We start from the raw sequence: 55624 nt of genomic DNA, 5'->3' as shown, positions 1-55624 counted from the left end.
CCAACGTCACGGATATCCTCGCCGGAGCCTTGCGCCTGCCGAATGACCAAACCGGCGACTGCCAAATGTTCGCCACGCGCCTGGCCGATATGTGCACGCAGTTGGGTGTGGAATTCCGCTTTGAACAGAATATCCAGCGTCTCGACTACGCCGGCGACCGCATCAATGGTGTATGGATCGACGGCAAGCTGGAAACCGCCGACCGCTACGTACTGGCCCTCGGCAGCTACTCGCCGAAATTGCTCAAGCCGCTGGGGGTCAAGGCGCCGGTCTACCCGCTCAAGGGTTACTCGCTGACCGTGCCGATCACCAACCCGGCGATGGCGCCGACTTCGACCATTCTCGACGAGACCTACAAGGTCGCGATTACCCGTTTCGACAACCGCATCCGCGTCGGCGGCATGGCTGAAATCGCCGGTTTTGACCTGTCGCTTAACCCGCGTCGGCGTGAAACCCTGGAGATGATCGTCAACGACCTTTATCCTCAGGGCGGCGATTTGATCCAAGCTTCGTTTTGGACCGGCCTGCGCCCGACCACGCCCGACGGCACGCCGATTGTCGGTGCCACCCCGTTCAAGAACCTGTTCCTGAATACCGGCCACGGCACGCTCGGTTGGACCATGGCGTGTGGCTCCGGCCGCTTGCTGGCTGACCTGATGGCCAAGAAAACCCCGCAAATCAGCGCCGAAGGCCTCGATATTTCCCGTTATGGCAACCACCAGGAGTCCGCACGACATGTCAATCCAGCGCCAGCTCACCAATGAGCGCATGAGCCAGATCGTTGTCCACAACGCTACCGTGTATCTGGCCGGGCAAGTCGGCGACGACATGAGCGCCGGGATTGAACAGCAGACCCGTGAAACCCTGGCCAATATCGAGCGTCTGCTGGACCTGGCCGGCACCGACAAGACCAAATTGCTGTCGGTGACGATCTACCTGAAAGACATCGACGCCGATTTCGCCGGCATGAACGCGGTGTGGGACAAGTGGCTGCCCAATGGCGTTGCCCCGGCCCGTGCCACGGTTGAAGCCAAGCTGTGTGAACCGCAAATCCTAGTGGAGCTGTCCGTAGTGGTGGCGCTGCCTTAAGCAAGATCCCTCTCCCGGTGCCGATGCTGTCTGTCGGTGCCGGTTTTTCTTTACTCTGCCGCCTAGAAGCCTGCCGCCATGCGTCCAGCCCGTGCCCTGATCGACCTCCAAGCCCTGCTTCACAATTACCAACTGGCCCGTGAAGTCACGGGGGCCAAGGCCCTTGCCGTGATCAAGGCCGATGCCTACGGTCATGGTGCCGTGCGCGTGGCACAGGCGTTGGGAGCCGAGGCTGATGGATTTGCCGTGGCGTGCATCGAGGAAGCATTGGAACTGCGCGCCGCCGGGATTCGTGCGCCAGTGCTACTGCTGGAAGGCTTTTTCGAAGCCGACGAACTGCCGCTGATCATCGAGCATGATTTCTGGTGCGTGGTGCATTCGCTGTGGCAACTGGATGCCATCGAACAGGCCAGACTGAGCAAGCCGTTGACCATCTGGCTCAAGCTCGACTCCGGCATGCACCGCGTTGGCCTGCATCCCAAGGATTATCAAGAGGCTTACCAGCGCCTGCTGGCCAGCGGTAAGGTGGCCAAAATCGTACTGATGAGCCACTTTGCCCGCGCCGATGAACTTGACTGCGTGCGCAGTGATGAACAAGTTGCAGTGTTTGAAGCGGCGCGCCAGGGCTTGTCGGCCGAGGTCAGCCTACGTAACTCGCCGTCGGTCATGGGCTGGCCAATTGTGTCCAGCGACTGGGTTCGCCCCGGCATCATGCTTTACGGCGCCACGCCGTTTGGTGAAGACCAGGCTGTGGCGGCGCGTTTGCAGCCGGTGATGACGCTGGAATCCAAGGTGATCTGTGTACGGGAATTGCCAGCCGGTGAGCCGGTGGGCTACGGCGCGAAGTTCATCACGCCCAAGCCGATGCGCATTGGTGTGGTTGCCATGGGTTATGCGGATGGCTACCCGCGTCACGCGCCGACCGGTACGCCGGTAATGGTGGCCGGGCAACGCAGCCAGTTGTTAGGGCGTGTTTCCATGGACATGCTGTGCATCGACCTGACTGACGTGCCGCAGGCCGGGCTTGGGTCAACGGTAGAGCTGTGGGGCAAAAATATCCTCGCCAGTGACATTGCGGTCGCCGCCGAGACCATTCCCTATCAGCTGTTCTGCAACCTGCGCCGCGTGCCAAGGCTCTATTCCGGCGCTTGATCGCCAGATACGCATGCAACCGCCTGGGATTTAGGCCCAAGTGTTGTAAATACTGAACGCTGTCGCCATGATAACGCTCAATTACAACAAAGCCTGAACCCTAGGAGGCACCTGCATTGGACGTCGGCGAACGACTGCAATCCATCCGTAAACTGAAGGGTCTTTCCCAGCGTGAGCTCGCCAAGCGCGCGGGTGTCACCAACAGCACCATTTCGATGATCGAAAAAAACAGCGTCAGCCCCTCGATCAGCTCCTTGCGCAAGGTGCTGGGCGGCATCCCCATGTCCATGGTCGAGTTCTTTTCCGAGGAGATCCTCCAGGAAATACCGACGCAGATCGTCTATAAAGCCAATGAGCTGATCGACATCTCTGACGGCGCCGTCACCATGAAACTGGTAGGTCGGGCGCACCCGACACGGGCGATTGCGTTTCTGAACGAAATCTACCCGCCGGGCGCCGACACGGGCGAAGAAATGCTCACCCACGAAGGTGAAGAAACCGGGATCCTGGTGGAGGGTCGCTTGGAGTTGGTGGTCGGTTTTGAAACTTTTGTGCTCGAAGCTGGCGATAGCTACTACTTTGAAAGTACCAAGCCCCATCGTTTTCGCAACCCGTTCGACGTGCCGGCGCGACTAATCAGCGCAGCCACACCCGCGAACTTTTAAGAATAGAGGCGCCCTGCCAGCATTGCAGAGGTTCCCGTAGCAGTATTCCGTGAAGCCGAATCTCCCTTTGTTTAATAGGGTTGTTTCGGCCAGGCGGGCTAACCGTTATACTTTCGCCGCCTGCGAAACCGTGGCCGCAGGCGTGAATAGCCACCATTGAGGGTGAACGCGTGAACCTAATTATGAAAATGCTGGCCGCACCAGCAACCGTACTGGCCCTATGGGCTGTCAGCGCTCAAGCTGCGACCAATGATGACATTGCCAAGCGCCTGGAGCCTGTCGGCCAGGTGTGTGTTCAGGGTCAGGAATGCAAGGGGATGGAGGTCGCCGTGGCAGCGGGTGGCGGTGGGGCGAAAACCCCCGACGAAATCATCGCCAAACACTGCAACGCCTGTCACAGCACCGGCCTGCTGGGTGCGCCAAAAATCGGTGATACCGCCGCCTGGAAAGAGCGAGCCGACCAACAGGGCGGCCTCGACGGCATTCTGGCCAAGGCGATCACCGGTATCAATGCCATGCCACCTAAGGGTACTTGCGCTGATTGCTCGGAGGATGACCTTAAAGGCGCCATCAAGAAGATGTCCGGCCTCTAATCAGCCGATCTTCGCCAAAAAAGCCGCTTTCGGGCGGCTTTTTTGTGCCCGCAATTAGTGTTTCACCACTGTTCTTTGCAGCAAAGACCCGCCACTCTCTGTCCAACCCCTAATCACGGAATGTTCAGGAGGGTCGGATGGTGCAGTTGTGTTCAATCGAGAAAGCAGTTGATGACGTACTGGCGCGCTTGCCGGCGCATATCCACATGGGCATGCCGCTTGGCCTGGGCAAGCCCAACCTGTTTGCTAACGCGCTGTACCGGCGCATCGCTAAATTGCCGGATCGGGCGCTGACGATCTATACCGCCCTAAGTCTTGGCCGTCCGACGATGGGCGATGGCTTGCAGAAGCGCTTTCTCGAACCCTTTATCGAGCGAGTGTTTGGCGATTACCCCGAGCTGGATTTCCTCGCTGACCTGCATAAAGACAGCCTTCCAAAAAATATCCACGTGCAGCAGTTCTTCATGCAGCCCGGCAGCTTGCTCCACAGCGAGTCGGCGCAGCAGGACTACGTCAGCAGCAACTACAGTCACGCTGCCCGCGACATTAATGCCGCCGGCCTGAACCTGGTGGCGCAATTGGTTGCGAGCAGCGCCGAACATCCTGATCGCCTGAGCCTGAGCTGCAATCCGGACATCACCCTCGACCTGCTGCCGATGATCGCCAAGCGACGTGATGCGGGGGAAACCGTGCTGATCGTTGGCCAAGTCCATAGCGATTTGCCCTACATGCCCGGCGATTCCGAGTTGGGCATGGACGCCTTCGACTACCTGATTGATGAAAAAGACAGCACCACGCTGTTCTCCACGCCGAATATGCCGGTGGGTTTGCAGGATCACTTTATCGGTCTGCATGCCAGCACCCTGGTGCGCGATGGCGGCACCTTGCAGATCGGTATCGGCTCGATGGGCGATGCGCTGACCGCCGCGTTGCTGGCGCGCCAAGCCGACAACGAGGCCTACCGGCTGCTGCTGACCGACATCGATGTGTATCAATGGGCGCCTTTGATCAGCCGGGAAGGTGGTGTCGATCCGTTCGCCCGTGGCCTGTATGGTTGCAGCGAGATGTTCGTCAACGGCCTGCTGGTACTGGCGGACGCGGGGATTATCCGCCGTAAGGTTTACCCGGATGTGGCGACCCAGGCGCAGGCCAACGCCGGCACGCTCGACGATGCGGCGCAGCCTGATGGCATCTCGATCCACGGTGGTTTCTTCCTTGGCCCGCGCAGTTTCTATCAGCGCCTGCAGGAAATGACCCACGCCAAGCGCCTTGAATTCAACATGACCCGCATCAGCTACATCAACGAGCTGTACGGCCAGGAAGAGCTCAAGCGCCTGCAACGCCTGGATGCGCGGTTTATCAACAGCGCGATTATCGTCACGTTGCTTGGCGCGGGTGTCGCCGACCAGTTGGAAGACGGTCGCGTGCTCAGCGGTGTGGGCGGGCAGTACAACTTCGTGGGCCAGGGCCATGCACTGGAAGGCGCGCGTTCGATCCTGATCCTGCGCAGCTGGCGCGAGTCGGCGGGGGAGGTCAGTTCCAATATCGTTTGGGGCTATGGGCATTGCACGATTCCCCGGCACCTGCGGGATATTGTCACCACCGAGTATGGGATCGCCGATTTGCGTGGGCAGACGGATGCCCAGGTTATCGAGGCATTGCTTAACATTACTGACTCACGCTTCCAGGACGATTTGATCGAACAGGCGCAAAAAGCCGGCAAGTTGCCCAAGGATTTCCAGCTGGATCCGCGCTTTGCCGATAACACGCCCGAGCGGCTACAGGCGATTCAAACGCGCCATCGTCGGTTGTTTCCGGAATATCCACTGGGCAGTGATTTCACCGATGAGGAACGGGATTTGTTGCGGGCGCTGAACTGGCTCAAGAGCAAATTCAAGCTGACGGAGATGCTGGAGTTAGGCAAGGCGGCGTTGGATGCGCCTGAACCGGAGGCGTATCCACAGCATTTGAAGCGGATGCGGTTGGATAAGCCGGAGGGACTGAAAGAGGACTTATACCAGCGTCTGCTACTCGCTGGCCTGCAGGCCACCGCGCACTAACAGCCAACACAGATCAAAATGTGGGAGCGAGCAACCCCGCACATTTTGATCTGTATTCACCTGGGATTTGCGGTGTCGCAAATTATTCGATGAAGGTGACCACGCCACCGGCCAGCGATTTCACACGCGCCAGCGACTCCACCCGATAACCCTGCGCATCCAGCTCCGCGCGGCCACCCTGGAACGACTTCTCGATCACAATCCCCAAGCCGGCAACGGTCGCGCCCGCCTGCTTGATGATCGAAATCAGCGCCTGGGACGCTTTCCCATTGGCCAAAAAGTCATCGATCACCAGCACGCGGTCGCTGCTGGTCAGGTGACGTGGCGAGATGGCTACGGTGCTTTCGGTTTTCTTGGTGAACGAGTACACCGTCGCCGACAGCAGGTTTTCCGTCAGGGTCAACGATTGCTGCTTGCGCGCGAAGATCACCGGTACACCCAGGTTCAGACCGGTCATGATCGCCGGGGCGATGCCAGAGGCTTCGATGGTGACAATCTTGGTGATGCCCGAATCCTTGAACAGCGCGGCGAATTCATCGCCGATCAGTTTCATCAGTGCCGGGTCGATCTGGTGGTTCAAAAAGGCGTCGACCTTGAGTACCTGATCGGAAAGCACGATGCCTTCTTCGCGAATTTTCTTGTGCAGTGCTTCCACGGAAAGCTTCCTCTAATGGCGCGGTGCGCGCCGAAAGTAGATTAAAAAGTAGTCGATTCTAGCGCTTTAACATCGCGCGTATATCCGCCAGGGCGGTGTTGCCGCGAACGGCCTTCACCTCGGTCGGGGTGTCGTCATTGCCTTCCCAGGCCAAGTCGTCCGGCGGCAGTTCATCCAGGAACCGGCTGGGCGCGCAATCGATGATTTCGCCGTACTGCTTGCGCTTGGCTGCAAAGGTGAAGGCCAGGGTCTGACGCGCGCGGGTAATGCCCACGTAGGCCAAGCGGCGCTCTTCTTCGATGGTGTCGGCTTCGATGCTGGAACGGTGCGGGAGGATTTCCTCTTCCATGCCCATGATGAACACGTAGGGGAATTCGAGGCCCTTGGACGCGTGCAAGGTCATCATCTGCACACCTTCGGCGCCGTCTTCCTCTTCTTGCTGGCGCTCGAGCATGTCGCGCAGCACCAGCTTGCCGATGGCATCCTCGACGGTCATCTCGCCGTCTTCGTCTTTTTCCAGGGTGTTCTTCAACGCTTCAATCAGGAACCAGACGTTGCCCATGCGGTAATCCGCGGCCTTGTCGCTGGAACTGTTGGTGCGCAGCCAGTTTTCATAGTCAATGTCCATGACCATGCTGCGCAGGGCGCTGATCGGATCTTCGCCGGCGCATTGCTCGCGCACCTTGTCCATGAAGCGCTTGAAGCGCGACAGGCGGTCGGTGAAGCGCGTGTCCAAGTGTTCGCCCAAGCCGATTTCGTCGGTAGCAGCGTACATCGAGATCTTGCGTTCCGTGGCGTAGTTGCCGAGTTTTTCCAGGGTCGTGGAGCCGATCTCCCGGCGCGGCACGTTGATCACGCGCAGGAACGCGTTGTCGTCGTCCGGGTTCACGATCAGGCGGAAGTAGGCCATCAGGTCTTTCACTTCCTGACGTCCGAAAAAGCTATTGCCGCCCGACAGTCGGTACGGAATCTGGTGGTGCTGCAGCTTCAGCTCGATCAGCTTGGCCTGGTAGTTGCCGCGATACAGGATCGCGAAGTCGCTGTAGGGGCGGTCGGTGCGCAGGTGTAAGGTCAGTAACTCGACGGCCACGCGCTCGGCTTCGGCGTCTTCGTTGCGGCAGCGGATCACTCGGATTTCGTCGCCGTGGCCCATCTCGCTCCACAGTTGTTTTTCAAACTCGTGGGGGTTGTTCGAGATCAGCACGTTGGCACAGCGCAGGATGCGGCTGGTGGAGCGGTAATTCTGCTCCAGCATCACCACTTTCAGGGACGGGTAGTCGTCCTTGAGCAGCATCAGGTTTTCCGGGCGGGCGCCACGCCAGGCGTAGATCGACTGGTCATCGTCGCCGACCACGGTGAACTGGTTGCGCTTGCCGATCAGCATCTTCACCAGCAGATACTGGCTGGCGTTGGTGTCCTGGTATTCGTCCACCAGCAGGTAGCGCACCTTGTTCTGCCATTTTTCGAGGACGTCGGCGTGTTCCTCGAACAGCTTGACCGGCTGCAGGATCAGATCATCGAAGTCCACCGCGTTGAACGCTTTGAGCGTGCGCTGGTAGTGGGTGTAGACGATCGCGGCAGTCTGTTCCTTGGGGTTGCGTGCGTTTTCCAGGGCCTGGGCGGGCAGGATCAGGTCGTTTTTCCAGGCGCCGATCATGTTCTTGATCTCATCCACGCCGTCGTCGCCTGCGTATTCCTTTTGCATGATGTCGGTCATCAGCGACTTCACGTCGGTCTCGTCGAAAATCGAGAAACCTGGCTTGTAGCCCAGACGTGCATGCTCCTTGCGGATAATGTTCAGCCCCAGGTTGTGGAACGTACACACGGTGAGCCCGCGGCCTTCGCCACCCTTGAGCAGGGTGCCGACACGTTCTTTCATTTCCCGCGCGGCCTTGTTGGTAAACGTCATGGCGACGATGTACTGGGCGCGGATGCCGCAGTGCTGGATCAGGTGCGCGATCTTGCGGGTGATCACGCTCGTCTTGCCGGAGCCTGCGCCGGCGAGCACCAATAGAGGGCCGCCGACGTAGTTCACGGCTTCTTGCTGCCGGGGATTGAGTCGGGACATACGGAATTCAGGGAGTCGTTGTTCAAAAGGGCGGGCATTTTAACAGGCTGGCAGGATTCTGCCCTGTCAGAACGACAGTGTGACGTACCACTCGATCTAAATTTGCCGGTTTTGATACTTTGCCGCAGGATGTGGGGGTTGTTTGAGACTATTGTTTACATTTTGAGTGTTTGATACCCCCTATCATTGGTGATTCTAAGGGCGCACGTCATAATGCCCGCCGCCAACGAAATATTGCAGAGTCTAGGGAGCTAGCTTGTCTACGCCTGTCGAACCCTTGCGTTTGCTGCTGCTGGCCGATGAGCCCGCGTGGGCAGCGTTATTGCGCGAGTGCCTGGCGCCGATGGGCGATGGGGCTGTGCTGATCAGCGCGCCAAACTGGGAGTCCGTGAGTCGTTTGTTCGATGACGACCACAGCGCCGTGCTATTGACCACGCCCAGCCTGCAACCCGGCCCTGGCCGTTGCAGCCTGCCGTGCGTGTTGCTGCTGGAGCAAGAGCCCCTGGTGTCGCCCCTTGGCGTCAGCGATTGGCTGGTCAGTAATGTATTGGACGCCGATACACTGCGCCGCTGCCTGCGCCACGTTCGCGAGCGCGGGCTGCTGGAAAATACCTTGCAGCGCCTGGCCGAACAGGACCCGCTCACCGGCATTGCCAACCGCCAGGGCTTCCAGACCCTGCTGGCGGCGCGGCTGGCCGAGAATGAGGGGCGCGGCCTGGCCCTCGGTCACCTGGACCTCGACAACTTCCGGCACGCCAACGATGCCCTCGGGCACCAGGCTGGCGACCGGCTGATCCTGCAAGTGGTCTCACGGCTCAAGAGCCAGCTTGAGGTCGGAGACCAATTAGCGCGTCTGGGCAGCGACGAATTCGCCCTGCTGATCGACACCCGCCGTGCACCCCAGCGTGCCGAGTGGATGGCCGAGCGCATCACTGAAGTCATGGCCGAACCTTACTGGGTGGATGGCGAAAGCTTACTGATCGGTTGCAGCCTGGGTGTGGCGCATGCTCGGGCTCGCGCCGGTGCCGACCCGCTGATGTGGCACGCCCATATCGCCATGCAGCAAGCCAAAAGCACCCAGGGCTGCACCTTTCATATCTTCAACGAACGCATCAACCGCAACGCGCGCAGCCTGGCCGACCTGGAAAGCGAGCTGCGCCGCGCCTTGCGTCGTGATGAACTGGAGCTGCATTACCAGCCGCGCCTGGACCTGGACGACGGGCACATCGTCGGCCTGGAAGCCCTGGTGCGCTGGCGTCATGGCGAGCGGGGCCTGTTGCCGCCGAGTGAATTCGTACCGTTGGCCGAGCAAAGCGGCTTGATCGTGCCGCTGGGCTACTGGGTGATTTCCCGAGCCCTGCGCGACATGCAGGACCTGCGTGAACGCGGCCTGCCGCCGCTGCACATGGCGGTCAATCTGTCGTTTCGCCAGTTTCAGGACAGCCAGTTGCTTTCGACCCTCAGCCGGCTGATTTCCGAGCGTGGTGTGGACGCGCAATGGTTGGAGTTCGAACTGACCGAAACGGCCGTGATGCGTCGCAGTGACCTGGTCAAGCAGACCATGGATGCGCTGGGTCGCCTTGGCGTGCGGTTTTCCCTGGACGATTTCGGCACCGGTTTCTCGTCGTTCGTGCACCTCAACAGCCTGCCGATTGCCTTGTTGAAGATCGACAAGAGCTTTGTCGGTGGGATGGAAGAGCGTGAAGAAAACCGCAAATTGGTGCACGCCATGATCAACCTGGCCCACAACCTCAACCTGGAAGTGGTTGCCGAGGGGGTGGAAACGCCTGAGCAGCTAGCGTTGTTGCGGCTGTTTGGGTGTGACCAGGCGCAGGGTTACCTGATCAGCAAGCCACTGCCATTACCGGAGTTAGTGGATTACCTGACGTTTGGCAAAGGACAGCAGGCTTTGCTGGGTTGAGCTGTAAACCCAATCCAAATGTGGGATTTCTAGTCCGGCTGCATCGCCTGAAATTCAGCGCGAACCTCCGGCTCCCGCCGAATCATCCGCTTCATCTTCACTTCAAACGCCCATGTCAGGCTGACCGCCGCACACGCCAGGCCCAGCGCCAAACCCCACCACACGCCGGTCGGCCCCCAGCCCAGGGTGAAGGCCATCAGCCAGGCCGAAGGCGCACCGATCAGCCAGTAGCAGCCGAGGCCGACCAGGAAGGTGGTCTTGGCATCTTTCAACCCGCGAATACAGCCCATGGCGATGGTTTGTACGCCATCGAACAACTCGAACCAGGCCGCGACGGCCAACAGGCTGACGGCCAACACGATCACGTCGTGAAACGCCGGGTCGTTATGGTCGAGGAACAGCCCGATCAGCGGGTCGGAGAATAGCCAGAACACCAGCGCAAATCCCAGCATCACGGCAGCACCAAAGCTGATCCCGACGCGACCGGCCATACGCGCCTGCAGCAACTGACCTGCGCCGTAATGTTGGCCGATGCGCATGGTGACCGCGTAGGACATCCCCGCCGGCACCATGAACGCCACCGAGACGATCTGAAGCGCGATCTGATGCGCCGCCAACTGTGTGCTGCCCATGGTGCCCATGCACAGCGCCGCAAAGGCAAACAAACCGACTTCCACCGCGTAGGTGCCCCCAATCGGCAGGCCCAGGCGCCACAGCTCGCGCAGATATTGAGTGTTGAGGCGCAGCAGGCCGTTGCTCAGCGGATAGGCGGCATAGGTGCGGTTTTGGTGGATGTACCACATCAACGCCAGTGCCATCCCGTTGGCGACGATGGCCGTGACCAGCCCGATGCCCATGAGGCCGAGCTTCGGCAGGCCGAACATGCCTTCGATCAGTGCATGGTTGAGCAGGTAGTTGGCCACCGCGCCGCCGAGGCTGATCACCATTACCGGCGTCGCCTTGCCTATCGCGCTGGTGAAGCCGCGCAGGGCCATGAAACTCAGGAAGCCGGGTAGGGCGAACGGCAAAATCGTCAGGAATTGCCCGGCCGAGTGCACATTGGTTTCGGTCTGGCCAAACAACAGCAGCAGCGGTTTGAGGTTCCACAGCAACAGGCCGGCCGCCAAAGCCATCAGCCAAGCCAGCCATAGCCCGGCCTGGGTCAGCCGAGTGGCGCCTTCGATATCGCCCGCGCCGTGACGAATAGCCACCAGCGTACCCACGGCGGCGATCACGCCGATGCAGAAAATCGACACGAACGAATAGCTCGCCGCACCCAGGCCGCCACCGGCCAGCGCTTCGGGGCTGAGACGGGCCATCATCAGGGTGTCGGTCAGCACCATCAGCATGTGCGCCAACTGTGAGGCAATCAACGGCCCCGATAGCCGCAGAATGGCCCAGAGTTCGGTACGCGCCGGATGCTGCATGATCATCACGCTCGAAAAGTCAGAGGGGTGGGGAAGGGTTGATTCTCGGCGCTCTCCGGCCGTTGCACAAAGGGATAAATGCGATCGTTAGCATGACTAATACTCATGGTAGGGTGCGGCATTGCCTTGTAGGAGCTTCCCTATGTCGCGTCGTCTTCCTCCGCTTTATGCCTTGCGCGCATTTGAAGCCGCGTCACGGCACAACTCCTTTACCCGCGCGGCAGAGGAGCTTTCGATTACGCAAAGTGCCGTGAGCAGACATATCCGCACGCTGGAAGAGCATTTCGCCTGCCGCCTGTTCCAGCGCAGTGGGCGCACCTTGCAACTCACCGAAGCCGCGCGCCTGCTATTGCCCGGTGTCCGTGAGGGTTTCGCCGCGCTGGAACGGGCCTGCCATACCCTGAACGCCGAAGATGACATCCTGCGCATGAAGGCACCGTCGACCCTGACCATGCGTTGGCTGTTGGCGCGGCTCAGTCGCTTTCGCGCATTGCAGCCGGGCAATGAAGTGCAATTGACCAGCGCCTGGATGAACATCGACGAAGTGGATTTCAATCAGGAGCCGTTCGATTGCGCGGTACTGCTGAGTAACGGCCACTTCCCGGCAGATTGGGAGGCGTGTTACCTGTTTCCCGAAATGCTGATACCGGTCGGCGCCCCCAACCTGCTGAACGACGGCCCTTGGGATGTGGCACGGCTGGCAACCGCCGAGCTGCTGCATCCGACGCCAGATCGTCGTGACTGGCGTTACTGGTTGGAGCGCATGAGGTTGTCATCCGAAGTGTCGCTCAAGGGCGGCCAGGTATTCGATACCCTCGAGCTGGGCATGATCGCTGCCGCACGGGGTTATGGTGTGTCGATGGGCGACTTGCTGATGGTGGCCGAAGATGTGGCCCAAGGGCGGCTGAGCTTGCCCTGGCCAACCGCCGTGGCCAGTGGCGAAAATTACTACCTGGTGTGGCCGAAAACCCGTCCCGGTGGCGAGCGTTTGCGGCGCTTGGCGGAGTTTCTGCAGGCGGAAGTCAAGGCGATGGAATTGCCTCGGGTCGAATGCCTCGATTAAGGGATGGCAAACCTTTCGTGCAATCGTTTGCGCGATACCCCTGTAGATCGCTCAAGTATTGTCTCGGCCTGCCGAAGTAGGTGTGTTGGAACAATCGTGCACAACGTTCCCCACCAGATAATTTGCCGAGCAGTGCTATGAGATCAGGATGATCCTGGCCTCGGCCAGGAGCCTTTATGTCTCAACCTCGCGCCCGGATAGCCTCACAGTTAGGTATCGCTTTAGCCTTGATTCTGGCTGTCGCCATTGGTGGCAGCACTGTCTTTGCCCTGCGCTCCCTCGACTCAGCCAACCTCGATACCCGCGAGGAACACTTGGCCAGTGAAGCGCGGCTGCTCGCCGACCAACTCAACACGTTCCACAGCACGCTGCGTGAGAGCACCGAGCGCCTGACCGGGCTGTTCGAGAAGCGCTTCAGTGCCGGTTTGAGCGTACGGGCCGATCAACCCGTCGCGGTCGCTGGTGTACAGACGCCAAGCTTGTACTTGGGCAGCGATCTACTGAACAACAACTTCGATGAAGTGGACAAGTTCAAGCAGATGTCAGGTGGTGTGGCCACGGTATTTGTGCGCAGCGGCGACGACTTCATCCGTGTCAGCACCTCCCTGGCCAAGCAGGATGGCAATCGCGCCATTGGCACTGTGCTTGACCGCAATGCGCCGGCCTATTCGCGTGTGTTCAGTGGGCAAACCTACATCGGCCGAGCGGTGTTGTTCGATCGCTCCTACATGACTCAATACAGCCCGGTGCGCGACGCCAGCGGCAAAGTCATCGCGGTGCTGTTCATCGGCTTTGACTATACCGACGCCCAGAACGTGCAGTTCGAGAACCTCAAACGCTTCCGTATCGGTAAGACCGGTTCCCTGGCCTTGCTGGATGAGCAGAAGCGCTGGCTGGTGCCGCCGGCTGGCGTGCAGGCGCTGGATCAAGCAGTGCCCGTCATGTTGGACCTGGCTAAGACGCCAAGTGTCGGCCGCTTTTGGGCTGACAAAAACGAAGACTTCTACAGCGTGTCGGTGCCCTTCGAAGGCGGGCCGTGGGCCGTGGTTGCGAGCATGCCCAAAGCCGAGATTCGCTCGGTGACGTGGGAAGTCGGCATCCGCCTGGTGATTGGCAGCGTGCTGGCGATGCTGCTGGCAGTGGGCGCAACCGTCTGGCTGCTGCGCAGCAAACTGGCGCCACTGGGCGACCTGGTGCGCCAGGCCGAAGCCTTGGGCGCGGGTGATTTGAGCGCACGCCTGAATGTGTCCAGCCATGATGAAATCGGCCAGCTAGCGCGCAGTTTCAACCAGATGGGTGAAGCGCTGTCGACCATGGTCTCGCATATCCGCAACGCCGCCGGAGAGGTCAACAGCCGCGCCCAGGCGTTGTCCGGTTTGTCCGGTGGTGCCTATGAAGGCATGGAGCAGCAGTCCGGCGAGATCACCAGCATGGCCGGCGCGGTAGAAGAGTTCAGCGCCACCTCGCTGAACATCGCCGACAACATGGGCGCCACCGAGCGCCTGGCCCAGGAAAACGCTCAGCAGACCCGCATCGGCCGTAACTCGATGCAAGAGGCATCGTCGTCCCTGGAGCACATCGCCACCGCCCTCAACAGCACGGCCACGGTGATCAACACCCTGGGCCAGCGCTCCCAGGAAATTGGGGGGATCGTCGGGGTGATTACGTCGATCGCCGATCAGACCAACCTGCTGGCACTCAACGCGGCTATCGAGGCCGCACGGGCCGGTGAGCAAGGGCGTGGTTTTGCCGTTGTCGCCGATGAAGTACGCAACTTGGCGTCGCGCACCCGAGAGGCTACGGACGAGATCTCTGGGATGATCCAGAGTATCCAGCAAGAAACCGGCAATGCCATCAGCACCATGGAAGACGGTAACGTGCTGATGCAGGAAGGTCTGTCGCGTAACGCCGACGTGGCTTCAGCCCTGGCGCGTATCGACGAACAAAGCCGTTCGGCCGGTGAGCAGTTCGCTGCGATCACCACCGCCACCCAGGAACAGAGCAGCACCGCGACCTTGCTTAGCAGCAACTTGCAAAGCATTGCGCTGGCCAACAGTGAGCAGCGTGAAGTGGTGTCGAACCTGGCAGTTACCGCCAAGGAACTGGAGACGCTGGCGGCGGGTTTGCGGCATGAGGTGGATCGGTTCCGCTGAAACTCCGCAGATCAATTGTGGGACCTGGCGTGTGTGGGAGCAGGGCTCGACAGCTGCTACGCACGTTCAACCTTGAAGATCTATAGGTGTCGAAGGCAGGCCAGCTCCCCTGTTTGATTATGTGCACGGCTCAGGTGATCGCTGCCGGCCGGTATTGCAGGGCCTCTTTAAGGTGATCGCGCGAAATGGCGACCGCTTGCTCCAGATCTGCCAAGGTGCGCGCCACCTTCAGCAATCGATGGGCTGCACGCAGCGACAGCGTCAGACGCTCGCAAGCGGTCTCCAGCCAGCCCTCATCGACCTTGGTCAGCTTGCAATGCTTGCGTAGCCCCGGCAGATCAAGAAACGCGTTGGCACACCCCTGGCGTTTTTGCTGATGCTCTCGGGCCTGGGCGACCAGCGCCGATGCATGAGCAGTTGTGTCGCCAGCTTGGCGGATTGGGTTCAGCGCAGTCGTTTCCCGTGCCACCGTCAGGTGCAAGTCAATCCGGTCCAGCAATGGCCCGGAGAGTTTGTTGCGGTAACGCTGGATCTGCTCCGGCGTACAACGACAACGCCCGCTGGGTTCGCCCAAGTAGCCGCAAGGGCAGGGGTTCATGGCGGCCACAAGTTGAAAACGCGCCGGGAAACTCACGCGGTCGCGAGCGCGGGAAATCACGATATGGCCAGACTCCAACGGCTCTCGCAGCACCTCCAGCACCTTACGGTCAAACTCCGGCAACTCATCTAGGAACAACACACCATGATGGGCCAGGGTGATCTCCCCTGGTTGCGGTTTTGATCCGCCGCCCACCAGCGCCGGGCCTGAGGCCGAGTGATGTGGCTGGCGAAACGGCCGATGCGGCCAATGACTCAGCGGGGCCAGGCTGACCACGGACTGAATCGCTGCAACCTCCAAGGCTTCCTGCTCACTCAAGGGTGGCAACAATCCAGGCAGACGACTGGCGAGCAACGTTTTACCGGTACCAGGCGGGCCGCTGAACAACAAGTTATGCGCCCCCGCCGCCGCTATCAGTAACGCCCGCTTGGCCGCCAATTGGCCTTGTACTTCACTCAGGTCGGGATAGGGTTTATTCAAGTACAGCAAGCCATCGGACTTGTACGGCTCAATCGGCTGATGCCCATTCAGGTGCGCGACCACCTGAAGCAAATGGTCCACTGCGATCACTTTCAACCCCGACGCCAGGCACGCCTCTTCGGCATTCGCCCTGGGCACTATCACGGTACGCCCGGCCTTGCGCGCCGCCAGCGCCGCCGGTAACACGCCTTTCACGGCGCGTACTTCCCCGGACAGCGCCAACTCCCCCAGGCATTCCACGTCATCGAGCATCAACGCCGGCACCTGCACACTGGCTGCCAGGATGCCCAGGGCAATCGCCAGATCAAAACGCCCGCCGTCCTTGGGCAGGTCGGCGGGCGCGAGGTTGAGGGTGATGCGCCGGGCCGGGTATTGCAGGGCGGAGTTGAGGATAGCGCTGCGCACGCGGTCCTTGCTTTCCTTGACCGCCGTTTCCGGCAGGCCCACCAGCGTCAGGGACGGCAAACCATTGGCCATATGCACTTCAACGGTGACGGCGGGGGCTTCGACGCCAATCTGGGCGCGGCTGTGGACGATCGCGAGGGACATGCTCGTTCCTTGAATGGGAGGCCGCTTCCTGCGGTTTTTCAAGGGTAGACGAGGGATGGCAGGGGTAAGGGATCAGACTTTTACAGGACGTATCAACGCGCAAAGGCGTCGGGATATTTATCCAGGTAAGCATCGCTGAGTTGTGTGTCGGGGGAGCGCATGACTCTGCGCAAGTCGGGAATCAGGAACACCAGCGGCGACAGCCCCAGCACCATCGCACCCAGTGACGTGATGGTCAGTGCGACACCGAGGTGAGCGATCAGGCCGTTCACGGCAAAACTGCCCAGCGGGCTGGCGGCTGCGGAGAGGAAGGACACGGTGGCAAAGATCCGATTGCGATGCTGCTTGGGTGTCGCCAGCAACCTGACGGCAGAGGTAGGAATGTTTATCAGCATCAGGCCTACCCCGCCGCAGAAAAACGCCAGCGGTACCTCGAATATCGACGAGAGCGTGCCTGCCACCCACAGATTGCCTCCCAACAGTGCCGCTCCCAGCATCGCAAAACAGTCGACGGTAAAAGTCAGCAGGGTTCCAAAACCGAAAATCAGCGCGCTGGCGATGACGGGGCCAAGCAAGTTGGCAATGGACGACAGCATGCTTTTGGTGCGAACGGCGAGCGAGACCTGATCGGCGCCTGCGAACAACGGAATAATCGACGATTGCAGCGGGTCGAGCACGCCGGCGACGGCACTGCCGATCAGCATCAGGGCGCCGACGCTCCACGGGTTGAACAACTGCGTAGCGGACAGCACAACCATCAGCAGCGCGGTCAGCACGCTTGTCAGGGAGGCCAGCTTGAGGATCAGAATCTTGTTGTACTTGTCACCCAGCCATCCCAGCAGTGGCCGGGCGAGCACTTCCGCCGCGATTGAACAGGCGATCATGTTGGCGAAGGCGAGGGCGGAGCCGATTTCCTGCAAGGCCCACCACGCCACAGCAAGCTGGTTGCAGCGTCCACCGAGCACGACCAGCAAAAAGCTGAATTGTATTTTCAGCAGGCGCCGGTCAAGGGCGGGTAAGCCCCACATGGAGGGTTTGATGCCGGTTATTCGCCCGCTGGCGTCAACCGTGCTTCCAACTCCGCGACTTTAGCCTCCAGGCTCTCCAATCGCGCACGCGTGCGGGCAAGCACCACCATCTGGCTATCGAACTCTTCCCGGCTGACCAGATCAAGTTTGCTGAAGCCGCTTTGCAGCAATGCCTTGAATTGGCTTTCGATCTCATTGCGAGGCAGCGGGGTATCGCCGTTGAACAAGCGGGAGGCGTGGCCGCTCAGGGCGTCGAGGAGGTCTTTGGGCGCGAGCATGGGAAATATTCCGGAAAACTGTTGGCCGCCAGTGTATCACGCAGCGTCTATAGTCTTTTTCATGGCGGCGCACGCACGCTTTTCGCGCAGGGGGCTGGGCGCTGGCGCACTGTTTTTGTGCGCATTGCCGCCGCCATTAGGCCCAGCAGGTGGACATAAGTGGTCAAAGGACTGATTTCAGTCATTTTTACGGAGCTGGCAAGGTTTCTGCTTAGACGATCATGACCCATGCACTGATGCAGTCGCTGTGACGAATGCAGTGCGCCGACGGATCAGGGGTACAGGTTTCGTCACCAGTGGTTCGCTGGCGTCGCAAAGGCAAATGCCGAGGCGACGACGCGTTACAAAGCCAGGCACTGCGCTTAGACTTGAGACGGGTTTGTTTTCCTGGGGCAAGTCCACCAATTCGGGAGAGAGTTTTCATGAAGCTAGTCACTGCCATCATCAAGCCGTTCAAGTTGGACGATGTACGCGAGTCGTTGTCCGAGATCGGCGTGCAGGGCATTACCGTTACTGAGGTCAAAGGCTTCGGTCGGCAGAAGGGTCACACCGAGCTGTATCGCGGCGCGGAATACGTGGTCGATTTCCTGCCAAAGGTGAAGATTGATGTCGCCATTGACGACAAGGATCTTGACCGGGTTATCGAGGCGATAACCAAGGCTGCCAACACCGGCAAGATCGGTGACGGCAAGATCTTCGTGGTCAATCTGGAACAGGCTATTCGCATCCGTACCGGCGAAACCGATACCGACGCAATCTAAGCCGCCAAACCCCAACGCCCCAGGAGAAAACAATATGACTCTGCGTAAATTCGCAGGGCTCGGAGCCCTGTTGTCCATCGTAATGCCAAGCCTGGCCATGGCGGCAGACGAAGTGGCGGCTCCAGTCCTCAATTCCGGTGACACCGCGTGGATGCTTACGTCCACCGCGCTGGTGCTGTTCATGACCATTCCAGGCCTGGCGCTGTTCTACGGCGGTATGGTGCGCTCCAAAAACATTCTTTCCGTGATGATGCAGTGCTTTGCCATCACCGGCCTGATCAGCATCCTGTGGGTCGTCTACGGCTACAGCATCGCGTTTGATACGACCGGGATGGAGCAGGGCGTCGTCAACTTCAACTCCTTCTTCGGCGGCATGGGCAAGGCGTTCCTGGCGGGCGTTACCCCGGCCAGCATCACCGGGCCTGCGGCACTGTTTCCGGAAGCCGTGTTCATCACCTTCCAGATGACGTTCGCCATCATCACCCCGGCGCTGATCGTCGGTGCCTTCGCCGAGCGCATGAAGTTCTCCGCGATGCTGATCTTCATGGCTATCTGGTTCACCCTGGTCTATGCGCCAATCGCGCACATGGTCTGGAGCGGTAACGGTGGGCTGTTGTGGGACTGGGGCGTGCTGGACTTCGCTGGCGGCACCGTGGTGCACATCAACGCCGGTGTGGCTGGTCTGGTGGCGTGCATCGTGCTCGGCAAGCGCAAAGGTTTCCCGACCACCCCAATGGCACCGCACAACCTGGGTTACACCCTGATCGGCGCGGCCATGCTGTGGGTGGGCTGGTTCGGCTTCAACGCCGGTTCCGCTGCTGCCGCCAACGGCACCGCCGGCATGGCGATGCTGGTTACCCAGATCGCTACCGCTGCTGCGGCGCTGGGCTGGATGTTCGCTGAGTGGATCACCCACGGTAAGCCAAGCGCACTGGGTATCGCCTCGGGCGTAGTGGCTGGCTTGGTTGCAGTTACCCCAGCTGCCGGCACTGTCGGCCCGATGGGTGCCCTGGTGATCGGTCTGGTCGCCGGTGTGATCTGCTTCTTCTGCGCCACCAGCCTCAAGCGCAAGCTGGGCTACGACGACTCCCTGGACGCGTTCGGCGTGCACGGTATCGGCGGTATCGTCGGCGCAATCCTCACCGGTGTGTTTGCAGCCCCGGCACTGGGCGGCTTCGGCACCGTGACTGACGTGGCTGCACAGGTCTGGATCCAGTGCAAAGGTGTAGGTTTCACCGTGATCTACACAGCTATCGTGACCTACATCATCCTCAAGGTGCTGGACATGGTCATGGGCTTGCGGGTGACCGAAGAGGAAGAGGCTGTCGGCCTCGACCTGGCGCAACACAACGAGCGCGGTTACAACTTGTAATTACGCGAAAAAAGATGCCCGGCTTGCCGGGCATTTTTTTGCCTGGAGTTTGTCAGTCATACCAAGCTGTACCGGTTTTTACGCAGCGTTTGTGATGGGATACACACGGCGCTTTTCAGCGTGCCAATGTCTTACAGGCATGTAGGCGTATTCGGCACTTTGTTTTTTCCCAGAGCGCGCTAGAATGCGCGCCGATGGGCGGAGAACTGTATGTGGCAACAGACCTTGATTACCCTGCGGCCCAAGCCCCGGGGCTTTCACCTGGTGACCGATGAGTTGCTGGCCGGCTTGCCTGAATTGAAGGCCTGTCGCGTGGGCTTGTTGCATTTGTGGCTGCAGCACACCTCGGCCTCGTTGACCATCAACGAGAATGCCGATCCGGCGGTTCGCCGTGACTTCGAACGTTTTTTCAACTCGCTGGTGCCGCAAGGGCGTGCAGGGTTCGAACACAACGACGAAGGTCCGGATGACCTGCCGGCGCATTTCAAGGCCAGTCTCCTGGGCTGCCAGCTGAGTTTGCCGGTGCAGGCCGGCCGCTTGGCGATAGGGACCTGGCAAGGTGTTTATCTGGGCGAGCACCGTGATCATGGCGGTGCTCGTAAAGTCCTCGCCACCTTGCACGGTGATGGGGCGTAAGCCACTGGTTATCCGGTGGATGTTGATTTTTTTCCGGCAGCCGTCGACAGAAGGTGAAGCTGGGCTATAACTAATCTGCTTTTCGCAAGTCATGAGGTAGAACATGAGCGACGATGATCTGGAAAACGACGAACTCGAAGTAGGTGACGACGAGACCGAGGAAGGTCTTGAAGCGGCAGTCGAAGACGTTGCTGACGAAGGTGATGACGGTGGCGATGACGCACCTGTCAAAGCAGCCAAGGGCAAAGCCAAGGCAGCTGTGTCGGTAGATGAATTGCCAAGCGTTGAAGCCAAGAACAAAGAGCGCGATGCCCTGGCCCGTGCGATGGAAGAATTCCTCGCTAAAGGCGGCAAAGTGGTCGAAGTCGAGGCTAACGTGGTGGCAGACCCGCCGAAGAAGCCTGATAACAAGTACGGCAGCCGGCCTATCTAGGGTCAATTGCATGCTTGCGTGAAAAGCCCGCCGTCGCTGCGGGTTTTTTCATGGGTGGAATAAATTCGCGGCCTGCCGTAATACTCTGTGGGAGCGGGCAAGCCAGCTCCCACATTCGGCTCTGTGCTAGTTCCAGCTATCCAGCAATGCTGGCAACTCCGTCAGGCTACGAATCTGCGCATCCGGGCGTTTTTCCCCCTCCCACACCTTGCCTGTCGGATTGAACCACACCGCCCGAAGCCCCGCCTGCTGTGCGCCGGCAATGTCATCCCCTGGATGATCGCCAATATGCACCGCTGCGCTGGCGTCCACGCCACCGCGCTGCAACGCTTCCTGAAACAATCGCGCATCCGGCTTGGCGATACCTATGTCTTCGGCACGCAGCGCAAAGTGGAAATAATCCGCCAAGCCCACCCGCTGCACATCGGCATTGCCGTTGGTGATCACCCCCAGCAGAAAGTGCTGGCGCAGCGCTTGCAGCATCGGCTCGGCTTCGGGGAATGGGGTGATCTGGTGCCGCGCATGGATGAAGGCTTCGAAACACACGTCCGCCATCTCCGTGGCCTCAGGCTGTGGATAACCGGCCTCTTCAAATGCATGCATCAACACCCGCTGGCGCAGGAGGCTGATACGGTGTTTCAGCTCAGGATAACGCTCCAGCACCTGTTGGCGCAGAGTGGCGAAATGCTCCAGAGGCAGGTCGCCGACCTTGGACGCGTGGGTGGCCAGCCATTCGCGCATCGACGCTTCGGCGCTGATGATGACCGGTACGTTGTCCCAGAGCGTGTCGTCCAGGTCGAAGGTGATCAGCTTGATACTCATGAGTCGCCGCCCTTGATGCGTTTGGCCCGTGGATGGGCGCTGTCGTACACCGTTGCCAAGTGTTGGAAATCCAGATGGGTGTAGATCTGCGTGGTCTTGATGTCAGAGTGGCCGAGCAGCTCTTGAACTGCGCGCAAGTCTTGAGACGATTCCAGCATATGGCTGGCAAAGGAGTGTCGCAGCATGTGTGGGTGCAGGTTTTGCCCCAATTCGCGCTCACCCGCCGCCTTGACCCGCACTTGAATCGCCCGTGGCCCCAGGCGGCGGCCTTGCTGGCTGACAAACACCGCGTCGTCCGCCGGGTTGGTCAACAGGCGCAGCGGTAGCCACAACTGCAAGGCTTCCCGCGCTTTGCGGCCTACGGGCAGCACTCGGGTCTTGCTGCCCTTGCCGAGCACTTGCACCAGGCCGTCGGCGAGGTCGAGTTGATCCAGGTTCAGGCCGGTCAGCTCCGAGAGGCGCAAGCCTGAGGAATAGAACAGCTCCAGGATCGCCTGGTCGCGATGGGCCAGGAAGTCATCCTCGACGGCACCATCGAGCAGTTGCAGGGCGCGGTCGGTGTCCAGGGTCTTGGGCAGGCGCCGTTCGCCCTTGGGGGGCGACAGGCCATTGGCCGGGTCGTGGTCGCACAGGCCTTCACGGTTCAGATAATGATAAAGCCCGCGGACGGCCGAGAGCAGGCGCGACAGGCTGCGCGAAGATTGGCCCGCCTGGTGCAGGCGCGCGACCAGGCTGCGCAGGCTCTGGATATCCAGGGCCTTCCAGCTGCTGATCTGTTGTTTTTCGCAGTACGCCAGGACCTTGTTCAAGTCCCGCCGGTAAGCTTCCAGGGTGTGAGGCGACACCTGGCGCTCGTTGCGCAGGTGAGCGCAGTAAGCGTCCAGTTGCCGTTCCATGGCTAGCGCACCGCGCGCAGGGCGGTGGTGAAGCGCGGCAAGACGCGGCCCAATACTTCGGCGATGTAGGTCAAAAACAGCGTGCCTACTGAGCTCTTGTAGTGCTGAGGGTCGCGACTGGCGATCGCCAGCACGCCGTGCAAGCCTTGATGGCTGAGGGCGACCACAGCGGTGGAGCCGATCTGCTGGCGCTGTTCGGCGCCAAACAGGAAGTCCAGCTCATGCTCGCGCAAGGTGCCGCTGATGGTCTTGCCTTCGGAGAGCAGGCCGCCAATCGCCGTTTGTGCTTCGCTGCCGCTGACCCAACGACCTACCGGCATCGGGTTGTCGCTGAACAGGATCAGGCTGACAAAGGGCACCTGGAAGTCCTGGCGCAGGCTGTCTTCCACGGCGATCACCGTTTCTTCCAGGCTGGTGGCGTCCATCAGCGTAAGAATAAGGCGGCGAGTCTTGTCGAACAGGCGGTCGTTGTCGCGGGCGACGTCCATCAGGTGCGAAAGCTTGTGGCGCATTTCGATATTGCGCTCACGCAGGATCTTCATCTGCCGCTCCACCAGCGACACGGTGTCGCCGCGCTGGTGGGGGATGCGCAGGGCCGGCAGCAGTTCTTCGTGTTCGACGAAGAAGTCCGGATTAGCCTCAAGGTACGCCGCGACGGCAGCGGCCTCCAGGCTGTCGCTCGGGGTAGCGTGTGCGGGTACTTGAGGCTTATCGGTCATTGGCTTGGCTCACTCATAGACGGACCTGTCCTTCGTATACGCGCGAAGCCGGCCCGGTCATCATCACCGGGTGGCCAGGGCCTGCCCACTCGATGGACAAACGTCCACCGGGCAGGTCGATCAACAGCGGCGAATCCATCCACCCCTGGCTGATCGCGGCTACGGCAGCGGCGCAGGCGCCAGTGCCGCAGGCCTGGGTTTCGCCGGCGCCGCGTTCCCACACACGCAGTTGCGCGCGGGAACGGTCGATCACCTGTAGGAAGCCCACATTGACCCGTGCCGGAAAGCGCGGGTGGTGTTCGATCTTCGGCCCCAATTCATGCACGTGCGCAGTGTTGATGTCGTTGACCCGCAGGACGGCATGGGGGTTTCCCATGGACACGGCGGCCAGGTCGACGATCTTACCGTCGACCTCAACGGCATAGCTGGAGGCTTGCTCGGTGGCTTGGAACGGAATGTCCGCTGGCACCAGGCGTGGCGCGCCCATGTCGACGCTGATCTGGCCGTCGCTGCGGATGTCCAGCTCGATCACGCCGCTTTTTGTCTCAACGCGGATCTGCCGCTTGGCGGTCAGACGCTTGTCCAGCACAAAGCGCGCGAAGCAGCGCGCACCATTGCCGCACTGTTCCACTTCGGAACCGTCGGAGTTGAAGATCCGGTAACGGAAATCCACCTCCGGGTTGGTCGGTGCTTCCACCAGCAGCAATTGGTCGAAACCAACGCCAGTATGACGGTCGCCCCACTGTTTAGCGTGTTTGGGCAGGATGTGCGCGTGCTGGCTGACCAGGTCGAGGACCATGAAATCATTGCCCAGCCCGTGCATCTTGGTAAAACGCAGCAGCATGGCTTACTCCGGCAGCAGGCTTTCGCCAGCATACAACTCGGCTACCGTCTCGCGGCGACGCACTTCAATCGCTTGTTCACCGTCCACCAGCACCTCGGCGGAACGCCCGCGGGTGTTGTAGTTGGAACTCATGACAAACCCGTAGGCACCGGCCGAATGCACGGCCAGCAGATCGCCTTCCTCCAGCGCAAGCTGACGATCCTTGGCCAGGAAGTCGCCGGTTTCGCAGATCGGACCGACAATGTCATAGGCGCGGGCTTCGCTTGCGCGAGGCGTCACGGCGGTGACATTCATCCAGGCCTGGTACAGCGCCGGGCGGATCAAGTCGTTCATCGCCGCGTCGACGATGGCGAAGTCCTTGTACTCGGTGTGCTTGAGGTACTCGACCTGGGTCAGCAGCACGCCTGCGTTGGCGACGATATAACGGCCCGGCTCAAACATCAGGGTCAGGCCGCGACCTTCAGTGCGCTCGCGCACAGCCTGGATGTAATCGCCGATCAGCGGCGGCTCCTCGTCGCGATACTGCACGCCCACACCACCACCCAGGTCGATGTGTTGCAGGTAGATGCCGCACTCGCCGAGGCGGTCGGTCAGCGCCAGCAGGCGGTCGAGCGCATCGAGGAATGGAGGCAGGCTGGTCAGTTGCGAGCCGATATGGCAGTCGACGCCCAATACTTCCAGGTTCGGCAACTGCGCGGCGCGGATGTATACGTCTTCGGCGTCGGCAATGGCGATGCCGAACTTGTTCTCTTTGAGGCCGGTTGAAATGTACGGGTGGGTACCGGCGTCAACGTCCGGGTTGACGCGCAGGGAGATCGGCGCGCGAACACCCAGCTCGGCGGCCACGACTTGCAGGCGCTCCAGCTCGTCGGTGGACTCGACGTTGAAGCAATGCACGCCGACTTCGAGGGCGCGGCGCATGTCTTCGCGGCTTTTGCCTACGCCGGAGAAGACGATCTTGTCAGCCTTGCCACCGGCAGCCAGTACGCGTTCCAGCTCGCCACGGGACACGATGTCGAAACCAGCGCCCAGGCGCGCCAGGACATTCAGTACGCCCAGGTTGGAGTTGGCCTTGACCGCGTAGCACACCAAGTGCGGCACGCCATTCAGTGCGTCGGTGAAAGAGCGGTACTGGGCTTCGATATGAGCACGGGAGTACACATAGGTCGGGGTACCAAAGCGCTGGGCAATCGCGGACAACGCCACGCCTTCCGCGAACAGCTCGCCGTCCCGGTAGTTAAAAGCGTCCATGAGGTTCCCTTAATAGGTATCGTGCTTATGCGCTTTGGCTGGTTTTTGCGACGATTGCGCCTGTTCATTCGGGTCTTTGCTGTCATCGGGCAGGTACAGCGGGCCTTTTTGACCACAGGCACTAACGAGGCAAGCGACCGCGACGAGCGCAGCAAGGGAAGAGATCAGGCGCTTCATGGCGAAATCCTTGAATATGCATTAATTGCGCCCGAGTATACCGACCACCCGCCAGCTTGCCTATGCGCCGGAATACCCGTCTGGCGGGGGGTTGCCGAGATAGTCGAGAAGCGCACTACGCTGTTTGAGGATATTTCACGCCGTCAATCGTGTTGAAATCGGTATCCTTTGCAATCGGCGGGGCTCGCCCGTATCGTGCGGCGCTTGAGCAAAACCAGACACTTTTGAGGTTGCCACAATGAGTTTGACCGAAGCCCGTTTTCACGACCTGGTGGATTCGACCCAGGAGAAGTTGGAAGATATTTTCGACGACAGCGGCCTGGATGTGGACCTTGAAAACTCGGCCGGCGTGCTGACCGTCAAGTTCGAGAATGGCACCCAGTTGATCTTCAGTCGCCAGGAACCGCTGCGCCAGCTGTGGCTGGCTGCGCGTTCCGGTGGTTTTCACTTCGATTTCAACGAAGAAGACCATAACTGGCAGTGCGATAGCAGCGATGAACTGCTCAGCGAAATGCTCGCGCGCCTGGTCTTGGAACAAGCCGGTGCCGATCTGGATTTCGAAGAGATCTGATAGTGAGCCAGCCAGCCCCAGTACGCCCGCCGAAACCGCTGTTCAGCAATGTCAGCCCGGCGGTGCCGTCACCTTGTATCAGTTTGTGTCGCCTGGACGAGCAGAAAGTCTGCCTCGGTTGCTTCCGACACGTGGAAGATATCCGCGAATGGCGCTCTGCCGACGACGCGCGGCGCCGAGTGATCTGTGCTGAGGCTGAGCAGCGCCGGGCCCACGCCTGAGGCCGTCTTGTTTATTTGTGACGCTGTGGTAGTGTCCGGGTACGCCTCAACTCATCGAGGCCCGTGAGAACCCCGCCTTTTCCTGGCGGGGTTTTGCTTTTTTGTGCAGAAAAAAGGAGTCTGCCTGAATCATGACCACCGCACCGTCCATCATCCTCACCCGTCTTGACGTGCAGCGTCTTGAGCAACTGATCGACCGCTTGGGCGACGAGTTTCCCGGTGTCGAAGCGTTGCAACACGAACTCGACCGCGCCGAAGACGTGGTTGGCCACGATGAAGTGCCTGCCAGTGTCGTGACCATGAACGCCAGCGTGCATTGCCGCGAGCAAGGCAGCGGCAAGGACTATCACCTGACCTTGGTTTATCCCAAGGACGCCAACGCCGACGAAGGCAAGATTTCGATCCTGGCGCCGGTGGGCAGTGCGTTGCTTGGCCTGCAAGTGGGCCAGCATATCGACTGGCCGGCACCCGGCGGCAAGACCCTCAAGCTGGAATTGCTCAGCGTGGAAGGCCAGCCCAAAGACGGCGGCCCTTTCTCTCTTTAAAACAGAGTCGCTCTAGATCTGGCTCAGCGCCTCATTGAGCGACAGCTCCAGTTCGGCCTTGTAACGCAAGTAAAGGTTGCTCGGGCTTTGTACATCACCTAGCAGGCCGGACAGGTCCAGATCGGTGATGTAACAGCGGTAACGCTCGGTTTCCTGGCGTTGCCCGACGATTTGCTGGGCGACCACTGCAAACAGCTGGTCGCCAAACTCCAGTTCGGAAAATTCCCGCTGATTGCAATACAGGGTAATGCCCACCTGGCCCGGCGCGGCCTTGCCGATAATGGCCTGCACGTCATAAAACGGTTTATTTGCCAGATTCACCGGTGCTGGTCGAGGCTCGATGCTCCGTGCGCGCCCGCTGCCGGAGGGCAATAGCTGGTAATACATGATTTGCACGGCCCCCAGCGGATCTTGCTGGTCCAATGGCGACAACGCATTCCGTCGATAAATGATCGACTGCAAAAAGCGCTGCAACGGCGCCAGCAAGCTCTGCTCATCATGAAACGGCAGACGTTGTTGCCAGAGTGCGTTGAACTCATCCAGCACATACAATTCGGCAGAGCCTTCGCTGACCCGATAGAACACCTGCACGCAATCGGGCATGCCCATTGGCAGCAGCAGCGCCAGGTCGTGCTCCTCCAAGGCCATGGCATCCAGGTGCAGCGGGCTGTAGCTGGCCAGTTCTTCGCTGAGGTAGGTGATCAGCGCATCCTGGGTCTCCAGGGAAACGTGGGTGGCTTGGCCTGGCATCAACTCCATCACGTGATAGTGCTGCTGCACTTGCAGCAGGTAGCGATGATTGGACTGACCCAGCAGCAGGTGCTGCGCCGTGTCGAAGATTTCTTCCACGCGCTGGGCAATGAACTGCGCACGGTTGTGACAGAAGCAGCGCACTCTCAGCCGTGGCAGGTGGTCCGGCGGCAACTGGTTAAGGTAGTCGCGCAGGCAGTCGAGCAGGGCGTGGGGGCCGTCGTAGCGGCTGACCATCACTTCGTTCCAGCTATTGAGCGTGACCTGGTCCAGCGTCAGCACCAGGTTGTCGCGTACGCCGGCATAACTCAGGGAATCGGTGCGCTCGGTGGTCATCAGGATATTCAGGTCGCGGTGGTGCTTGAGCGGGTCAACGCCGACGTTGATCAGCAGTAACACTTCCTCGGGCACCGCCGAACGCAGCAGGCGTTCTTCATCAACGCTGGTCAAGGGCAGGGCGACGGTCTGTTGCAAGCTGCCCAGCAGGTTGAACAACTCGAACTCAGTCATGTCGCTGGTGCCGGGGTGCAAGGCCAGACGGGTGCTGCTGTCGATCACGCCGTTGCGGTGGCACCAGGTGAGCATCTCCAACAGGTCACGGCTGCGCTTGATCGGCGCGAAGTGTTCCCATTCCAGTGCAGTGAGGTTGCCGTTGTACAAACCCCAGTGGTGCTGGCCGGGCTCCTTGCGGTTGGGCGATTGCACCAGGGTCAAGGTGTCTTCGGCCAAGTCCGGGGCAATGCCGGGGTTTATGAACTCGACTTTGCCGGCCTTGCGTTCAAAGGCGGCGTACAGGCGCCTGCCCAGCACATTGAGGTCACGCTTGTTGATCAGGCTGACGGTCTGCTCGGTGCGGGCGAACTGGGTCAGGAAGCGGTAGCTGTAATTCAGCTCGTTGACCAAGGCGCGACGCTCGGAGGCGACCTGGCGCACTTTCCACTGGCTGCGGCTGTCCAGCAGTGCCAGTTGGCGCTGGTCCCAGTTCCACTCATGCGCCAGGCGTTCGAGCAACAAGCGCTGCCAACTGGTGTTGCGCTGGCCGGCGGTGAGCTTGCAGTTGACCTTCAGGTACAGCGCACGCCGCACCAGTTCCAGACGCTCGGGCTCGTTTCGGGCCTTGAGGTATTCCTCGATGCGGCGGTACACCACGATGTAGGGGTCCAACTCATCCAGGTCCATCTGGTTGGCGAACACCGCCCGCTTGAAGCGCAGGCTCAGGCACTGCACGTTAGGGTGTTCGCTGGCGTAGACCTCGATCAGCAGTAGTTTGAGCACCGATTTGTAGGGAGACTCGATGCCTTTGAACAACTGCCACAGCCCGGCACCGATGAATTCGCCTGGGGGAATCCGTGCCAGATGGCCAAGATCGAGGGTTTCATCGGCGCGGATAAAGCGCTTGGAAATCAGCGTGTGGGTGAACTCGGCGTAGCGGGGTTCTTCATACACCGGCACCAGCCACCAGATTGGCGTACGCCCGGCCAGCCAGATGGCGGTGCGATAGAACTCGTCCAGCAGTAGGTAATGCTGGGTGGTGCCGCAGTCTTCCGAGCTGAGCTGGGTGTCGCGCTCGCCGAGCACAAAGCGTGTCGGCTCGATCAGGAAAAAGTGGGCCTCGGCGCCCATGGTCAGTGCCCAGGCTTCCAACAGTTGGCATTTTTTGCGCAGTTCAGCCAGTTCATTTTCGCTGAGGTTCGCCGCGTGGCAGACCCACACGTCCATATCGCTCTGGTCGGCCTGGGCCAGGGTGCCGAGGCTGCCCATCAGAAACAGTCCGTGAATCGGACGTGGCGGGTTGCCGTGGCGTGGTTTGTAGGAGAACGAACGGGTGAGGCGCTGGGCTTCTGTCAGGGCTTGGGCGTCGGGCTCAAAGTTGGATAATCCGGCCGGGGTACTGCCCGACACATAGCCCGGCAGCAGCGGATGGTTGACGTGGAAAAACAGCGGCAACCGGGTCAACACGCTTTGCTGGCGTGGCGTCAGCCCCTCGATGGCCCGCGCCATGCGGCCTTCGTTGAGGGTCATGAACCGCGCGCGCAGTTGGGCCAGCACCTTGCGGTCGATGCCTTCGTCCAGGTCGGGGCGGATTTCATGGGTGCGGGTCATGTCGAAGTCGGTGGCTCGCAGAGCCCGACGCGGGCGGCCATGTAGGAGTTTACAGCCAGCAGCGTAGGAGGTTTAGCGAGAAATGATTTTTGACGTCAGAATTTTCGCACTTGCGCAGCAACACCCGCGGAATCCGCAAGTGGCGGACTCCATGGGCGTATCGGGTATCAGGCGGCTTCTTTGGCGTTGACGGTGGTCAGGATGGTCAGCAGGGTTTTAGCTTGTTCTGCGGCATCCCGGCCAAGTGGGGTCAGGTAGCCCCCGTCTTTCTGATCGATCAGTCCTTTCTCGAACAGGCGCTTGGCAGCGGCGATGGCAGTAGGGGCAGCGGTCTGATGGACTTTCAGACCTTCCTGGGTGCTATCCAGGCTGAAGAGTACAAGGATTTCCAGTTCGGCAACCAACTCAGGGGTAAACGACATAAGGACTCCAGACTTTCTAAGAATTTATTAGAGGCTAGCAGGCCATAAGGTGAACGCACTTTGCCGAACTGTCCAGTAAGTTGCTGCGTGTTGGATTTATTGCTTTTCGGGCGGCAATTCCGGCAGTGCACGCAGTGCAGTTTCATACCACTCGGTATTGAAAGCACGGTCCTCTTCCAGTAGTGCATCAATCTCGACAGCGAGCACGTGGGCCATCAGTTGCAGGATCTCTTCACGCTCATAACCCACCAGGGTCAGCTTGTTGAACGTTGCCTTGGCGGCGGGTGGGTTTTCGCTCTCGATCTGGTTTTCGATCGCTTCGATCAGGGTGGTTTCAGTGAATTCTTCTTCGTCGTTGTCGATATCGTTCGGCTCGCTCATGGCAGGCTCCTCTAGGAAAGAGCGCCAGTCTACCCCCATTCAAGCCGGTGATGCTGCTGGCAAGGCCCGGTAAGGGGAGCTATAACGCTTGCAGCCAACCCCATTCCCGGCACGGAGGCAACCGCAATGCTCAAGCTCTACGGATTCTCGGTCAGCAACTACTACAACATGGTCAAACTGGCGCTGCTGGAGAAAGGGCTGCCGTTCGAAGAGGTGCCTTTTTATGCCGGGCAAACGCCCGAAGCCCTGGCAGCCAGCCCGCGTGGCAAAGTGCCGGTGTTGGGCGTTAAACAGGGTTTTATCAATGAGACCAGTGTGATCCTCGAATACATCGAGCACACCCAGGAAGGACCTGCACTGCTGCCGGCCGAGCCGTTCCAGCGTGCACAGGTGCTGGCGCTATGCCGGGAAATCGAGTTGTATATCGAGCTGCCCGCGCGGGCGTGTTTTGCCGAAGCGTTTTTTGGTATGCCGGTGCCGGAGGCGATTAAGGAGAAGTCCAAGGCCGAATTGCTATTGGGCTTGAGTGCGCTGGGCAGGCACGGCAAGTTCGCGCCGTTTGTGGCGGGGGAGAATTTCACGATTGCGGATTTGTATTTCATGTACAGCGTGAACCTCGCCTGTGCGGTGGGCGAGAAGCTGTTTGGAATGGATTTGCTGGCAGAGATGCCGGCGGCCAAGGCGTTGCTGGAAAGGTTGCATGCCATGCCCAACGCTCAGAAAGTGGCGGCGGACAGGGAGGCGGCTATGCCGGCGTTTATGGCGATGATTGCTGCCAAGAAATAGACCTTTGGCGTCTGGCAGGACGCTATCGCGGGCAAGCCCGGCTCCCACCTTGGAATGCGATTTCCTGTGGGAGCTGGCTTGCCTTCGATGCTTTAACGGCTGGCGAGCAGGGCCTGGCCGCGCACGACGGCTGCCTTCACCTGCGCTGGTGCAGTACCGCCGATGTGATTACGGGCATTCACCGAGCCTTCCAGGGTCAGCACGGCAAACACATCCTGCTCGATCTGGTCGCTGAACTTGCGCAGTTCTTCCAGGCTCATTTCCGCCAAGTCCTTGCCGGTGTCTACGCCATATTTCACCGCGTGGCCGACGATTTCGTGGCAGTCGCGGAACGGCAGGCCACGGCGCACCAGGTAGTCCGCCAGGTCGGTCGCGGTGGAGAATCCACGCAGTGCCGCTTCACGCATGATCGCGTGCTTGGGCTTGATCGCCGGGATCATGTCGGCAAACGCGCGCAGCGAGTCACGCAGGGTGTCGGCGGCGTCGAACAGCGGTTCTTTGTCTTCCTGGTTGTCCTTGTTGTAGGCCAGGGGTTGGCCTTTCATCAGGGTCAGCAGGCCCATCAGCGCGCCGAATACACGGCCGCTTTTGCCACGTACCAGTTCTGGTACGTCGGGGTTTTTCTTTTGCGGCATGATCGAGCTGCCGGTGCAGAAGCGGTCCGGCAGGTCGATGAACTGGAACTGCGCGCTGGTCCACAGCACCAGCTCTTCCGAGAAGCGCGACAGGTGCATCATCGCGATACTGGCCGCGGCGCAGAATTCAATGGCGAAGTCACGATCCGACACACCATCCAACGAGTTGCCACCGACGGCATCGAAGCCCAGCAGCTGCGCGGTGTACTCGCGGTCGATCGGGTAGGTGGTGCCAGCCAGCGCTGCGCTGCCCAAGGGCATGCGGTTGGCGCGCTTGCGGCAATCCACGAGGCGTTCGTAGTCGCGGCTGAGCATTTCGAACCAAGCCAGCAGGTGGTGGCCAAAGGTCACGGGCTGGGCGGTCTGCAGGTGAGTGAAGCCCGGCATGATGGTGTCTGATTCACGCTCGGCCTGTTCAAGCAAACCTTTCTGCAGGCGGGTGATTTCGGACAGGATCAGGTCGATTTCATCACGCAGCCACAGGCGGATGTCAGTGGCCACCTGGTCGTTACGGCTGCGGCCGGTGTGCAGCTTCTTACCGGTCACACCGATGCGGTCGGTGAGGCGCGCCTCGATATTCATGTGCACGTCTTCCAAGTCGACGCGCCAGTCGAACGTGCCAGCTTCGATCTCACCACGAATGGTGGTCAGGCCGTCGATGATGCTGTCGCGCTCGGCGTCGGTCAGTACGCCGACCTTGGCCAGCATCGTCGCGTGGGCGATGGAGCCCATGATGTCGTGGCGGTACAGGCGCTGGTCGAAGGTGACGGAGGCGGTGAAGCGGGCGACGAAGGCGTCGACGGGTTCACTGAAGCGGCCGCCCCAGGACTGGTTGGTCTTGTCGGTGCTCATGGATTCGCTCGTGATCTGCTTAATAAAGAGGCATGAAGTTGTGCCGGCGATGATAACAGGGTTGCCCGTGGAGGCGGGGCTGCGGGTCGTCGGCATTTTTATTTACTCCAAGGATGGCTAAGTGCCTTGCCGCCGACCGCGTCCAGGACGAGACTGGGTACAGGGGCTTATTGGAACGATATTTGTCGATTCAGCAATGTCGTCTCAGCGAGCGTCTACAGTTGGACTGATAGTGTGTGAATGCACCAAAGTCGGGTGATGCGGTCATAGCCCAGACTATCCATTAGAAAAAGGGGGGGGGTATTCGATTGTGTATCAGCAAACCCTACTACGACGCCCGAAGTCAGCCGGTCTTGGGCGTTATTGAACAGGTCCGGGTAAATTTGGGTGCCACTCTCAGGGCACTTTTTGCCGCTCGCGCTAGTCTTAGCGTGGATCGCTGTGACGCAAGTCACCGCACCTGTCTACGCTATCCTTGTGCGAGACTCACGCAGGAATCCAGCGCAATATGAATGTCCTGATCGTTGATGACGAACCCCAAGCCCGCGAGCGACTGAGCCGTCTGGTCAGTGAGCTCGAGGGTTATGCAGTATTAGAGCCGAGCGCCACCACGGGCGAAGAGGCGTTGACGCTGATCGACAGCCTCAAGCCTGATGTGGTGTTGCTCGATATCCGTATGCCGGGCCTTGACGGCCTGCAAGTTGCCGCCCGACTGAGCGAGCGAGAGTCCCCACCGGCCGTAGTGTTCTGTGCAACGGGCGAAGAGTTTTCTGCGCACACGTTGGAAGACAGCGGAGTCAGCTTTCTCATCAAACCGGTGGCAGGCGAAGCATTGATCAAGGCCCTGAAAAAGGCCGAGCGCCCAACCCGCATACAGCTCGCCGCGCTCACTCAGCCAGCCGCCCAAAGTGGTAACGGGCCACGCAGCCATATCAGTGCTCGTACACGCAAAGGCATTGAGCTGATCCCCCTAGGCGAGGTGGTCTATTTTATTGCCGATCACAAGTATGTGACCTTGCGCCACCAAGGCGGCGAAGTGTTGCTTGATGAGCCGCTCAAGGCGCTTGAGGATGAGTTCGGCGACCGCTTCGTGCGTATTCACCGCAACGCGCTGGTGGCCCGCGAGCGAATCGAACGCCTGCAACGCACGCCCCTGGGTCATTTTCAGCTATTCCTGAAAGGCCTTAACGGCGATGCGTTGATCGTCAGCCGACGGCATGTTGCCGGCGTGCGCAAGATGATGCAGCAGCTTTAGCCCGGCGTCTGTGGCGAGGCCTGCATTCCTTATCCCGGTGCGTCGTGGCCAGGGAGGCCCCGCACTTGCTGATTCAAATCAAAGCGTATTTCCCTGAGCTGTTATTATCCGTCATATATTTTCAGTACGGATTGATCCATGTCCTCTCGCGAAATCCGCATCGCCACCCGTAAAAGCGCCCTGGCCTTGTGGCAGGCCGAATACGTCAAAGCACGCCTGGAGCTGGCCCACCCTGGCCTCAAGGTGTCCCTGGTGCCTATGGTCAGTCGTGGCGATAAGCTGCTCGACTCGCCTCTGTCGAAGATCGGCGGCAAGGGTTTGTTCGTCAAAGAACTGGAAACAGCGCTGCTGGCGAACGAAGCCGACATCGCCGTGCATTCGATGAAAGACGTGCCCATGGACTTCCCAGAAGGCCTGGGTTTGTTTTGCATCTGCGAACGCGAAGACCCGCGCGATGCTTTCGTTTCCAACACCTACGCGTCCCTGGAAGAATTGCCCCTGGGCAGCATCGTCGGCACGTCGAGCCTGCGCCGCCAGGCACAGCTGCTGACTCGCCGCCCGGACCTGCAGATCCGCTTCCTGCGTGGCAACGTCAACACCCGCCTGGCGAAGCTGGACGCCGGCGAATATGACGCGATCATCCTCGCAGCTGCGGGCCTGATCCGCCTGGGTTTCGAAGACCGTATCACCTCGGCCATCAGCGTCGAGGACAGCCTGCCCGCAGGTGGGCAAGGCGCCGTTGGCATCGAGTGTCGCACCGCTGACAGTGAAATCCACGCCCTGCTCAAACCCCTGGATCACCACGACACCGAAGTGCGCGTCACGGCCGAGCGTGCGCTGAACAAGCACCTAAACGGCGGCTGCCAGGTGCCAATCGCCTGCTACGCCGTGCTCGAAGGTGAAAACCTGTGGTTGCGCGGACTGGTAGGGGACCCGGAAGGTGGCACCTTGCTGACTGCCGAGGTGCGCGGCCCGCAGCGTGACGCGACGGCACTGGGCATCCAGGTAGCCGAAGAGCTGTTGGACAAAGGCGCCGGTTCCATCCTGCAAAAAATCTACGGCGAGGCCGGTCCGCAGTGACCGAATGGCGTGTGCTGCTGACGCGGCCTGCCGAGGAGTCGTTGGCCCTGGCGGCGACGTTGGCCGAAGCCGGCATTTTCAGCAGCAGCCTGCCGTTGCTGGACATCGAGCCGCTTCCCGTTACACCTGAACAGCTGCAAGTCTTGCGTGACCTTGGCCGCTATTGTGCGGTGATTGTCGTCAGCAAACCCGCCGCGCGCCTGGCCGTGCGACAGTTGCATCGAGCATGGCCGCAACTGCCGTGGTTCAGCGTCGGCGCAGCCACCGCGCAGGTACTGGCCGAACACGGCCTCAACGTTCACTATCCCCCTACTGGCGATGACAGCGAGGCCTTGCTTCAATTGCCTGCGTTGCGCGAGGCTATCGCACGCCCGGATGCACGCGTGTTAATCCTGCGCGGCGAGGGCGGTCGCGAGCTGCTGGCAGAGCGTTTGCGCGCGAGTGGTGCTAGTGTCGACTATCTGGAATTGTATCGCCGTTTCCTTCCGGCCTACGACGCCGGGGTACTGATGCAACGCATCCAGTTGGAACGCTTGAACGGCCTGACGGTCAGCAGTGGGCAGGGTTTTTTGCACCTGCACGCCTTGGCTGGAGCCGATTGGCCACAGGTGGCACAGTTGCCGTTGTTCGTGCCGAGCCCGCGAGTCTTCGAGATGGCGCGGTGCGCTGGCGCAGAAAAAGTTGTGGATTGCCGCGGTGCGAGTGCCGCGGCTTTGTTAGTGGCGTTACGCAGCTTTGCCCTATGAGGCATGCCGTAGTCACTCTCTGAAACGCAAAGGACGGATACGTGAGCGAAACAGCCTTGCCTAAAGATGAAGCCCAACCCGCACTTGGTGCGCCGGTTGAGTCACCGGTCACCGCGCCGCGCCGTGGCAATGGCCTGGCAGTCGTCGCCTTACTGCTCGGCGCCGCCGGTGTTGCCGCCGGCGGTTGGGGGATCTGGCAGGTCCGCGCCCTGCAAGCCAGCAGCCAGCAACAGCTGGGCCAGGTGCAGACCCTCGATGACCAATCCCAGTCCCTCAAGCAGAGCCAGCAACAACTGGCCGCGCGGCTGGCGCAGTTGCCGGGTGCTGATGAGCTGGAGGAGCGCCGTCGCCTGGTGGCCCAGTTGCAGGGCGATCAGCAGCGCCTGAGCCAGCGCCTTGAGACCGTGTTGGGGTCCAGCCGCAAGGACTGGCGTTTAGCCGAGGCTGAACACTTGATTCGCCTGGCGAGCCTGCGTCTGTCTGCCTTGCAAGATATCAATAGCGCCCAAGCGCTGGTGCAGGGCGCCGACGAGATTCTTCGCGAGCAAAGCGATCCAGGTTCCTATGCCGCCCGTGAGCAGTTGGCCAAGAGCCTTGCAGCGCTGCGCAGCACCGAGCAGCCGGATCGCACTGGGCTGTACCTGCAATTGGCGGCCTTGCGTGACCAGGTCGTGCAACTGGCGGCCATTGCCCCGGAATATCAACTGACCGAGCCGGCTTCCGAGGGGCGTCCGACCACGGATACGGACAGCCATTGGCGCCAATGGTGGGAGCAGATTTCCCGTTACTTCCGCATCGACTTCAATCCGGATGACAACATTCGCCCACTGCTGGCCGGCCAAGGCCTGAACCAGGTGCGCCTGGCGTTGAGCCTGGCCCTGGAGCAGGCGCAATGGGCGGCGCTCAACGGGGAGTCGGCTGTATACAGCCGCTCCCTCGGCGAGGCGCGTAGCGTGTTGCAGGATAACTTTAACCAAGGCAATCCGCAGAGCAAGGCGATGCTCGCGCGTATTGCCGAGCTTGAGCCCACGGCGGTGTCGGTGGTGACGCCGGACCTGGCCGCGAGCCTGGCTGCCGTGCAGGCGTATCTCGAACGTCGTCATCTGTCTGCTGACGAAGCCAAGGCGGCGGCCACACCGACGGCTACGTCGGCGAAGCAGGAGTAGAGCCGATGAAACGCTTCTATGTGATCCTGGTGCTGGCGATTGCAATCGCGTTGGCGCTGGCTGTGGGCATTTCGAAACACACCGGCTATGTGCTGATTACTTACCCTCATGTGCTGCACTACGAGTCGAGCTTGTGGGCGACGGTGGTGGCGGTGTTTGCCATTGGTTTGGTGATCTACCTGATCCGTGTGCTGTTGAGCCTGGTCACCACCTCCGGTGGCGTGGTCAACCCGTGGTCGCGGCGTAACCGCAGCCGCCGCGTGCAGATCGCCATCGAGCAGGGCCAGATGGACCTCGCCGAGGGCCGCTGGGCCAGTGCCGAGCGCCACCTGCATCGCGCCGCCGAAGCCGAGCGCCAGCCACTTCTGTACTACCTCGGCGCCGCGCGTGCTGCGAATGAGCAGGGTCGTTACGAAGAGTCCGACGGCTTGCTGGAAAGAGCACTGGAGCGTCAGCCCCAGGCCGAGCTGGCAGTTGCCTTGAGCCATGCGCAACTGCAACTGGACCGCGGCGATACCGAGGGTGCACTGACCACCTTGCAGGCGATGCACGAGCGTCATCCGCATAACGGCCAGGTCTTGCGTCAATTGCAGCGCCTGCATCAGCAGCGGGGTGATTGGTCGTCGGTGATCCGTCTGTTGCCGGAGTTGCGCAAAGATAAAGTCCTGCCTGCCAGCGAACTGGCTGAGCTTGAACGCCGTGCCTGGGGTGAGAACCTTAGCCTGGCTGCTCAGCGAGAAGAGCAGGGCGAAGCCGGTTTGCAGTCCCTTGAGCGCGCCTGGCAGCAACTCACTTCCGCCCAGCGCCAAGAGCCGCAACTGGTTCTGGCTTACGCCGAGCAGCTGCGCCAATTGGGCGCCGATGCCAAGGCCGAGGAAGCGCTGCGTGGCGCCATCAAACGCGGCTACGACAGCCACCTGATCCGGCTATACGGCCTGCTGCGTGGCAGTGATCCAGCCCGGCAGTTGAAGTTTGCCGAGGGCTGGCTCAAGGATCACCCGGGCGATGCCAGTCTGCTGTTGACGTTGGGCCGCCTGTGCCTGCAAAACAGCCTGTGGGGCAAGGCGCGGGATTATCTGGAGAGCAGCCTACAAGTGCAGCGTAATCCTGAGGCTTGTGCCGAGCTGGCGCGCTTGTTGGCCCAACTGGGTGACACCGAGCGAAGTAATCAGCTGTTTCAAGAGGGTCTTGGACTGCTGGATAACCGTTTGCTTGCGTCTCCGCTACCTGTCACTGCTCGGGTTTGAGGTAGGAAAGGGGCAAGGGTTGGCTCAGATGTATCTGGCGGCCAACCTTTCGTTAGCTCGAAAAGAGTGAGGGGGGAGCGTTCGGCGGCAAAGTCCGACGCTCGATTGCCCAAGGTCTTCCATCTTCTGACGGGAAGTCCTTACCTTCTCACGGAATCGTCTGCTCTGGCATGTATTGAAAGCGGTCAGGCCTTTCCTCTACCGTAGTGTCCTATCTTTCGCGATGCGGATAAAGCATGTCTTTGGCCCCTTCACGTTCCTTGTTTTTCCTCGCATTCCTGGCGGGTACGCTGACATTGGGCGCGTCCTTTTACCTCGAGTTTGGCGCCTCGTTGCGTCCGTGTTTCCTATGCCAAGTGCAACGGGGGTTCCTGGCCGCGTTCACATTGATCAACCTGGTCGCCGCCCTCCATAACCCCAAGCGATCCGTTATCTGCCTGTATGGGCTGGCAAGCATGGTCTGCGCCTTGCTGGGCGCCCTAACCGCCGTGCGCCAGGTGCTGCTACAAAATGCCGCGCCGGATGAGGCCGCCGATTGCTGGCCCAGCCTGCACTACATGATCGAAAACCTATCGTTTTGGCAGGCCCTGCAGTTGACGTTCAGAGGCACTGTCGACTGCGTGGAAACCAACTGGACACTGTTTGATTTGAGCCTTCCCGAGTGGAGCCTGCTGTTCTTCATCGGGGTGTTGATCCTTGGTCTCATGCAGTTTTCACGACTGTTTTTAAGCCAGTATTCGCGCCCGGCGAGGCGCTGAAAGCCAGTCGCAGTTTGGAGAGCGGGATTAAACACTTGTATGAACTTTCTCTCCTGCGTACCTTGAAGCCATAGTCATGCGGGCATAGTCTGGCCCGCACGTGTTATTGAAACCGTTTGTCAGATGTTGCCTTGCCCAGCGCTGCTTTATCCTTGAAGTGTTGCGCAGGCACCAGGCGGCAGCGCCCCTATAGGGAAGAGAGATCACCATGCTGGAAAGTTGTCAGAATGCTCAGGAACGCTGGGGTGGGGTGCACAAGCTGATCGACAATTGGCTGAAGGCACGCCACGAACTGGTTCGGGCCTTTGATGCTCTCGGTGCCAAGCCTGAGGCGCTGGCTGAGAGCCGCGAGCCGTTGCAGGACTTCTGCGTTGTATTGGTGGACTACGTGTCGGCCGGCCATTTTGGTGTCTATGATCAACTCACCAAGGAGGCGGAGGCCTTTGACGATCAGTGTGGCCTGGATTTGGCTGAGACCATTTACTCGCGCATCGATGTCATTACCGAGAAGCTTCTGGCGTTTACCGACCTGTGTGATGCCGGAAACTGTGTTGCTGAAAAATTCAAAGAGTTGGGCGCGCTGCTGCACGAGCGATTCGAGCTGGAAGATTGCCTGATCGAAGTGCTGCACAACGCTCACAAAGAAGAGTCTGCTACCCAGGCCTGACCCTCGACAGCGGTACGAAAGACGGTGCGCATGGCGCGCCGTTTTTTATGGGTCAAGGACGGGTACCGAGCAACTCAATCTCGAATACCAGCGGTGTATAAGGTGGGATCAACTCGCCGGCACCGTCGGCGCCATAGGCCTGGGCCGATGGAATCACTAATCGCCATTTCGCACCCACGGGCATTTGTTGCAACGCGCTGCTCCAGCCGCTGATCACACTGTCCAGACGAAACCATTGAGGTTGCGTGCTCTGGTCGAACACTGTCCCATCGGGTAATCGCCCCACGTATTTCACTTCAACCTGGTCGTTGGCCTTGGGCTTTCCACCCGTGCCGGGGGTGAGTTCGGTGAGCAGGATTCCATCAGCCAATTCGCGTACGCCTTTTACGGCTTTTTCTTTGCTCAAAAATTGTTGTTCGGCCACAAGTGCTTTTTCACTTTGAGGTCCCTGCGCTTCGGCTGCGTTTTGTGCTTCGTGCTGGGCAAGAATCTGTTCGATACGTGCGTTGTCCAGCGCCAGCGGTTTGCCCTGATAGGCTTGCTTGAGGCCGTCGATCAACGCCTGGATCTGCAGGTCGGGGACCTCCTGCCGCAGGCGCTCACCGAGACTGGCGCCCACGCTGTAGGCGAGGTCGTGCTGGTTCTGATCAGCGTTTTTTGGCGGCGATTGATCGCTCGCATTGGCCACCGAAATGGCCAAGCCAAGCACAAGAAAAAGGTAACGCGACATGGGCATTCTCCCGCCGAAAGTGCGACGGATTATGCCAGTGTGATGAGGTGAGAAGTGCCGCGTATTTACGTTATATCGACAAGAATTTTTACACGGTGCAACGCAAGTCAAACGATACTGTCAACATGCCCTAGCGGCGGTAAGAGCAGAGGGCTAGTATGAGCCGCACCCAAGTCAGCCAGGAGGTAAACCATGTCGGCCAAACAGAAGCCTGTTAATACCCCGTTGCATTTACTCCAACAACTCTCGGGCAGTTTGCTCGAACACCTGGAAAGCGCTTGTTCCCAAGCCTTGGCCGATGCAGAAAAACTGCTCGCCAAGCTGGAAAAACAACGCGGTAAAGCGCAAGAAAAGCTGCACAAATCCCGCACCAAACTGCAAGATGCTGCCACTGCCGGCAAGGCCAAGGCTCAAGCCAAAGCCAAAGACGCTGTCAAAGAACTTGAGGACCTGCTCGACGCCCTCAAGGATCGCCAAGCTGAAACCCGCACCTACATTTCCCAACTCAAAAAAGATGCTCAGGAAAGCCTGAAGCTGGCCCAGGGCGTTGGTCGTGTGAAGGAAGCTGTAGCTAAGGCGCTGGGCGCTCGTACGCCTGCAAAAGCTGTTGCAGTAAGCGCGGCGAAGAAGCCTGCAAGCAAAGCTGCTGCCGCCAAGGCGCCTGCTAAAGCAGCCGCGAAGCCAGCTACCAAAACCGCCGCTGCTAAACCGGCCGCCAAGCCAGCTGCTAAAACTGCTGCTGCAAAGCCAGCCGCCAAGCCAGTTGCCAAACCTGCTGCTGCAAAACCGGCCGCCAAGCCAGTTGCCAAAACCGCTGCTGCAAAACCAGCCGCCAAGCCAGTTGCTAAAACTGCTGCTGCAAAACCAGCCGCCAAGCCAGCCGCCAAACCTGCTGCTGCAAAACCAGCCGCTAAGCCAACTGCCAAACCTGCTGCCAAGCCAGCCGTTGCCAAACCAGCACTGGCCAAGCCAGCAACACCTGCTGCTGCCCCGGCAGCGTCGAACGCTCCAGCTGCACCGGCCAGCAACACGCCTGCCCCGGTAGCGCCAAGCACCACCCCAACCAGCGCTTCCTAAGTGCTGGTGACCACGAGGCGCAGCTGCTGCAGCGCGTCGTGGTCAAGGTTGGCGGCATCCTCAGCCGCCAGTCCTTCCAGCCACTGTTGATGACCCATCGCCTCACCCGTCGGCCACATTCGCGCCAGTGTTTCCAAGCGCGCGAGCAATTGTCGTTCGGCCTCCAGCTCCAGGGCTTTGACCCGTTCGCGTAACCCCGCCAAATCCTCGTCCTGCTGCGCCATCGCACGCCATTGCATGCGCACCCGTCGTAACGGCTCAACCACGTGCGCCTGCCAAGGCTCGGCGATCTGTTTCAGCGCCTGAATGCGCTCGGCCGTCACGGCCACAGCGCGCTGTTCCAGCCACGCGCCACAGAGCAATAGGCACACATCCGCACCTTGCGCCTGTAAACGCAGACAACCGGCTTCGACGCCCGGGCGGGCGTAAGTCGTGAGGGCAAAGCTCCATAGGTCAGCGCACATATTCACACCCAAGCCAGCGGGCAACGAAGCTGGTAGACTCCGCCGCCATTATGATCCGACTTCAAAGCCTAACATTACAGCGTGGCCCGCAACGTCTTCTCGAAGACGCCGAGCTGACCCTGCACGCCGGTCACAAAGCCGGCTTGATCGGTGCCAATGGCGCCGGCAAATCCACGTTGTTCGCCCTGTTGCTGGGCGAGTTGACCCCGGATTCCGGGGACTGCTTGCTGCCGGCCGACTGGCGTATCGCCCACATGCGCCAGGAGATCGACACCCTGGACCGCATCGCAATCGACTACGTGCTCGATGGCGACCTGCGCCTGCGCCAGGTGCAACACGACCTCGCCGAGGCCGAGAAAGCCCAGGACGGCGCCGCCCAGGCGCGCCTGCACTCGGAACTCGACAGTGCCGACGGCTACACCGCCGACGCCCGCGCCCGCAAAATGCTCGCCGGCCTTGGCTTCACCAACGAGCAGATGGACCGCCCGGTCGCCGACTTCTCCGGTGGCTGGCGCATGCGCCTGAACCTGGCCCAAGCGCTGATGTGCCCCTCGGACCTGTTGCTGCTCGATGAACCGACCAACCACTTGGACCTCGATGCGATCCTGTGGCTGGAAGACTTCCTCAAGAATTACCAGGGCACATTGCTGCTGATTTCCCACGACCGCGATTTCCTCGACGCCGTGGTCGACAACATCGCCCACGTCGAACAGAAGAAGATCACCCTGTACCGTGGCGGCTATAGCGCATTCGAGCGCGCGCGCGCCGAACGCCTGGCCCAGCAACAACAGGCGTTCGAGAAGCAGCAGGCGCAGCGTGCGCACATGGAAAGCTACATCGCCCGGTTCAAGGCCCAGGCCACCAAGGCCCGCCAGGCCCAGAGCCGGATCAAGGCCCTGGAGCGCATGGAAGAGCTATCGGCGGCCCATGTCGATTCGCCGTTCGACTTTGTGTTTCGCGAGTCGGTGAAGATATCCAGCCCGTTGCTGGATCTTTCGGATGCTCGCCTGGGTTATGGCGACAAAACCATCCTGGAAAAAGTGAAGCTGCAGCTCACGCCAGGTGCACGCATCGGCTTGCTCGGTCCTAACGGCGCGGGCAAGTCGACGCTGATCAAAAACCTGTCGGGTGAGCTTGAGCCCTTGGCCGGTCGTTTGATCCGTGGCGAGAACACGGTGGTGGGCTACTTCGCCCAGCATCAGTTGGATTCCCTCGACTCGAAAGCCAGCCCGTTGCTGCACTTGCAGCGCCTGGCGCCGATCGAGCGGGAACAGACCCTGCGCGACTTCCTGGGTGGTTTCGACTTCCGGGGGGCGCGCATCGACGAGCCGGTGCTGAATTTTTCCGGTGGCGAAAAAGCCCGACTGGCCCTGGCGTTGATCGCCTGGGATCGTCCGAACCTGCTGCTGCTCGACGAACCGACCAACCACCTGGACCTGGAAATGCGCCTGGCGCTGACCATGGCCTTGCAGGAGTTCAGCGGTGCGGTACTGGTGGTGTCTCACGATCGCCACTTGCTCAAGAGCACCACCGACAACTTCCTGCTGGTGGCCGATGGCAAAGTCGAAGAGTTTGACGGCGACCTGGATGATTACGCGCGCTGGCTGACGGATTACCGCCTGCGCAACGCGCCGGTCAGCAATACGCCAGTCAACCCGGACAAGACCGACAAAAAAGCCCAGCGTCAGGCCGCCGCTGCACTGCGTCAGCAGTTGGCGCCGCACAAGCGTGAAGCCGACAAGCTGGAAGCCGAGCTGGGCAAGGTGCACGAGCGCCTGGCCAAGATCGAAACCAGCCTGGGCGACAGCGCCGTTTACGAGGCAGCCCGCAAGGACGAGCTGCGTGACCTGCTGGCTGAACAGGCCAAACTCAAGGTGCGCGAAGGGCAGTTGGAGGAAACCTGGATGGAAGCTCTCGAGCTGCTGGAAACCCTGCAAGCGGAGCTGGAGGCTCTGTCCTGATGGAAGCGTTGCATCTGCCGTTACCGGCGCAATGGGTCGAGCCCGTATGGATCGGCGTGCAAATCCTGCTGATTCTGCTGGCCGGCTACCTGGCCCAGCGTTTTGTAGCCAAAGGCCTGACTCGCCTGGGTGAGCGCTACCCATTCCCCCCGCAATTGCTGATGCCGCTGCGCGGTGGCTTGCGCTGGTTGATCATGGGCAGTGCGCTGATCTTTGTGCTGGGCCGCCTGGGTGTCTCCGCCACCGTGTTGTGGACGGCGCTTTCCGGGTTTGTCGCGGTTGCCGCCGTGGCGTTCTTTGCCATGTGGTCGGTGCTGTCCAACCTGCTGTGTGCCATTCTGATCTTCACCGTCGGGCCGTTTCGCCTGGGTGATATTGTCGAGCTAGTGGATACCGTCGACAAACCGGGCGTTAAGGGCCGGGTCGTGGCGATCAATTTGCTCTACACCACACTGGTTGAAGCGGCGGAAGCCGGCACCGACAGCGCGATGGTGCAGGTGCCCAACAGCCTGTTCTTCCAACGCTCGGTGCGACGTTGGCCAGGTACCCACGTGTTTCCGGGCGATCGCTAGCATTCACATCTTGTAAAAATCTATAGCTATCCGTTGGTCGGCGGAGTTAGCTTAAGGGAAAACCGATAACTCCCTCCTGAGGTGTGTAATGGCACTCGACACGTGGCTGGCCTTTTTCCTGGCCAGTTGGATCATCTCCCTTTCCCCTGGCGCCGGCGCCATTGCCTCGATGTCCAGCGGCCTGCGATACGGTTTCCTGCGCGGATATTGGAATGCCATTGGCCTGCAGCTAGGCCTGGCGATGCAGATTGCCGTCGTCGCTTGCGGCCTGGGAGCCATCCTGGCGACGTCGTCCACGGCGTTTTATGCGATCAAATGGTTTGGTGTGGCGTACCTGGTGTACCTGGCCATCAAGCAATGGCGCGCGTTGCCTATGGACATGACCGACGACGCGGCTGTGCGCCCGATCGGCAAGCCGATGGCGATGATGTTCCGAGGCTTTCTGGTCAATGCCAGCAACCCTAAGGCCCTGGTGTTCATGCTGGCGGTGCTGCCGCAGTTTGTGAACCCGCAAGCGCCGTTGCTGATCCAGTACCTGATCCTGGGTGCGACGATGATTTGCGTCGATATGGTGGTGATGGCGGGGTATACGGGGCTGGCGTCGAAAGTGTTGCGTTTGTTGCGCACGCCTAAGCAGCAGAAGCGTATGAACCGTACGTTTGCTGGGTTGTTTGTGGGGGCGGCGGGCTTTCTCGCCAGCCTGCATCGCGCAACGGCATAAACCGCACGCCAACTGAAGAAACCGAATCAAAAAATGTGGGAGCGGGCCTGCTCCCACATTGGTTTTGTGTTGACAGTGAGTTTTAGGCTCAGCGCAGGATCTTCGGCGCTTCATCCCTTGGCAGGTTGTTGCGCAACGGCGGTTGGCTCGGGTCTTGATACCCGCCACCCAATTGCTCCGCCAACTGCCGCGCTACATCCTCACCCAGCGCTTTCGAGACTTCTTTCACCACCCGCGGCCGATTCAGGCTCACACGCACATCGCGGCTGCTCACCAGCTTGGTGTCCTGGCGTTCACCCATGGCGGTGAACGCCGAGGTGATCTCGTAGGTGCGGGTGTTGATCAGGCTGAAGTCCGCCACCAGCGTCAGGCCCAATACCGCCGAGTAGCTGTTGGTGTGGTCCAGGGCGTTGATGTCCTGGGTGAAGTCGATGTCTGAGAGCGTACCGAACAGCACATAGTCAGCCCCCTTGAAGTGGCCGGCCTTGATGCGCTTGATCACGTCGTAGACGTCACCCTTGGCATCGGCGGTGTAGGGCGTACCCTGCACCAGCTGGAACTGGCGGGACTTGAGGATCTCGCCCTTGATGTCACCGCTGAATTTACGCAGCTCGGTCGGTTCGATGTAGCTGGTACGGCTTTCGTACTCGCTGTAATTCGATGCGCCGCTGGCGTGGTAAGCGCTGGCCTGGAAGTTATTGCTCGCCGACACCTGGTGAATGTATTCCTCGACCCGCGCCTCGTAGGCCAGGTCAGTCACCGCGATCTTCGGGGCGGCCGAGGCGCCGAAGGCGCACAGCAGGCCGATCATGCCGATCCATGCACGCATTGCTTAGCGCTCCGTGGTCTTGCGGATTTCTTTTTCGTCCATCCATTCGGCCAGGCCGCTCTCGACGTCGATCAGTTGCAGGCTGAACTTGTAGAACACGTCCTTGTAGTCCGAGCTGCGCTTGACGATTGAGCTGATAGAGCCTTCCAGGCGGTACTTGGCGGCGACCATGTTGCCGGTCTTGCTGACGGTGGACTTCTTGTACAGGCCGCTCTGGTTCTGCAGCTTGAGCTGGTCAACCTGGCTTTGCATGTCGGTGTTGTCGCTGGCGAAGCGGGCGGTGCCGGTCTTCATCAACTGGGTCTTGATTGACGTGGTGATTTCGCGTGTATCGATGTACTCGCTGGTCTTGTTTTTCACGTCATACACCTGCACCACCGGGCGGCCTTGCAGGATGCCGGACTGGGCCAGGGAGCGGGTCATGCTTTCGGCGATCATCTGTAGGTCGGTGGAGCCGAACTCGTTGGTCACCAGTTCTACGGCCTTGGTATCGCCGTAGCTGATGTTTTTACCGCCCAGTACCGGCGAAGTGTTAGAGCAACCGCTGGCCAATACGGCAACTACGGCGAGGATCGAGAAGCGTGCAAACATGGGGGAATCTCTCAGTAGCAAAAAGGGTGAACGGCTCAAGGCGTTTTCACTTCAAGGCGGAAGTCCGCCGCCTGCGGCAAGTTGGCAATCGCTGGCAGGAAGGTCGCCTGGTTGGCGTACAGGTTCAGCACCTTCCAGGTTTCTTCATCGCCCACCGGGAAGCCATCGGCACCCAGCCAGGCAAAGCGGTAATACATCATCTGGTTGCTGCTGGTGATGTTGCTCAACTGCACCTTGGCGGTGAGAAAGCCGTTCTCGCGGGCAACACGAATGGCACCGACCGCGACGCCCTTGAATTTGCCCATTACTACGATTTTGCTCGCGGCGCTGCCGGGCTCCGGCGGTGGTGGGGTGGCACAGCCTGCAAGCAGGACCAGCGCCAGGGCGCCAGGGATGAAATGACGCATAGCGTGCTCCTTAAGGTTGTTTGAGGGCGATGGCTTGGGTGGCCGTGTTCGGCACCACATGGGCGGCCAGGCCGCCCGCGAACACTTGGTTACCAACCACGCGCAGGGTGATCACCTGATAGCGCTGATCAGCCTTGACCGTCACCAGCGTGCCGCCCAGGGCATTGGGCAGGCTGACCTGGTGTTCGCCGTGCTTGAGGCGCAGGCGGGTCACCTGGGTCATGTCCGGCAGGGTGCGCCAGGTGCGGGTGTCGGCGCCTTCGGTGACGGCCGAGGCGATACCCAGCACCAGGCCCGCCATAGGGTTGGTCTTGTTCAGGTTGTTCTGCGCCACGCCACGGGTGACCGCGCGCACGGTGGTGCGCAGGATGATCCCCGGCATGTCATCGCGCAGTGCGCGGCGGGACATGGCCGTGGTGCTGTTGAGTGCAGTGAGGTTCTGCTGCTGGCCGTCGACGCCGATCTGGGCGAAGGTCGCGGTGGACGTATCCGCCTTGATCACCGGGAACGACAGCGGTGTGATCACCAGGTTGCCATTGATGGGAATCGGCAGCGGCAGGCGAATCGAATCGCGGGCCGGTGCCAGGCCGCTCTGCACCACGATCAGCACGTCGGTTTCATTGGCGCCGACCTTGGATTTATCCAGGTTCAGCAGGGCCTGTTCCAGCAACGGGGTATTGGGGCGCAACTCGGCGGCCTTGCGGTAGCCGGGGGCAGCCAGGTCTTTTTCGCCCAAGGCTTCGTAGACGAAACCGGCCAGGTAATGGCTGAACGCACTCTGGTAGCTGTTTTTCAGGCCGACCACTTCCGGCGCATCCAGGGCTTCCACCGGGTAGCCGCGCAGGTCTTTCATCCGGGTGGTCACGCCTTCACGCTCGGCTTCGTTCTCGCGCTTGAGGTATTCCTTGTCCCTCAGGTCGGCAATCACCGCTTCGCGTTCATGGGTCTTCTTGATTTGGGTGCGCGCGCCGTCGAAGTCGTTCAGGGCCAGGAGGTTCAGGGCCATCTGCGTGGTCAGCATGACCTTTTCGTAGTCATAGCCTTCGTAGCGCCGCACTTTGTCGTTGGCAACGAAACTGCCGAACTGGGCGAGGTACCTTGCGCTGTCGAACTTGACCGAGTCCTCCCACTTGGCGACTTGCAGGTCGGCACTGCGCCAGGCTGTCTGGCTGCCAGTCATGTCGCCTTTAGCCCGCAGCAACTCGCCCTTCTCGAAGAAATAGAGCAGGTCCTTGTCGTCGCCGGTGTTGTTCTTTTCCAGCAGCGTCAGCGCGGCGTCGACATTGCCGGTGGCCAATTGCTGATTGGTGGCTTGCAGTTCGGTGTCGTAGTTGCGGAACATCGAACAGCCGGACAGCAAGGTAACCGCCGCAAGCGCGAGCGAAGGTAAGGCGCGAAATGCCATGCAAACTTCTTCCCTGAAAAGTATCAACCGATGTGGTAATTCCTCATAAGAACGAGGAACGAAACTCCCTTTCGCACTAACAGGGCGCGGCATTATAGGCACCATTACTGGCAAAACATTGGCTATTTGCTCAGATGAAATCGACTGGAGTGCCACCCTCCCGCATTTAAAACGCTCCGCCCCCACAAACGACAAATCACTTACGGCTTGAGTCAAACCCGCAAAGCCTTAACAATGTGTTACTTCGTATTTCCATTTGAGATTCGTTCATGACTGCCCCCTTCCGTTTTCTCGCCTGGCTGATATTGCCGGCGTTGATGTCGTGCAGCTTCAACCTGTTGGCCGCGACTGCCGAGGGCGCCCCACAAGCTCTGCATTTGCTGGACTACATTGGTGCTGACTATCCTCCGACGGTGGAGGCGGGCAAGGTTATCGATGAATCCGAATACCGCGAACAGCTGGAGTTTCTCGGGGTGTTGCAGGGGCTGGTGGCAGAGTTGCCACAGCGCCAGGAACGCGCGGCGTTGGCCAACGGTGTTGATGAACTGTTAGCGGCTGTAACCGCTCATCAGGACGGCGCGACAGTCGCACGCCAAGCCCGGCAATTGGGGGCTCAACTGGCCGTGGCCTATGAAGTCAGTCAGGCCCCGGCGATCACGCCTGATCCAACCCGTGGCGCGCCGCTCTACGCCCAACATTGCTCGGTGTGCCACGGCACAGCGGGCTCCGGTGATGGGCCGGCCAGTGTGGGTATGACGCCGCCGCCCGCTAACCTGCGGGACGCTGTGCGTCTGGATCGCCTGAGCCTCTACGCGATCTACAACACGCTGGGCCTGGGTGTCGAAGGTACCGATATGCCGTCCTTTGCCGACCAACTGGACGATCGCCAACGCTGGGACCTGGCCACTTACATCGCCGGTTTCACCGCCGACCCGGCCGGCGCTAAAAATGAGCAACCGTTTAACCTCGCCGACCTGGCTCGCCAGACGCCCAATGAAGTGCTGGCCGCTAACGGCCCAGCTGCCGCCGCGACGTTCCGCGCCCAGCGGGCGCAACCGCCGCAGGTCAAGCGGGGGCCAGGGCAGTTGCTTGAATACACCGCTACGACCCTGGATAAGAGTTTGGCGGCGTTCCGCAGCGGAGATCACGAACAGGCCTACGACCTGTCGGTGGCCGCGTACCTGGAAGGCTTCGAGCTGGTGGAAAGCTCCCTGGATAACGTCGACGCCAACGTGCGCAAAGACACCGAGAAGGCGCTGATGGCCTACCGGCAGTCGTTGCAGGACGGTTTGCCGGTCGAGCAGGTTCAACAGCGTCTGGACGTGGCCAAAGGCAAACTCACCGAGTCCGCCGGCTTGCTGGGCAGCGACGGCCTGAGCTGGTCGTTGAGCTACATCTCCGGTTTGTTGATCCTGCTGCGTGAAGGCCTGGAAGCGATCCTGGTGCTGGCCGCGATCCTCGCGTTCCTGCGCAACACTGGCCAGCAGTCGGCGGTGCGCAGCGTCAACGTCGGCTGGGGCCTGGCGCTGTTGGCGGGTTTGGCGACCTGGGCGTTGGCCGCGTATGTGATTGACGTGAGCGGCGCCCAGCGCGAGCTGCTTGAGGGCTGCACGGCGCTGTTCGCCAGCGTGATGGTGCTGTGGCTCGGCGTGTGGATGCATGACCGTCGCCACGCTGCGGCCTGGCAGGATTACATCAAGAGCAGCCTGGTGGGCGGTGGCGGGCGTTTTGGCTTTGCGATGCTGGCGTTCTTCTCGGTGTACCGCGAGCTGTTCGAGGTGATCCTGTTCTACGAAACCCTGTGGCTGCAAGCCGGTCCGGCCGGGCACAACGCTGTGCTGGCGGGTGGCGCCACGGCGTTGGTGCTGTTGGTGGGCCTGGCGTGGGTGATCCTGCGGGGTTCGGCGAAGCTGCCGTTGGCGTTGTTCTTCGGAATCAACGCGGCGCTGCTGTGTGCACTGTCGGTGGTGTTTGCGGGGCACGGCGTGAAGGCGTTGCAGGAAGCCGGGATCTTCGGCACGCGGCCGGTGGCATTCTTTGACTTTGATTGGCTGGGGATTCACGCCGATGCCTACTCGCTGAGTGCGCAGGCAGTAGCGATCCTGGCGATTATGGTGCTGTATGGCCGCAGTCGGATGGCTGAGAAGCGCCGGGTGGCGGCATAAGATGCGCGTGTGGATTGATGCCGACGCCTGCCCTCGGGCGGCCAAGGACCAAGTGGTGAAGTTCGCCCTCAAGCGCCAGTTCGAAGTGGTGCTGGTGGCCGGTCAGAGCCAGATCAAGCCGAGCTTTGCCTGCGTGAAGCTGATTGTGGTGCCCAGTGGCCCGGATGCGGCGGATGACTACCTGGTAGAGCACGCAGAGCCTGGTGAACTGGTGATCTGCAGCGATGTGCCGCTGGCTGACCGTTTGGTGAAAAAGGGTGTTACGGCCCTCGATCCACGGGGCAAGGAGTTTAGCCCGGCCAACATGAGTGAGCGCCTGGCAGTGCGCAACCTGTTCACCGATCTGCGCGAGCAGGGCCAGATGGGCGGCGGTCCACCGCCCCATGGCGAGAAGGACAAGCAGGCGTTTGCCAATGCCCTGGACCGAATCCTCACCCGGTTGATGCGCCAAGCCTGATCTGTGTAGTGAGCGGGCAAGCCCGCTCACTACACCCAGTGTTTGGCAAGCTGATCAGTCGTTTTCGTGTGTGAGCTCCAGCAACCGATCCACCAGCTTGTTGATCCCCGAAGCGACCTCGCTGATGTTCTTGCCGAGCATATAGGCCGGGGTACTCACCAGTTTGCGCGCCTGGTCTTCGACGATATCTTCCACCGCGCACTCCTGGTGGGTGGCGCCCATCTTGTCCAGTGCGGCGGCGGTGTCGGCACAGTTGCCAATGGTGCAGGTCACGCCAGGACCGTAGATTTTCGCCGCCAGGGCCGGTGAAATGCAGATCAACCCGACGGGCTTGCCCGCTTCGGCAAAAGCCTCGGCCAGCTCCAGAACCTGCGGGTTGACGCTGCAGCCGGCGCCTTCCACGGCAAAGTTCGACAGGTTCTTCGCCGCACCAAACCCGCCGGGCACGATCAGCGCATCGAAGTCTTCGGCATTGGCTTCGCGGATGTCTTTCACGTCACCCCGGGCGATCCGCGCCGACTCCACCAGCACATTGCGTGACTCGGGCATCGCTTCGCCGGTGAGGTGGTTGATCACGTGCAGTTGCGCGATGTCTGGGGCGAAGCATTGGACCTGAGCGCCGCGCTGGTCCAGGCGCAGCAGCGTGATCACGCTTTCTTGGATCTCTGCGCCGTCGTACACGCCACAGCCGGAAAGGATCACTGCTATCTTTTTGCTCATGGGCATTTCTCCTGGGTTCTTGGCGTTAAATGTCTACTAATTTGTCATCTGTTGCCAATGGGGTCTCGCGCCGCTGCACCTAATCTGATGTAACAAAAATAGACCGGACCAGACCATGGACTTCGTGCCTTACGCGGTACCGTTTTTCATCGCCCTGATTGTGGTGGAGCTGCTCGCCGATCATTGGCGTGGCCAGCGTAACTACCGGGTGGCGGACGCCATCAACAGCCTTAGCACCGGTGTGCTGTCTACCACCACGGGGCTGCTGAGCAAGGGCGTGGGGCTGTTGACCTATGCGTTCGCCCTCAAGCACCTCGCGGTGGTCGAGCTGTCGGCCCAAAGCGTCTGGACCTGGGTGTTCGCCTTTGTGTTCTACGACTTCTGCTACTACTGGCTGCATCGCATGGGGCACGAACGCAACATCTTGTGGACCGCGCACTCGGTGCATCACCAGAGCGAGGACTACAACCTCAGCACTGCCCTGCGCCAGACCAGCACCGGTTTCCTGCTGAGCTGGATCTTCTACCTGCCGCTGGCCGCACTCGGTGTGCCGTTGGTGGTGTTTATCAGCGTGGCGTCCGTCAACTTGCTGTATCAATTCTGGGTGCACACCCGGCATGTGCCCAAACTCGGCTGGTTCGAATGGTTTTTCGTCACGCCATCCAATCATCGGGCCCACCATGCACAGAACGCTCTCTACATGGATCGCAACTACGGCGGGGTGTTCATTATTTGGGACCGCCTGTTCGGCTCCTTCCAGGAAGAAGACGACAACGAGCCGGTCATTTTCGGCGTGACCACGCCGTTGGCCAGCTGGAACCCGCTGTGGGCCAACCTGCAGTTTTATGCACAGCTGTGGAGTGATGCGCGGCGCACAGAAAACCGGTGGGACAAGCTGCGCATCTGGTTCATGCGCACCGGCTGGCGCCCGGCGGACGTGAAGGCCAAGTACCCGCTGGCGAAACATGATTTGAGCCAGTTCCGCAAATTCGAGGTAGCGCTGGATGTGCGCCAACAGGTCTACATCGCCCTGCAGTTCGCGGCGTATGTCGGCTTTGGTAGCTATTTGATGAATGTCGGCGAAGGCTTGCCCACGGCGGCGCTGATCCTGGGCTGGAGTGCCATGGCGTTGGGGCTGTTTACATTGGGTGTGGCTTTGGAGAACCGCCCGTGGGCGTTCAACGCCGAGCTTTCACGGCTGGTGCTGAATGTGCCGCTGGTATGGCTGGCACCGTTGGTCGGTCTGTGGCCGGCCAGCAACCTGGGCTGGCTGGGCCTGCTCAGTTACAGCCTGCTCAGCGTGATTGGCCTCTACTGCTGCAGAAGCCGGTTTACTCGACGGGTGTCTTAGGCGCTTCAACCCGTGCTTGCTCGGCGGCAAGCCGGGCCTTTTCATCGGCACAGGCCTGACGAGCGATACGGGCGTTCTTGAAGCGGCGGCGCAGCCAGAGGCCAACGCCTAGTAGCAGCAACGCGCCCAATACCCATAACTCATATTTCTTCACGCTACCGAGCATGCCTTCCAGCACCGCGCCGAAGTGATAGGCCGCTGCGCCCAACGCGGCCGCCCAGATCGCGGCACCAATACCGTTAAGGATCAGGTAACGCAGCGGCGGGTAGCCGGAAAGACCGATCGCCACTGGCATGACCGTGCGTAGCCCGTAGACGAAGCGAAAGCTCAATACCCAGATATCCGGGTGCTTGCGGATATGCTCCAGCGCTTTGTCGCCCATCAATTGCCAGCGCGGCTTGCGCGCCAACAGCTTGCGGCCGTGCTTGCGGCCCATGTAATACCAAAGCTGATCGCCGGCGTAGCTACCGAAAAAGGCAACCACCACCACCAGGTTGATATCCATGTACCCACGGAACGCCAGGAAGCCTGCGAGAACAAGAATGGTCTCGCCTTCAAAGAAGGTGCCTAGGAAGAGGGCAAAGTAGCCGAAGTCATGCAGAAATTGTTGAAGCATGGTCTGGGTGCTGGCGAAATGAACGCGCAGCCTACGCCTTCACGAAGATTCATGAAAGTATCGAGATGTGTCGCGAAGTGAACATTTCCTATGTAAATGGCGAATGCGACTACAGGTCGCATCCTTAAGCACAACTGTCATACCTTCGTCATAATGGCCGCTTATAACTGCAACGCTCGCCCGTGAACCCGGGCTCAGGAGTCTGTCGTGAGCTTTAACCCCTCCAATCGCCTGTTTCCCGCCACCCGTCTGCGTCGCAATCGTCGTGATGATTTTTCTCGTCGTCTGGTGCGTGAAAACGTACTGACGACCGACGATCTGATCCTGCCGGTGTTTGTGCTGGACGGTGAAAATCGTCGGGAAGCGGTGGCTTCGATGCCCGGTGTCGAACGCCTGAGCATTGATCTGCTGCTTGAAGAAGCCGCGGGCTGGGTCGAGTTGGGGATTCCAGCGCTGGCGCTGTTCCCGGTCACACCGTGTGAACTCAAGTCGCTGGACGCTGCCGAAGCCTGGAACCCGCAAGGAATCGCCCAGCGCGCCACGCGTGCCCTGCGCGAGCGTTTCCCGGAGCTGGGGGTGATCACTGACGTGGCGTTGGACCCGTTCACCACCCACGGTCAGGATGGCATTCTTGACCGGGACGGCTATGTTGAAAACGACATCACCGTGGATGCCCTGGTCAAGCAAGCCCTGTCCCATGCAGCAGCCGGTGCCCAGGTGGTTGCACCGTCGGACATGATGGACGGCCGGATCCAGGCGATCCGCGAATCCCTGGAGCTGGCCGGTCACGTCAACGTGCGGATCATGGCCTATTCGGCCAAGTACGCCAGCGCCTATTACGGCCCGTTCCGCGATGCGGTGGGCTCGGCGCTTAACCTGGGCAAGGCCAACAAGGCTTCGTACCAGATGGACCCGGCCAACAGCCATGAAGCCCTGCATGAAGTGGCGGCCGACTTGGCCGAAGGCGCTGACATGGTGATGGTCAAGCCAGGGATGCCCTACTTGGACATCCTTTATCGGGTCAAAGAAGAATTCAAGGTGCCGACCTTTGTGTATCAGGTCAGTGGCGAATACGCCATGCACATGGCAGCAATACAGAATGGATGGCTGAGTGAAGGGGTGATCCTTGAATCCCTCACAGCCTTTAAACGCGCCGGGGCTGATGGCATTCTGACCTACTTCGCCGCCCGCGCCGCCCAATTGCTTAGAGAGCAACAATAGCCCTCACAGGAACACTCGATGAATACCGAAGGACTCACAGAAGTTGCCGTAAAAGACACTCACCCGGTGGTTGAACAAGTCACCGCAACGCCGCCGGAGCACCAGCCCGCCGTGCCTGTCGTGGTGGCCGAGCCACCTGCGCCGGCCCCAGTGGTCGCTGTGACCAACCTGGATGACAGCAGCCTGTACATCCACCGCGAGCTGTCACAACTGCAATTCAACATCCGCGTACTGGAACAGGCGCTGGATGAGTCCTATCCGCTGCTGGAGCGGCTGAAGTTCCTGCTGATCTTCTCCAGCAACCTGGACGAGTTCTTCGAGATTCGCGTCGCCGGCCTCAAGAAACAAATCACCTTTGCCCGCGAACAAGCCGGCGCCGACGGCCTGCAGCCGCATCAGGCGCTGGCGCGCATCAGCGAACTGGTACACGGCCATGTGGACCGCCAATACGCGATCCTCAAC

General features: G+C 60.4%; 57 protein-coding genes (2 of these 57 cut by a window edge). 33 read left to right on the top strand and 24 right to left on the bottom strand.

The features are described 5' to 3' along the window. From dadA to AACY08_RS19825, 6 genes are all read left to right on the top strand, one after another. Positions 1-764, top strand: the 3' portion of a protein-coding gene (gene dadA / locus AACY08_RS19850; protein ID WP_339471052.1) for a D-amino acid dehydrogenase. 538 nt of this gene lie to the left of the window's left edge; 764 of the gene's 1302 nt are visible here — the last part of the coding sequence; its start codon lies off the left edge, out of view; the stop codon is at positions 762-764. Further along, positions 736-1089, top strand: coding sequence for a RidA family protein (locus AACY08_RS19845; protein ID WP_339471050.1), 354 nt, complete (start codon positions 736-738; stop codon positions 1087-1089). Before dadA ends, AACY08_RS19845 begins: the two co-directional genes overlap by 29 nt. A gap of 78 nt (positions 1090-1167) precedes the next feature. Then, positions 1168-2241, top strand: coding sequence for an alanine racemase (gene alr, locus AACY08_RS19840; protein ID WP_339471049.1), 1074 nt, complete (start codon positions 1168-1170; stop codon positions 2239-2241). A gap of 116 nt (positions 2242-2357) precedes the next feature. Beyond that, a complete protein-coding gene (locus AACY08_RS19835; RefSeq protein WP_339471048.1) occupies positions 2358-2906 on the top strand; it encodes a cupin domain-containing protein in 549 nt (182 codons plus the stop codon). A 182-nt stretch (positions 2907-3088) separates the two neighbouring features. Continuing rightward, on the top strand, positions 3089-3499 hold the full coding sequence (locus AACY08_RS19830; RefSeq protein WP_339471112.1) for a c-type cytochrome: 411 nt from the start codon (positions 3089-3091) through the stop codon (positions 3497-3499). Between the two features lie 137 nt (positions 3500-3636). Beyond that, positions 3637-5559, top strand: a complete 1923-nt coding sequence (locus AACY08_RS19825; RefSeq protein ID WP_339471046.1) for an acetyl-CoA hydrolase/transferase C-terminal domain-containing protein — start codon at positions 3637-3639, stop codon at positions 5557-5559. An 82-nt stretch (positions 5560-5641) separates the two neighbouring features. On the opposite strand, the gene AACY08_RS19820 is transcribed toward AACY08_RS19825, so the two are convergent. Next, on the bottom strand, positions 5642-6214 hold the full coding sequence (locus AACY08_RS19820; RefSeq protein WP_003195447.1) for a xanthine phosphoribosyltransferase: 573 nt from the start codon (positions 6212-6214) through the stop codon (positions 5642-5644). 58 nt (positions 6215-6272) lie between these two features. After that, the gene (gene rep / locus AACY08_RS19815) at positions 6273-8282 is read right to left on the bottom strand and encodes a DNA helicase Rep (RefSeq protein ID WP_339415104.1); all 2010 of its coding nucleotides are present in this window, start codon (positions 8280-8282) and stop codon (positions 6273-6275) included. 256 nt (positions 8283-8538) lie between these two features. Here rep and AACY08_RS19810 point away from each other — a divergent pair, with 256 nt between their 5' ends. Beyond that, positions 8539-10203: a putative bifunctional diguanylate cyclase/phosphodiesterase gene (locus tag AACY08_RS19810; protein ID WP_339471045.1), complete on the top strand. Its 1665-nt coding sequence runs from the start codon at positions 8539-8541 to the stop codon at positions 10201-10203. Between the two features lie 29 nt (positions 10204-10232). Here AACY08_RS19810 and AACY08_RS19805 read toward each other — a convergent pair whose 3' ends face one another. Beyond that, positions 10233-11636, bottom strand: coding sequence for a NorM family multidrug efflux MATE transporter (locus AACY08_RS19805; RefSeq protein WP_339471044.1), 1404 nt, complete (start codon positions 11634-11636; stop codon positions 10233-10235). A 136-nt stretch (positions 11637-11772) separates the two neighbouring features. On the opposite strand from AACY08_RS19805, the gene AACY08_RS19800 reads away from it, so the two are divergent. Together AACY08_RS19800 and AACY08_RS19795 are read left to right on the top strand one after the other, a co-directional pair. Next, the gene (locus AACY08_RS19800; RefSeq protein ID WP_339415106.1) at positions 11773-12693 is read left to right on the top strand and encodes a LysR substrate-binding domain-containing protein; all 921 of its coding nucleotides are present in this window, start codon (positions 11773-11775) and stop codon (positions 12691-12693) included. Between the two features lie 176 nt (positions 12694-12869). Then, the gene (locus tag AACY08_RS19795; RefSeq protein ID WP_339471042.1) at positions 12870-14846 is read left to right on the top strand and encodes a methyl-accepting chemotaxis protein; all 1977 of its coding nucleotides are present in this window, start codon (positions 12870-12872) and stop codon (positions 14844-14846) included. A gap of 130 nt (positions 14847-14976) precedes the next feature. Here the strand turns inward: AACY08_RS19795 and AACY08_RS19790 are convergent, their stop codons facing one another. The 3 genes from AACY08_RS19790 to AACY08_RS19780 form a co-directional block, all read right to left on the bottom strand. Further along, a complete protein-coding gene (locus AACY08_RS19790) occupies positions 14977-16473 on the bottom strand; it encodes a YifB family Mg chelatase-like AAA ATPase (RefSeq protein WP_339471040.1) in 1497 nt (498 codons plus the stop codon). A gap of 92 nt (positions 16474-16565) precedes the next feature. Next, the gene (locus tag AACY08_RS19785; RefSeq protein ID WP_339471039.1) at positions 16566-17501 is read right to left on the bottom strand and encodes an MFS transporter; all 936 of its coding nucleotides are present in this window, start codon (positions 17499-17501) and stop codon (positions 16566-16568) included. A 17-nt stretch (positions 17502-17518) separates the two neighbouring features. Continuing rightward, positions 17519-17779: an accessory factor UbiK family protein gene (locus AACY08_RS19780; RefSeq protein WP_339415117.1), complete on the bottom strand. Its 261-nt coding sequence runs from the start codon at positions 17777-17779 to the stop codon at positions 17519-17521. Positions 17780-18201: 422 nt separating this feature from the next. Between AACY08_RS19780 and glnK the strand changes: the two genes are divergently transcribed. From glnK to sutA, 4 genes are all read left to right on the top strand, one after another. Further along, positions 18202-18540 (top strand): P-II family nitrogen regulator, encoded by a 339-nt coding sequence (gene glnK, locus AACY08_RS19775; RefSeq protein WP_002555808.1) that lies wholly within the window; start codon positions 18202-18204, stop codon positions 18538-18540. A gap of 34 nt (positions 18541-18574) precedes the next feature. Next, positions 18575-19912, top strand: coding sequence for an ammonium transporter (locus AACY08_RS19770; RefSeq protein ID WP_049710955.1), 1338 nt, complete (start codon positions 18575-18577; stop codon positions 19910-19912). Positions 19913-20122: 210 nt separating this feature from the next. Further along, positions 20123-20548 carry a secondary thiamine-phosphate synthase enzyme YjbQ gene (locus AACY08_RS19765; protein WP_339428305.1) on the top strand — a complete coding sequence of 142 codons (426 nt, stop codon included), beginning with the start codon at positions 20123-20125 and terminating at the stop codon, positions 20546-20548. Positions 20549-20651: 103 nt separating this feature from the next. Beyond that, complete coding sequence (gene sutA, locus AACY08_RS19760; RefSeq protein WP_339415119.1) at positions 20652-20981, top strand: transcriptional regulator SutA; 330 nt, start codon at positions 20652-20654, stop codon at positions 20979-20981. 126 nt (positions 20982-21107) lie between these two features. Here sutA and AACY08_RS19755 read toward each other — a convergent pair whose 3' ends face one another. Genes AACY08_RS19755 through lptM form a run of 6 tightly spaced genes read right to left on the bottom strand, consistent with a single transcriptional unit; the run spans position 21108 to position 25690 of the window. After that, positions 21108-21803: an HAD family hydrolase gene (locus tag AACY08_RS19755; RefSeq protein ID WP_339471038.1), complete on the bottom strand. Its 696-nt coding sequence runs from the start codon at positions 21801-21803 to the stop codon at positions 21108-21110. Further along, complete coding sequence (xerC, locus tag AACY08_RS19750; protein ID WP_049710959.1) at positions 21800-22699, bottom strand: tyrosine recombinase XerC; 900 nt, start codon at positions 22697-22699, stop codon at positions 21800-21802. Before xerC ends, AACY08_RS19755 begins: the two co-directional genes overlap by 4 nt. Positions 22700-22701: 2 nt before the next feature. Continuing rightward, positions 22702-23418 (bottom strand): DUF484 family protein, encoded by a 717-nt coding sequence (locus tag AACY08_RS19745; RefSeq protein WP_049710960.1) that lies wholly within the window; start codon positions 23416-23418, stop codon positions 22702-22704. Between the two features lie 13 nt (positions 23419-23431). Next, positions 23432-24262, bottom strand: coding sequence for a diaminopimelate epimerase (gene dapF / locus AACY08_RS19740; protein WP_339471036.1), 831 nt, complete (start codon positions 24260-24262; stop codon positions 23432-23434). A 3-nt stretch (positions 24263-24265) separates the two neighbouring features. Next, positions 24266-25513 (bottom strand): diaminopimelate decarboxylase, encoded by a 1248-nt coding sequence (gene lysA, locus AACY08_RS19735; RefSeq protein ID WP_339456515.1) that lies wholly within the window; start codon positions 25511-25513, stop codon positions 24266-24268. A 9-nt stretch (positions 25514-25522) separates the two neighbouring features. Next, the gene (lptM, locus tag AACY08_RS19730; RefSeq protein ID WP_017845169.1) at positions 25523-25690 is read right to left on the bottom strand and encodes an LPS translocon maturation chaperone LptM; all 168 of its coding nucleotides are present in this window, start codon (positions 25688-25690) and stop codon (positions 25523-25525) included. Between the two features lie 238 nt (positions 25691-25928). On the opposite strand from lptM, the gene cyaY reads away from it, so the two are divergent. The 3 genes from cyaY to rnk all read left to right on the top strand — a co-directional run bounded on the left by cyaY (position 25929) and on the right by rnk (position 27027). Continuing rightward, positions 25929-26261 (top strand): iron donor protein CyaY, encoded by a 333-nt coding sequence (gene cyaY / locus AACY08_RS19725; protein ID WP_339471035.1) that lies wholly within the window; start codon positions 25929-25931, stop codon positions 26259-26261. Positions 26262-26263: 2 nt separating this feature from the next. Then, positions 26264-26482, top strand: coding sequence for a DUF1289 domain-containing protein (locus tag AACY08_RS19720; protein WP_082224400.1), 219 nt, complete (start codon positions 26264-26266; stop codon positions 26480-26482). A gap of 131 nt (positions 26483-26613) precedes the next feature. After that, positions 26614-27027: a nucleoside diphosphate kinase regulator gene (gene rnk, locus AACY08_RS19715; protein ID WP_314564452.1), complete on the top strand. Its 414-nt coding sequence runs from the start codon at positions 26614-26616 to the stop codon at positions 27025-27027. 12 nt (positions 27028-27039) lie between these two features. Here the strand turns inward: rnk and AACY08_RS19710 are convergent, their stop codons facing one another. From AACY08_RS19710 to AACY08_RS19700, 3 genes are all read right to left on the bottom strand, one after another. Then, positions 27040-29880, bottom strand: a complete 2841-nt coding sequence (locus AACY08_RS19710) for a class I adenylate cyclase (RefSeq protein ID WP_339471033.1) — start codon at positions 29878-29880, stop codon at positions 27040-27042. Positions 29881-30047: 167 nt separating this feature from the next. Continuing rightward, positions 30048-30302 carry a TIGR02647 family protein gene (locus AACY08_RS19705; protein WP_339415125.1) on the bottom strand — a complete coding sequence of 85 codons (255 nt, stop codon included), beginning with the start codon at positions 30300-30302 and terminating at the stop codon, positions 30048-30050. A gap of 96 nt (positions 30303-30398) precedes the next feature. Beyond that, entirely contained in the window at positions 30399-30683 is a 285-nt protein-coding gene (locus AACY08_RS19700; protein ID WP_339471032.1) for a hypothetical protein, read from the bottom strand. Between the two features lie 126 nt (positions 30684-30809). Here AACY08_RS19700 and AACY08_RS19695 point away from each other — a divergent pair, with 126 nt between their 5' ends. Further along, positions 30810-31469 (top strand): glutathione S-transferase family protein, encoded by a 660-nt coding sequence (locus AACY08_RS19695; RefSeq protein WP_339471030.1) that lies wholly within the window; start codon positions 30810-30812, stop codon positions 31467-31469. 92 nt (positions 31470-31561) lie between these two features. Here the strand turns inward: AACY08_RS19695 and argH are convergent, their stop codons facing one another. Beyond that, entirely contained in the window at positions 31562-32956 is a 1395-nt protein-coding gene (argH, locus tag AACY08_RS19690) for an argininosuccinate lyase (protein WP_339415127.1), read from the bottom strand. Between the two features lie 508 nt (positions 32957-33464). On the opposite strand from argH, the gene AACY08_RS19685 reads away from it, so the two are divergent. From AACY08_RS19685 to rsd, 7 genes are all read left to right on the top strand, one after another. Then, the gene (locus tag AACY08_RS19685) at positions 33465-34211 is read left to right on the top strand and encodes a LytR/AlgR family response regulator transcription factor (protein WP_339471028.1); all 747 of its coding nucleotides are present in this window, start codon (positions 33465-33467) and stop codon (positions 34209-34211) included. Positions 34212-34349: 138 nt separating this feature from the next. Then, the gene (gene hemC, locus AACY08_RS19680; RefSeq protein ID WP_339471027.1) at positions 34350-35291 is read left to right on the top strand and encodes a hydroxymethylbilane synthase; all 942 of its coding nucleotides are present in this window, start codon (positions 34350-34352) and stop codon (positions 35289-35291) included. Then, positions 35288-36037: a uroporphyrinogen-III synthase gene (locus AACY08_RS19675; RefSeq protein WP_339471025.1), complete on the top strand. Its 750-nt coding sequence runs from the start codon at positions 35288-35290 to the stop codon at positions 36035-36037. Before hemC ends, AACY08_RS19675 begins: the two co-directional genes overlap by 4 nt. Positions 36038-36078: 41 nt before the next feature. Further along, entirely contained in the window at positions 36079-37203 is a 1125-nt protein-coding gene (locus tag AACY08_RS19670; protein WP_339471023.1) for a uroporphyrinogen-III C-methyltransferase, read from the top strand. 5 nt (positions 37204-37208) lie between these two features. Further along, a complete protein-coding gene (locus AACY08_RS19665; protein WP_339471022.1) occupies positions 37209-38450 on the top strand; it encodes a heme biosynthesis protein HemY in 1242 nt (413 codons plus the stop codon). Positions 38451-38686: 236 nt separating this feature from the next. After that, positions 38687-39208 (top strand): disulfide bond formation protein B, encoded by a 522-nt coding sequence (locus AACY08_RS19660; protein ID WP_339471021.1) that lies wholly within the window; start codon positions 38687-38689, stop codon positions 39206-39208. 208 nt (positions 39209-39416) lie between these two features. Next, on the top strand, positions 39417-39875 hold the full coding sequence (gene rsd, locus AACY08_RS19655) for a sigma D regulator (protein ID WP_339471020.1): 459 nt from the start codon (positions 39417-39419) through the stop codon (positions 39873-39875). A gap of 52 nt (positions 39876-39927) precedes the next feature. Here rsd and AACY08_RS19650 read toward each other — a convergent pair whose 3' ends face one another. Further along, the gene (locus tag AACY08_RS19650; RefSeq protein ID WP_339471018.1) at positions 39928-40605 is read right to left on the bottom strand and encodes an FKBP-type peptidyl-prolyl cis-trans isomerase; all 678 of its coding nucleotides are present in this window, start codon (positions 40603-40605) and stop codon (positions 39928-39930) included. A 192-nt stretch (positions 40606-40797) separates the two neighbouring features. Here AACY08_RS19650 and AACY08_RS19645 point away from each other — a divergent pair, with 192 nt between their 5' ends. After that, on the top strand, positions 40798-41682 hold the full coding sequence (locus AACY08_RS19645; protein WP_339471017.1) for an AlgP family protein: 885 nt from the start codon (positions 40798-40800) through the stop codon (positions 41680-41682). Here AACY08_RS19645 and AACY08_RS19640 read toward each other — a convergent pair. After that, positions 41679-42146 carry a TIGR02444 family protein gene (locus AACY08_RS19640; RefSeq protein ID WP_339471015.1) on the bottom strand — a complete coding sequence of 156 codons (468 nt, stop codon included), beginning with the start codon at positions 42144-42146 and terminating at the stop codon, positions 41679-41681. The two genes, AACY08_RS19645 and AACY08_RS19640, sit on opposite strands and share 4 nt — an antisense overlap. Positions 42147-42196: 50 nt before the next feature. Here AACY08_RS19640 and AACY08_RS19635 point away from each other — a divergent pair, with 50 nt between their 5' ends. From AACY08_RS19635 to AACY08_RS19625, 3 genes are all read left to right on the top strand, one after another. Then, the gene (locus tag AACY08_RS19635) at positions 42197-44107 is read left to right on the top strand and encodes an ATP-binding cassette domain-containing protein (protein WP_339471014.1); all 1911 of its coding nucleotides are present in this window, start codon (positions 42197-42199) and stop codon (positions 44105-44107) included. After that, positions 44107-44679, top strand: coding sequence for a mechanosensitive ion channel family protein (locus AACY08_RS19630; RefSeq protein ID WP_339471013.1), 573 nt, complete (start codon positions 44107-44109; stop codon positions 44677-44679). The genes AACY08_RS19635 and AACY08_RS19630 overlap by 1 nt, the downstream gene beginning before the upstream one ends. 88 nt (positions 44680-44767) lie before the next feature. Beyond that, positions 44768-45400, top strand: coding sequence for a LysE family transporter (locus AACY08_RS19625; protein WP_025857437.1), 633 nt, complete (start codon positions 44768-44770; stop codon positions 45398-45400). A gap of 88 nt (positions 45401-45488) precedes the next feature. Here AACY08_RS19625 and AACY08_RS19620 read toward each other — a convergent pair whose 3' ends face one another. Genes AACY08_RS19620 through AACY08_RS19605 form a run of 4 tightly spaced genes read right to left on the bottom strand, consistent with a single transcriptional unit; the run spans position 45489 to position 48632 of the window. After that, complete coding sequence (locus AACY08_RS19620) at positions 45489-46229, bottom strand: penicillin-binding protein activator LpoB (protein ID WP_339471011.1); 741 nt, start codon at positions 46227-46229, stop codon at positions 45489-45491. A gap of 3 nt (positions 46230-46232) precedes the next feature. After that, positions 46233-46820, bottom strand: coding sequence for a penicillin-binding protein activator LpoB (gene lpoB, locus AACY08_RS19615; protein ID WP_049710984.1), 588 nt, complete (start codon positions 46818-46820; stop codon positions 46233-46235). Positions 46821-46855: 35 nt separating this feature from the next. Continuing rightward, entirely contained in the window at positions 46856-47227 is a 372-nt protein-coding gene (locus tag AACY08_RS19610; protein ID WP_339415143.1) for a YcfL family protein, read from the bottom strand. A 10-nt stretch (positions 47228-47237) separates the two neighbouring features. After that, entirely contained in the window at positions 47238-48632 is a 1395-nt protein-coding gene (locus AACY08_RS19605; protein WP_339471009.1) for a COG3014 family protein, read from the bottom strand. A gap of 269 nt (positions 48633-48901) precedes the next feature. Here AACY08_RS19605 and AACY08_RS19600 point away from each other — a divergent pair, with 269 nt between their 5' ends. Both AACY08_RS19600 and AACY08_RS19595 read left to right on the top strand, forming a co-directional pair. Beyond that, the gene (locus AACY08_RS19600) at positions 48902-50797 is read left to right on the top strand and encodes an FTR1 family protein (protein WP_339471008.1); all 1896 of its coding nucleotides are present in this window, start codon (positions 48902-48904) and stop codon (positions 50795-50797) included. 1 nt (position 50798) lies between these two features. After that, positions 50799-51254, top strand: coding sequence for a YaiI/YqxD family protein (locus tag AACY08_RS19595; protein ID WP_065875426.1), 456 nt, complete (start codon positions 50799-50801; stop codon positions 51252-51254). A 54-nt stretch (positions 51255-51308) separates the two neighbouring features. Here the strand turns inward: AACY08_RS19595 and elbB are convergent, their stop codons facing one another. Further along, complete coding sequence (gene elbB, locus AACY08_RS19590; RefSeq protein ID WP_339471007.1) at positions 51309-51974, bottom strand: isoprenoid biosynthesis glyoxalase ElbB; 666 nt, start codon at positions 51972-51974, stop codon at positions 51309-51311. A 115-nt stretch (positions 51975-52089) separates the two neighbouring features. Here elbB and AACY08_RS19585 point away from each other — a divergent pair, with 115 nt between their 5' ends. Continuing rightward, entirely contained in the window at positions 52090-53325 is a 1236-nt protein-coding gene (locus tag AACY08_RS19585) for a sterol desaturase family protein (RefSeq protein ID WP_339471006.1), read from the top strand. On the opposite strand, the gene AACY08_RS19580 is transcribed toward AACY08_RS19585, so the two are convergent. Next, positions 53306-53941 (bottom strand): DedA family protein, encoded by a 636-nt coding sequence (locus AACY08_RS19580; protein ID WP_339415149.1) that lies wholly within the window; start codon positions 53939-53941, stop codon positions 53306-53308. The genes AACY08_RS19585 and AACY08_RS19580 overlap by 20 nt on opposite strands. 207 nt (positions 53942-54148) lie before the next feature. Here AACY08_RS19580 and hemB point away from each other — a divergent pair, with 207 nt between their 5' ends. Both hemB and ppk1 read left to right on the top strand, forming a co-directional pair. Next, positions 54149-55162, top strand: coding sequence for a porphobilinogen synthase (gene hemB / locus AACY08_RS19575; RefSeq protein ID WP_339471005.1), 1014 nt, complete (start codon positions 54149-54151; stop codon positions 55160-55162). An 18-nt stretch (positions 55163-55180) separates the two neighbouring features. Next, positions 55181-55624: the beginning of a polyphosphate kinase 1 gene (gene ppk1 / locus AACY08_RS19570; RefSeq protein ID WP_339436185.1), read on the top strand. It continues 1779 nt past the right edge of the window; the window shows 444 of its 2223 coding nt (coding positions 1-444); the start codon lies at positions 55181-55183; its stop codon lies off the right edge, out of view.

It is taken from the genome of Pseudomonas sp. EL_65y_Pfl1_R83, assembly GCF_963970695.1.
In the GTDB taxonomy this organism is placed as follows: Bacteria; Pseudomonadota; Gammaproteobacteria; order Pseudomonadales; family Pseudomonadaceae; genus Aquipseudomonas; species Aquipseudomonas tritici.
The sequence above is the reverse complement of the archived record's forward strand: the minus strand, read 5'-3'. Positions and strand labels throughout refer to the sequence as shown.

Coding starts and splice junctions, on each gene's coding strand:
- AACY08_RS19790 (WP_339471040.1), bottom strand. CDS start 16,473: ATGTCCCTCGCGATCGTCCACAGCCGCGCCCAGATTGGCGTCGAAGCC.
- cyaY (WP_339471035.1), top strand. CDS start 25,929: ATGAGTTTGACCGAAGCCCGTTTTCACGACCTGGTGGATTCGACCCAG.
- AACY08_RS19780 (WP_339415117.1), bottom strand. CDS start 17,779: ATGCTCGCGCCCAAAGACCTCCTCGACGCCCTGAGCGGCCACGCCTCC.
- AACY08_RS19645 (WP_339471017.1), top strand. CDS start 40,798: ATGTCGGCCAAACAGAAGCCTGTTAATACCCCGTTGCATTTACTCCAA.
- AACY08_RS19635 (WP_339471014.1), top strand. CDS start 42,197: ATGATCCGACTTCAAAGCCTAACATTACAGCGTGGCCCGCAACGTCTT.
- glnK (WP_002555808.1), top strand. CDS start 18,202: ATGAAGCTAGTCACTGCCATCATCAAGCCGTTCAAGTTGGACGATGTA.
- AACY08_RS19830 (WP_339471112.1), top strand. CDS start 3,089: ATGAAAATGCTGGCCGCACCAGCAACCGTACTGGCCCTATGGGCTGTC.
- AACY08_RS19660 (WP_339471021.1), top strand. CDS start 38,687: ATGTCTTTGGCCCCTTCACGTTCCTTGTTTTTCCTCGCATTCCTGGCG.
- dapF (WP_339471036.1), bottom strand. CDS start 24,262: ATGCTGCTGCGTTTTACCAAGATGCACGGGCTGGGCAATGATTTCATG.
- rep (WP_339415104.1), bottom strand. CDS start 8,282: ATGTCCCGACTCAATCCCCGGCAGCAAGAAGCCGTGAACTACGTCGGC.
- xerC (WP_049710959.1), bottom strand. CDS start 22,699: ATGGAACGGCAACTGGACGCTTACTGCGCTCACCTGCGCAACGAGCGC.
- AACY08_RS19705 (WP_339415125.1), bottom strand. CDS start 30,302: ATGTCGTTTACCCCTGAGTTGGTTGCCGAACTGGAAATCCTTGTACTC.
- AACY08_RS19595 (WP_065875426.1), top strand. CDS start 50,799: ATGCGCGTGTGGATTGATGCCGACGCCTGCCCTCGGGCGGCCAAGGAC.
- AACY08_RS19800 (WP_339415106.1), top strand. CDS start 11,773: ATGTCGCGTCGTCTTCCTCCGCTTTATGCCTTGCGCGCATTTGAAGCC.
- AACY08_RS19700 (WP_339471032.1), bottom strand. CDS start 30,683: ATGAGCGAGCCGAACGATATCGACAACGACGAAGAAGAATTCACTGAA.
- AACY08_RS19765 (WP_339428305.1), top strand. CDS start 20,123: ATGTGGCAACAGACCTTGATTACCCTGCGGCCCAAGCCCCGGGGCTTT.
- lpoB (WP_049710984.1), bottom strand. CDS start 46,820: ATGTTTGCACGCTTCTCGATCCTCGCCGTAGTTGCCGTATTGGCCAGC.
- elbB (WP_339471007.1), bottom strand. CDS start 51,974: ATGAGCAAAAAGATAGCAGTGATCCTTTCCGGCTGTGGCGTGTACGAC.
- AACY08_RS19630 (WP_339471013.1), top strand. CDS start 44,107: ATGGAAGCGTTGCATCTGCCGTTACCGGCGCAATGGGTCGAGCCCGTA.
- lysA (WP_339456515.1), bottom strand. CDS start 25,513: ATGGACGCTTTTAACTACCGGGACGGCGAGCTGTTCGCGGAAGGCGTG.
- AACY08_RS19755 (WP_339471038.1), bottom strand. CDS start 21,803: ATGAGTATCAAGCTGATCACCTTCGACCTGGACGACACGCTCTGGGAC.
- AACY08_RS19620 (WP_339471011.1), bottom strand. CDS start 46,229: ATGCGTGCATGGATCGGCATGATCGGCCTGCTGTGCGCCTTCGGCGCC.
- AACY08_RS19710 (WP_339471033.1), bottom strand. CDS start 29,880: ATGACCCGCACCCATGAAATCCGCCCCGACCTGGACGAAGGCATCGAC.
- AACY08_RS19770 (WP_049710955.1), top strand. CDS start 18,575: ATGACTCTGCGTAAATTCGCAGGGCTCGGAGCCCTGTTGTCCATCGTA.
- AACY08_RS19665 (WP_339471022.1), top strand. CDS start 37,209: ATGAAACGCTTCTATGTGATCCTGGTGCTGGCGATTGCAATCGCGTTG.
- alr (WP_339471049.1), top strand. CDS start 1,168: ATGCGTCCAGCCCGTGCCCTGATCGACCTCCAAGCCCTGCTTCACAAT.
- rnk (WP_314564452.1), top strand. CDS start 26,614: ATGACCACCGCACCGTCCATCATCCTCACCCGTCTTGACGTGCAGCGT.
- AACY08_RS19610 (WP_339415143.1), bottom strand. CDS start 47,227: ATGCGTCATTTCATCCCTGGCGCCCTGGCGCTGGTCCTGCTTGCAGGC.
- sutA (WP_339415119.1), top strand. CDS start 20,652: ATGAGCGACGATGATCTGGAAAACGACGAACTCGAAGTAGGTGACGAC.
- AACY08_RS19585 (WP_339471006.1), top strand. CDS start 52,090: ATGGACTTCGTGCCTTACGCGGTACCGTTTTTCATCGCCCTGATTGTG.
- AACY08_RS19685 (WP_339471028.1), top strand. CDS start 33,465: ATGAATGTCCTGATCGTTGATGACGAACCCCAAGCCCGCGAGCGACTG.
- argH (WP_339415127.1), bottom strand. CDS start 32,956: ATGAGCACCGACAAGACCAACCAGTCCTGGGGCGGCCGCTTCAGTGAA.
- hemC (WP_339471027.1), top strand. CDS start 34,350: ATGTCCTCTCGCGAAATCCGCATCGCCACCCGTAAAAGCGCCCTGGCC.
- AACY08_RS19805 (WP_339471044.1), bottom strand. CDS start 11,636: ATGATCATGCAGCATCCGGCGCGTACCGAACTCTGGGCCATTCTGCGG.
- AACY08_RS19650 (WP_339471018.1), bottom strand. CDS start 40,605: ATGTCGCGTTACCTTTTTCTTGTGCTTGGCTTGGCCATTTCGGTGGCC.
- AACY08_RS19625 (WP_025857437.1), top strand. CDS start 44,768: ATGGCACTCGACACGTGGCTGGCCTTTTTCCTGGCCAGTTGGATCATC.
- AACY08_RS19745 (WP_049710960.1), bottom strand. CDS start 23,418: ATGACCGATAAGCCTCAAGTACCCGCACACGCTACCCCGAGCGACAGC.
- AACY08_RS19600 (WP_339471008.1), top strand. CDS start 48,902: ATGACTGCCCCCTTCCGTTTTCTCGCCTGGCTGATATTGCCGGCGTTG.
- AACY08_RS19825 (WP_339471046.1), top strand. CDS start 3,637: ATGGTGCAGTTGTGTTCAATCGAGAAAGCAGTTGATGACGTACTGGCG.
- AACY08_RS19845 (WP_339471050.1), top strand. CDS start 736: ATGTCAATCCAGCGCCAGCTCACCAATGAGCGCATGAGCCAGATCGTT.
- AACY08_RS19785 (WP_339471039.1), bottom strand. CDS start 17,501: ATGTGGGGCTTACCCGCCCTTGACCGGCGCCTGCTGAAAATACAATTC.
- AACY08_RS19640 (WP_339471015.1), bottom strand. CDS start 42,146: ATGTGCGCTGACCTATGGAGCTTTGCCCTCACGACTTACGCCCGCCCG.
- lptM (WP_017845169.1), bottom strand. CDS start 25,690: ATGAAGCGCCTGATCTCTTCCCTTGCTGCGCTCGTCGCGGTCGCTTGC.
- AACY08_RS19695 (WP_339471030.1), top strand. CDS start 30,810: ATGCTCAAGCTCTACGGATTCTCGGTCAGCAACTACTACAACATGGTC.
- AACY08_RS19580 (WP_339415149.1), bottom strand. CDS start 53,941: ATGCTTCAACAATTTCTGCATGACTTCGGCTACTTTGCCCTCTTCCTA.
- AACY08_RS19605 (WP_339471009.1), bottom strand. CDS start 48,632: ATGGCATTTCGCGCCTTACCTTCGCTCGCGCTTGCGGCGGTTACCTTG.
- rsd (WP_339471020.1), top strand. CDS start 39,417: ATGCTGGAAAGTTGTCAGAATGCTCAGGAACGCTGGGGTGGGGTGCAC.
- AACY08_RS19795 (WP_339471042.1), top strand. CDS start 12,870: ATGTCTCAACCTCGCGCCCGGATAGCCTCACAGTTAGGTATCGCTTTA.